The organism is Alteromonas sp. ABH4_453 (assembly GCF_056160665.1).
The window spans coordinates 1-57,671 of sequence record NZ_JBSWXP010000011.1; the positions used below are offsets into that span (position 1 = coordinate 1).

A 57,671-nucleotide genomic window follows, 5' to 3' on the forward strand; every position below is an offset into this window, starting at 1 on the left:
CCCGGTGGGTTTGACCCCACGTCTGATTTCAAGTCAGGTGCATTAAACCGGGCTCTGCCAACTCTCCTGAAGTGCTGCGTATCTTAATGATTTATGTGGGACTGTAAAGCACTAATTTTAACATTTTTACTCAAACGACCAATTGATAATCAAAGTGTTCAAAATTTAATTGCTCTCGTTTAACGCAGCCGGTATCCAATCAGGTGTTGCACTGACGCTGCAATGTGAAGCACTGGTCAATCACACCACATAAACATGCTTGCAGGTTTGGTTAGAAGCGTTAAAGACAGAGCTTTATCAGCTGCTCTATTATTAACGCCATAACAAACATGGAGTGGAAGAAGGTGCTCTTCTCTAGGATGGGCGTATCGCGCATCCGGCGCGCTGTACCATTCAACAAGACGAGCTTTGCGTTCATTCTCGCTGTAGGCACTGGTCTGCATAGTTGTCTGAAGCCAGTTATTAAAGCGCGTTGCTTTTCGCATTGCATCATCGGAGCTATCAAAAAAGCCCTGCATATTGTGAAAAGAAGACCCCGAGCCCAATACTAAAATATTCACTTCGTTCTTTGCTTCAATATTTACAGGCTCTACCCCGAGTTCAACAGCTTTCCTAATTGCTTCCCCCAATAGCACATGCTTTTTTGAATCCAAATCAGACGTGATGGATAGTTGAATACAAGGCACATCGGCACTGGTATACATAATACTTAGGGGAATGAACATTCCATGATCGAAACCACGTGCCCTATCCTCCCGTACAGCAATGCCTTGTTCTGCTAAACGCTTTAGTAATGAAGTTGCAAGTGCTACTTCTCCTTTGGCCGGATATTTAAGGGAATACGCCTCTTTAGGGAAGCCATAATAGTCATAAATCAAGGAAGGTTCTGGGTGAGTAGTTATACAGACTTCAGTATCTTCCCAATGGGCACTAATCACTATGACTGCATCAGGTTTGGGTAAATCTGTTGATAATGCTTTGAGCGCTTCAATCATTTCCGTGTGAAAAGCAGGCTCTTTCACCTCTCCTACTGACTGCATTTCAAGAAGTGGAAGCGGCCCTCCACCATGAGAAATATAAGCGGTGTTAATTCGCACAGACGGGTGAGTTTGCGTTCGCTGTTGCATAAAACCATACCTTGTTAGATGTAGAGAATACCATTCCTGCATTCCCACGCTTCGCTTTAAACTTACCAGCGTCTTCTGAGTGGGCAATTATCTATGCGGATTGATATAAGGGCTTCATAGCCATTGAAACCGGCGCATTTGGGCCGGTTTCGTTAGTCATCGAGATCTCACAACCGCTATTTATCAAGCTTGTGACTAATAAGAGAATCGATTGAAAATTTACCGCCACCTTGAATAGCTAGCGCACCTGTCGCAGCAAGTAGCGCCAGTGCAAACTCGTAACCGTTGTTAGTCATAAATAAACCGTTTGCTGCATGTACACTAAAAATCGCAATCACCATTGTGAATGCACTTACTAAAGCGGCTGGACGTGTTAGAAAACCTATAATAAGTGCTAGCCCGCCAAAAAACTCAGCGCTGCCGGCCAGGAATGCCATTAAAAAGCCTGGCGCTAAACCAATGCTTTCCATCCACTGACCTGTGCCTTCTAATCCATAACCACCAAACCACGCAAAAAGCTTTTGTGCGCCGTGTGCGGTAAGAATAATGCCCACAGGCACACGTAAAACCAAACTAGAAATACTGCTGTTAGAAGTAAAAATGTTTTTCAGAAATTGCTTGTTCATTGTTGAATCCTCAAAGTCTCTCGTAATTGAAAGTGTCATATCTAAAAAGTGATGAACGCTCCGCCTGACTTCATTGAGTTGGCACAGCGCTTACCTGATGCATATAGAATAGTTACCAACACCTATTGAATAAAGCGGTTAAATATTGAATGATTACCAACAATTTGTTGTTTATTGAAACGGATGGCTGAACGATGGATAAATTATCGCTACTGAAAACCTTCTGCGTTGTTGCGAATGAAGGCAGTTTTACAAAAGCTGCAGAAAAGCTAGACACGTCAAACCAACTCGTAAGCAAGTATGTTGCCGAATTAGAAAAGCAACTTGATACGCGTTTATTCAATCGAACTACAAGAAAAATTCACCTAACCGAGGCTGGTCAGCAGTGTTTGCAACATGCAAATCATATTCTTGAAAGCGTAACCGATATGGAAAGTCAGCTTGGGTTGCTCAACACGGAAGCGAAGGGAGTACTGCACGTAAATGCCCCTGTCTCTTTCTCAACATTACATTTAGCGAGTGCACTCAGTGCGTTTCAACAAGCACACCCTCACGTATCGATAAACTTGCAGCTAAGCGACAGAAAGATTGATGTGATAGACGAAGGGTTTGATGTAGCAATACGTGCAGGTCACCTTGCTAACTCTTCTCTGGTAGCCAAGAAGATCACAACCATAAAGCTGGCACTGTGCGCTTCACCAGCCTACCTGGAAAAATATGGCACACCGCAACATCCAGCTGAATTAAAACCTGAACACTATCTTGAGTACTCCTACGTCAACTACGATAACGATAAATCAGCGCTAATTGCGGCGCTTAAAGCAATTGCCCAGACTGTGACGCCAAAGCTAACCGCCAATAATGGAGAAGTCCTAACCAATGTAGCAAAGCAGGGTGAAGGTTATGTACTTCAACCTACCTTCATTGCCGGTGAAGCGCTCAAAAACGGGGAACTCGTGTCCATACTGGACGATTTCGTACCGCAAGCTATCTCTTTGTATGCGGTCTATCCTCATCGTAAGCTCATTTCTAATAAGCTAAGGGTTTTCATTGACTTTTTATCAAGCTATTTTGAAAGTACGCCCTACTGGGACAAGTAAATCACGGTACGCGTAACTCTTAATTTATATAGTAGAAACATAACTTCAGTGGATGAGAGATATCAGCTTAATAAATTAAATAAAAACGGCGTGGAGAAACACCTCCTACGCCGTTCGCGTAATAGCATATCTGATTTCAGTAACTTGAACTTTAAAGGAGTAACCTTACCCTAAAGCCCTCATCACATTCTGAAGGTTTCCATAATCGCGGGCACACCCGGGAACATACCAATTAGAGCCATAACGGTACATAACACCAAAAACGTAACGCCTGGAATTAGCCAACGCCCTGCTTTGCCGAGCTCTCCAGCTCTATCTTTGCACCCAACGAGCCCCAAATTATCCAAAAGCATGGTAAAAGACCATCCAAATACCGGGTTAACTAATACAGATGAGATCACTACCAATGCGGCAGACTGGGTCGTTTTACCTTCACGCGTCATTTGCATACCGGCTTCCATTAGCGGCAGAAAGACCCCAACTATAAGCGCTACGCAAAGCACTGGCGGCCAAATTGCTAAATCCATGGGGTAACCCCAAAGTGCCGCTACAACGCATAAAAAGCCAGTAACCAATGCACCACCGGGTATGGGTCTGCGCGCGATTGAAGCCGGAATAATGTAGGTCCCCCACGAAGATGAGATGTTCCCCCCTCCCAGGAGGCTTCCCACTGCCTGACGGCTAGATGCAGCAATCATGGTGTCATCTATATTCATGTGCGCTCGTTCACTTTTCTTCGGGTAGCTAAGCTTTTGGAAGACTTGATGGCCTAAGAAATCTGGCGACCACATAGACACAGCCAGCACAGCAAAAGGCAGCACAGCGATGAAATGCGACCAGTCTGGCAGTCCTAATTTCCAACCTGTGTTTTCCCCCCACCAATAAGCAGGGTTCAAGTTAGGCATACCCGGCGACGTTGTGAACTCAAATGGCGCACCGAAGGAAAACGCAATGACGGCCGCCATTACTGCGCCAAGTGGAATGGCCAGCCAACGCTTTTGAATATGCTCTAGCCATGCATACATTAATATTGTGGCAATGATCACTACGAAGGCTAAGTAAGCCATATCGAAGCTTTCTGCCCACGCAAAGAGTTTCTTCACCTGGCCTGTAATGCCAATAAACCCTAAGTACAACAGCAATCCACCGCATACACCGTTACTGGTTAGCCTAGCAAGCACACTGCCGCCCTTCGTTATTCCTAAAATAAAACCAAAGAGTCCAATGAGCAGACCGAGCGCCATTGGGTGGCCACCAGATGCAACAATAAGGGGTACCAAGGGCAGTAAGGGGCCGTGTGTACCTGCTAAATTAGCTGACGGGTTCAGAAAACCGGAAATCAGAACAACGAACAAGACTGCTGCAATGAGTAATTCAAAGCGCACGTTTTCAATAACAAATTCAGGAGATAGCCCTAGCGGTGCTGCGAATGCACCTACTACGGCGGCAACCATAACGATTTTTCCTATGGTCGCCGCCATTCCTGGCACAAAATCTTCCCACTCAACGCGGTAGTCTTTACCGGGCAGATTCAACCGCCAACGTTTTGGAGTGAGAATTTGAAGTTCGTGATTTAAATAATCGTCTCTTGATTTAAAATTACTGCTCGGTTTGTGAAGATTTTGATAAGAAGAACTTTCCTGTGACACATAACACCTTTAGATTGCGCGAAGAAAACGCAAGCCTAAACATGTGAATAGGATGTAACAATGCGACTGTGGTCTTATACTAAAGTATAAATTCAAGCAGGAATAAAAAAACCCGCAACGATGTGCGGGTTTCTTGTATTTGGCGGAGAGTGAGGGATTCGAACCCCCGGTGGGTTTGACCCCACGTCTGATTTCAAGTCAGGTGCATTAAACCGGGCTCTGCCAACTCTCCTGAAGTGCTGCGTATCTTAATGATATTTTTATGACTGTAAAGCGAAAAATTAAAAAAGTTGTCTAAGTGCCGAGATTTCAATCAAATAGACTATTTATCACGTATAAGAGATGTTTTTATATTCACCTGACACCATTTTCATCTGAAACTACTTGAAAATGGGAACTAAAACCCATACAACATACACTAAATAATTGTGTACCATTTTGGTCATATAATAAGTCCTGTTGGAGGAAACAATGGATCAACGTTCGATGTATTCAAGTGCATCTCAACCATCGGTATTGCAGACGAACAAGGTTCTACGCAACACCTATATGCTGCTTGCGATGACACTGGCGTTTAGTGCGGTTTGTGCTGGTATAGCAATGGCAGTAGGCATTTCTCCTATGATGTCTCTTGTTATGACTATCGGCGCTTTTATTACGTTATTTGTAGTTCAGAAAAAAGCTGATTCAGCATCTGGTATCTACTGGGTGTTTGCATTCACAGGTTTAATGGGTGCATCACTAGGTTACACGCTTAATTTCTATTTAGGCGTTGCGGGTCCAGGCTTGATCATGGAAGCGCTGGGTGCAACAGCCCTTGTATTCTTCGCGCTATCTGGCTACGCGTTAACCACTAAGAAAGACTTCTCATTCATGGGCGGCTTCTTGGTTGTAGGCCTAGTTGTAGTGCTTGTTGCGGCAATTGCGAACATCTTTTTCGCAGTTCCAGCGGTTAGCTTAGCAATCAGTGCAGCGATTGTGTTTATTATGTCAGGTTTTATCTTGTTTGATACAAGTCGTATCATCCACGGTGGTGAAACAAACTACATTCGTGCAACAGTTTCGCTATACTTGAACATATACAACTTGTTCACGTCTATCCTTCACCTTCTAGGTGCGTTTGGTGGCGACGATTAAAACAGCGTTAAAGGTTTAAAGAGAAACACCCCTTAACCGGGGTGTTTTTATTTGTATGGCAGAATATTCAGTACTTATCACATCATCACCGTTTCAAGGCGATACAGCGTTACGCGCCCTCTCCTTTGCACAAGGTGTAATCGATAATGGTGATGTAATAAACAACGTTTTCTTTTATAGCGAAGGTGTACACCACACTAATAACTTAATGCTAAAGACGGGTGACGAGCTGTTCGTACTTGATAGCTGGAAGACTCTAGCGACTGAACACAACGTGAAATTACTCGTATGCATTACCGCCGCCGTTAAGCGAGGTATTGTTAGTGAGTTAGAGGCGAAAGAGAATGGGTTGTCTCAGGCCAACTTAACCGCACCTTTCGAGCAAGCTGGCTTAGGCGAATTCTTCACTGCGCTCCATGATTGCAACAGGTTGGTACAATTCTAATGGCGCAACTACTTATTAGGTTTACGCAAAGCCCTTTTTCCAATGCTAAAAGCCAAGACGGTTTAGATTTTGCGCTTGCTGCAACAAACTATGGGCACGATGTTAAAGTGCTTTTTGAAAGCCAAGGTGTACTGCAGCTTGTTAAGGCAGCGTCTACCAAAGGACTAAAAAATCACACCAAACGTTTAGCTAGCATGCCGTTTTTCGATATCGAAGAATGCTTTGTGTGTAAAGCAAGTGCAGATACCTACGACATTGAGCAGGTTCTTTCAAATAACAGTTTAGTTGATGAGTTAGACTGTGAGTGGATATTCCCAGAAGAGAAAGTCGCGCTTATCCAAAGCGTAGATCATGTGGTGACATTCTAATGCTTATTACTATTTCAACGCCAAATTTGAGCACTGAATACAAACAGCTTATTGAAGCCACCTATGAGCAATCGACTTCTACTTATGTTGTATTTGTTGGTGATGGCGTTTATGCCCCTGCATTAAACACCGCGTTTCTTGAGCAGCTGGCCAATACGGTAAAAAGCACGGTAGAGAGTACGACAAAAGGCACGGTAAAAGACAAATCAACGCTAAACCTGTCGTTCTTGAGTACAGATGCGGATACCAGGGGCGCAAATCTTCCCGAACATTTTAATCCAATTTCCTACAAAGAACTTGCTGCAATATCAGCAAAAAATCAGCACTGGATACCCCTTTCATGACACAAGAAACTTATAGCTTTAATTATAAGGGCCGAGATATCCCTACAGACAAAGCTGGCTATTTGCTCGACTACACGCTTTGGGAAGAAGACATGGTTGAGTTGCTGGCGCAAGAAGAGAATATTGAGCTCACAGAGGCCCATTGGGAAGTTGTGCGGTTTGTACGCGCATTCTATGAAGAGTACGAAACCAGCCCAGCGATTCGTGCTTTGGTGAAAGCTATGGCCAATAAGTTTGGGCCAGAAAAAGGTAATAGCCGCTACCTGCAGCGACTTTTTAAAAAAGGCCCGGCTAAGCAAGCCACCAAACTGGCAGGATTACCTAAACCTGCGAAATGCTTGTAAAGGCTATTACACATTATAATTAAAGTGCTAGCGTCCTCCGGCTAGCCTTCTGCTAATAGCACTTTTTGACTTGCTTTACGGGTTGAAACCCGACTTAAGGTAGCTATCAGAAGAGCCACCCTATTGTTAACTATTTTCGCTTTGGTGTTGATATTGCAACTCCCCTCTTACATTAGCGTTTTATCTCGGGTTTCAGGCATAATTTTCATACTTGCCTTTACCAAACACCATGAACGTGAATGTTTTACATAAATGGACATAGGAGGCTGTATGACAGTTCAAAAACACTACGTAATTGTGGCCAACCACGACAACGCCACAGCTTACACCTATACCAATCACGGAAGTGCACTTGTTGAAGTAAAAAAGTGGCACAATGAATTCAGTGATGCCAGCGACCAAGATATTTATACAGACAGGCCCGGCAGACAGTCCGCCCCCGCTTCACAGGTCCCAGGGGTAGACAGTATGAATCGAAAAGATGCCGCTGAACTCGAAGATGAACGATTTGCCAGCGACATTGCACACTGGCTGGATAGCGAGCGTAAACGCGGTTCATTAGGCTCTATAGATATTATTAGCGGTCCAGGGTTTCTTGGAAAATTAAGAAACGGAATGTCATCTCAATGCTCAGAAGTCGTCGACAAAGAAGTAAAAAAGAATGTTTTAGGCGCGGACGAGGAAACCTTGCTTTCATACCTCAAATAGCGCCCTAATCAAACGATGAAAAAACACAGGCGGCTGTCGTTAACACCGCCTTTTTTATAAGTGTTTGGGTTTAGGCCAGAAGTTTTATTCAGCCTTTAATACATTAACCTCACCAATGACCTCAGCGCCTTTGAACGTCTTTACTCGCGTAATTTCAAGATCGCTATAAATACGCGGATTATTTAGAATAAACTCTACCTCAGCATTAAGTGCGCCCTGTGAATCAGCCGCAAGCCACGCATTGATAGCATGACTGTCGTGGGGAAGAAAGCAAGGAATGGATTTTTCATGATACAGACTAAATCCCTTTACGGGTGGGCGTGTTACTACCGCACAGGAAAATAAACCGTTACTAAAGCGCCGATATACTGCGCCAATAAGTAAGGCGCCGCTTGTGGGCTTCATTAGATAATGTGCTTTTCCTTTTTCAACCGGGTTAGACTCCCCTACGGCAGTTGCTACAACCACTGCTCGCCGCTCACGGATAAACTTTCCCCAATAAGGGCTCTCTAAATTACGGGCGTTAAACGTGGTTCTATCACCAATTTGCAGTGTGTCACCAACGGGCTTGGCGTCAAACCACCATGTTGCATCTATGGTGCTATCACCCGATACAATTAAATTGGTAATTTGCTTTTCGGGCGCTTTACCAAATGCAGGATAGAAGTTAATAACGCTGCTTGTGGAAGATTCATTGGCAAAAAGCGGAATGGTTTGCGAGAGACCAACTTCTTCAAGCAGTGCTATAACGTCAGGTGAGTCTGTAATACGTTGTATAAATCCGCACATACACCTTATCCATTAAGTCCAAACAAAAAATCCGATACGAATGCTCATATCGGATTTTATATTATTGCTACTAGAAAAACTTCGCCACCGCCAAACGGTCTACTTACTAAGCTTTAATAACTTCTTGCCCTGCCATGTAAGGCACTAGCGCTTTTGGAATCGTAACGCTTCCGTCTGCTTGCTGGTTATTCTCTAAAATGGCAACAAGCGTACGCCCTACCGCTAAACCAGAACCATTCAATGTGTGCAGAAGTTCTGTTTTATTCGTTTCTGGGTTACGGAACCTAGCCTGCATGCGTCGTGCTTGGAAGTCCAACATGTTTGAACATGAAGAAATTTCACGATAGGTATTTTGCGCAGGTAGCCATACTTCAAGATCGTAGGTTTTACATGCACCAAAGCCCATATCACCCGTACATAGCAACACTTTGCGGTACGGCAATTCTAGCTTTTGAAGAATAACTTCGGCGTGTCCTGTAAGTGCTTCTAGCGCGTCAAAGCTCTCTTCCGGCTTAACTAACTGTACAAGTTCTACCTTATCGAACTGATGCTGACGAATAAGGCCACGGGTATCTCGACCGTACGAACCAGCTTCTGAGCGGAAGCAAGGCGTATGTGCTGTCATTTTTACAGGCAGCGTTTTCGCATCTAATATTTCATCGCGTGCGATATTAGTTAGCGGAACTTCTGCCGTTGGAATTAGGCTAAGCCCCTGCCCTTCTTCTGTTGCTGGTTTTGTGTGGAAAAGATCTTCACCAAATTTGGGCAACTGCCCCGTGCCATATAAGCTGTCAGCATTAACCAAATAAGGCACGTACATTTCTTGATAGCCATGCTCTTGGGTATGGGTATCTAGCATAAATTGAGCAATAGCACGGTTTAAACGAGCGATATCACCGCGCATCACTACAAAGCGGCTTCCCGTAAGCTTACTTGCGGTGGCGAAATCTAAGCCGTTGTTTAAGCCTTCAGCAACATCTACGTGATCTTTAACTTCAAAATCAAACGTACGCGGCTCGCCCCAACGAGAAATCTCAACGTTGTGGTTTTCGTTTTCACCTTCCGGCACCGACTCATGTGGTAAATTAGGAATGCCTTGGGTAAAGGTATTAATTTCATCTAGCAGTTCGCTAAGCTCCGCTTTAGCGGCATCAAGCTCGTCACCCAGTTTACCCACTTCAGCTAAAAGCGGTGCGATGTCTTCACCCTGCGCTTTTGCTTTACCAATGGACTTACTTCGCACGTTACGCTCGTTTTGCAGATCCTGTGTTCTGGACTGAAGTGTTTTTCTTTTTTCTTCAAGCGAACTGAAAGCTGCTACGTCGAGGTTAAAACCACGGGCAGCTAATCGCTTAGCTGTTTGTTCTATATCGCTTCGCAAACACTTTGGATCTAACATGTGTTTCTAATTATCCTTTCATCAATTGAATGGCTAGCCAACCTGCTATTAGGCAAGCGCCAACGTTAAGAAATACATTTGCTGCGGCTTTAAGCCACAACCCGTTTTCTAATAAAGTTAAGGTTTCAACGGAAAATGTTGAGAATGTAGTAAAGGCACCTAATAGCCCTACACCGATAAGCGCTCGGTAAGGAGAGTCGCTTAAATCATGACGTTCGATAAAACCGTACAGTAATGCGAGTGCAAACGACCCGACCACATTCACCGTTAGTGTACCAAACGGCATGTGTTTTCCAAATAAGGAATCAACACTTGTGGTAACAAAATAGCGCAAACAAGCGCCGGTCGCACCGCCAGCGGCAATAAAACAATACAAAGCTAACCCTTGAGGCACGAAAACTCCCTAGCGCATTTTTTTATTAACTAATTCATATAATCTGAACTAGTTGAGTTACTTGTCTGTAACTTTACCTTTTATTGTTACTTCTCGCATTAAGTGAATCGAGAAATTCACGCTTTGCTTTTAAGGCTTTTTCTAAACCACGCTCATTGGGGTTGTACAAGCGAGTACCGGTTAGGCTCTCAGGAAAGTAAGCTTCACCCGCTGCGAAGGCATTTGGCTCGTTGTGCGCGTAACGATAACCATCGCCGTGACCCAATTCTTTCATGAGCGACGTAGGCGCATTGCGTAAATGCATGGGTACCGGTGCATCCGAGGTCTTTCGCGCTAAAGATTTTGCTTCATTAAACGCCATGTAAACCGCATTACTTTTTGCAGCTAAGGCACAGTAAACGGCGGCTTGTGCAATGGCACGCTCGCCCTCTGCAGGCCCTACACGATGAAAAGTATCCCAGGCATTGATACATAGCTGCATAGCTCTAGGGTCGGCGTTGCCAATATCTTCCGACGCAATAGCTAGAAGACGTCTTCCCACATATAACGCATCACCGCCGCCATCCAAAATTCTTGCATACCAGTAAAGTGCAGCGTCAGGATCTGAACCCCTTACAGATTTATGAAAGGCTGAAATGAGGTCGTAAAAAGTATCGCCTTTATTATCATAGCTGGCTACTTTCTCGCCCACCGCATGTTCAACATCGCTGACGGTAATGTCGCTTGCGCTTGTGAAGTCTGCGGCTAGCTCCAAATACGTAAGAAGACGGCGGGCATCGCCACCGCTCAAGTCTATAAGGGCGTTTCTTGCTGTTTCTTCGATACCAAGGGCTCTGTCGCCGAGGCCTTTTTCGTTATCACTCAGCGCTCTATCGATTAATTCAGATAACGCGTGTTGTTCAAGTGTTTTTAGCACGTAAACACGGACTCGGGACAATAGCGCTTTATTTAATTCAAATGAGGGGTTTTCTGTCGTTGCACCAATAAAGGTGACCACACCCGATTCAACAAATGGCAAAAACGCATCTTGCTGGCTCTTATTAAACCTGTGAACTTCATCTACAAATAGCAACGTTCGCTGATTGTAGCGGGCGTTTTCTTCTGCCGTATCCATAGCTGCCCTAATGTCTTTCACCCCGGATGTAACGGCTGAAATACGCAATACAGACGCATTAGTGTACCGAGCGATAAGCTCCGCAAGAGTAGTTTTTCCGGTACCCGGCGGCCCCCACAAAATCATAGAATGACAGTGACCTGCCTCTAACATTTTACGAAGTGGCTTGCCTTCACCAAGTAAATGGTCTTGGCCGCTGTACTCGTCTATGGAAACCGGGCGCATTCGCGCCGCCAGCGGCGCAAACTCTTGATTAACGTTGGTCATCAACTATGAAGCTATCGGGAATATCAACTGAGAATGTATCGGCGGGTACTGGAAAGCGAGTCTCAATATTATTGAACACTAACGTGCTGATTTGCTGTTGTGCATCAAGCATATTAAGTGAAGCGAGCTCGTTATCTTGATTGAAGGTTAAAGTTAGCGTTAGGATTTGACCGCCTTCTTCTTTTGGCGTGATTTGATAACTTCGCAAGGCATTATCACTATTGACGTCATTACCCGAATTACCAGCAGATACACCACTATTCATTTGGCTAATAGAAAACTTCGACCAGGTTGCTTCATCTGTCGATGTAAGCAAAACGATAGGATTATCCTTAATCGCATTATCTTGAGAAAGCACCGTCACCTGCTCTACGAAAGTATCTACATTCCACACCGCTTCACCGTCAGCTACCAGCAAAGTTTCATCAGGAAACGTAGTTTCCCAGCGAAGCTTATTGGGACGGGTCATGATTAGCTTACCTTGGGCCTCGTGCACCACATTTTGCTGGGCGTCTACCACTGTTTGGTCGAAGCCTGCACGGAACTGTTTCATGTTGCTCAATTGCGCCTGCAACGATGAACTCACTGAGTCATTGCTACTTTTTTGGTGCGCCGTACCTGTGGTGTCTATGCTGTTACTAGTAGCTGATTCTGTAGAAGCTAATTCTGCCGATGCGTTGGCAGCATTTATCGTTAGTCCGCCGGCGGCTAGTGCGCTTATAAAATAAACCGAAACTGCTTTATTCATTTATTCAATCCATTCGTTATTCTTTGTGGGGCGGCGGTGCAAGCACCTCACGGTTTCCGTTATGCCCCTGTGCACTTACGACACCACTCATTTCCATTTGTTCAACTAAGCGTGCTGCACGGTTGTAACCAATTCTAAATTTACGCTGCACGCTTGATACACTTGCACGACGAGTTTCGGTAACAAACGCTACGGCTTCATCGTAGAATGCATCGAATTCTTGGTCTTCACCCTCAGGCTGCTCACCTGGCAGTAAGACTTCCGCCGTCGCTTCGCCATTCAGGATCTCATCAATGTACTCTGGCTCACCACGTTTCTGCCAATCGGCCACTACCGCATGCACTTCGTGATCGTCTACAAACGCACCGTGAACACGAGTAGGTACTGGGCTTCCTGGTGGTAGATAAAGCATGTCCCCCATACCTAACAAGGTTTCTGCACCCTGTTGGTCAAGAATGGTTCTTGAATCTATTTTGCTTGATACCTGGAATGCACAACGGGTTGGAATATTCGCTTTAATCAAGCCTGTAATTACATCTACAGACGGACGCTGGGTAGCAAGAATAAGGTGGATACCCGCCGCACGGGCTTTCTGTGCAATACGCGCAATAAGCTCTTCTACTTTTTTGCCCACAATCATCATCATGTCGGCGAATTCATCGACCACCACTACAATAGCCGGAAGCTTCGCTAAGTCTGGCGCTTCAGCATCCATACTTTCTTCATTCTTCCAAAGCGGATCTTTAATCGGCGTGCCGTTAGCAATGGCTTCTTCTACCTTAGCGTTATAACCTTTGAGGTTACGCACACCTAGGGCGCTCATTAGGCGGTAACGACGTTCCATTTCACCTACACACCAGCGAAGTGCATTGGCGGCCTCTTTCATGTCGGTCACAACTTCAGAAAGCAAGTGCGGTATGCCCTCATATACTGAAAGCTCAAGCATTTTAGGGTCTATCATTATCATGCGAACGTCCTCTGGCGTGCTTTTATAAAGCAGACTCAAGATCATCACATTCACACCCACAGATTTACCTGAACCTGTAGTACCTGCAACAAGAAGGTGAGGCATTTTAGCTAAATCAACCACTACCGGCTGACCAGAGATATCTGCACCTAAAACCATGGTTAGTGGCGATTTATTAGACTGGAAGGTATCGCAACTTATTACTTCGCTTAAACGCACCATTTCACGTTTTTTGTTAGGTAGCTCAAGTCCTATAACTGATTTACCTGGAATAACTTCTACAACCCGTACTGAAATAGCTGACATTGCACGGGCTAAGTCTTTTGATAGCCCTGTAATTTTGCTCACTTTAACGCCAGGCGCCAAATCAAGCTCGAAGCGCGTAATTACGGGCCCCGGATATACGCCCACTACAGTCGCTTCAATATTAAAATCAGCTAGCTTTTCTTCTACCAATCGAGAAATGCCTTCAATCTCTTCTGGCGTTAACGGGTTTTCATGTTTGTCAGCACGTTCTAGCAAATCGAACGACGGCATAGGAGGCAGGTCAGGGTCAACTTCACCCGATTTCGCTTTAACCGGCTTTGCACCAAGTGCTGCAGGCGCGAATGCCTGAGTTGCGCCTTGAACTTCATCTTGCGTGTGCGTTGGTCGCGTATCAGCAGCCGACGCTGAAGGCTGACTATCATCCGCAGAGGAAGCCGTGTTGCTTGTCGACGCTACTGGCTTGCTGCCCGTTTCATAAGGCAGGTCTTCATCAAACTCCTCTAAATCGTCAAAATTGATATGCGGGCTTTGTTGATGCTGCTGATTATGTTCGTATTGAGCGCTTTCACTGGAAGAATGCGTTGGCTCCGCTTGACCTGATTTGCCCAAACCCACTTTATCTTTAAAGCTACCAGTAACCGCTTCGCGCATGCCCGATAGAGAAAAAGTAGACTTCTTGGTTTCACTATCACTGTCAACTGACGCGATATCATTATCCTCTTCACCAGTTTCATGATTCGACGTACTTTGAACAGGTTCGTCTCTGTTGTAGGTATAAAATGGCGGTTCATCTTCGACTTCGTCGATGCCGAAGTTAGGTTCACTGCGAGTCGGTGTAGTCTTTTGCGCTTGCTGTGGTTGAACCTGTGGAGAAGACGCCAAAGGCTCTGCCCGCATACTGGTAATATCCAGCTCCGCGGCGTCCGCACTTTCTTTGTTTGAAGACTTATTGGCTAACGCCAAACGCGGCATCTCAAGTGCTAACAAGCTTTGAGGTGCCGACAAGCTCTTGCGACCCAACCATAGTGTCCCTTCCCCTAATCTATCGATAATGGTAAGCCAGCTAATACCTGTTAATAGAGTAAACCCGGTACAAAAAAAGCAAAGCAACAAGAGGATCGTTCCAGCGGTATTAAAATAAGGTATAAGTGCCGAACTAATAACGTCCCCAACAAAACCGCCCGCTGAAAAGTTGTAAATGTCGTCAAAATTTATACTGGCGATACCCGTAGCGCCAAGGGCCATTAATAACCCACCGATAATTCGCAACCCAATGGTGAGATAGTCGAATTCGTCCAGCTCTTTGATGTGCTGGAAAAGGAACCACCCTAAAAATGCAGAGCCAAATGGGAGCAAATAAGCAAGAAAACCAAACGAAAATAGCAATAAGTCAGCAACCCATGCACCTGTTGCCCCTACCCAATTGTGTATGTCTAATTGTAAACCAGCCTGACTCCAGCCAGGGTCGCCTGGATGAAAAGATACTAGTGCCAGCAATAAGAAAAAGGCGAAAACACAGGCGATAATCATGCCTGCTTCCCACACTCGCTGAACCCCTGTTAATCGCGCCATAACCCTAAAGAACCTTCAATTTCTATCGCTTGTAGTTTTATATCGACTAACGGTCTTAGCCCATACGTACTATCTTCGCGTTAAACGCTACAAAGAGCTTAGCGAACTCTTTGCAATCCCTAAATAATTATTATTTGAGTAATGTTGGTAAGTAGTTGAGCCTGTTAATAAAACTATTGGGATGCTCCCCTACCCTATTGTATTTGAACCACAACAATCCTTTCGTTGCACACAAACACTGTATTTTTGCACAGCCTACCATAAAAACACACTATTGAGCCATGCTTTCATTACTTCAAATTAATGCGCAGTGATGATGTGCTTTTTACTTCTTCCATCACAACATAGGTCCGCGACTCACTTACACCGGGTAAACGCAATAAGGTGTCACCGAGCAATTTTCGGTAGCTGCCCATATCGGCAACACGCGCCTTTAATAAGAAGTCGAAATCTCCAGACACTAAGTGGCACTCTTGTATATCGTCATGCAGTTTTACCGCAGCAGAAAATTCTGCAAAGATATCTACCGATGTTTTCGTTAGCGTAATCTCTACGAAGACAAGCATGGCTGCGCCAAGCTTTTCAGGATCAACCAACGCGTGGTAGCCCTTTATATAGCCCTGAGCCTCTAATCTCTTAACTCTCTCTAGGCAAGGGCTTGGACTTAAGCCTACCTCTTTAGCAAGTTCGACGTTTGATATCCGCCCGTTTTTTTGCAACTGTACCAGGATATTCCTGTCTATTCGGTCTAGGTGTTTTGGTGTCTTTACCAGCATATAAAATATCTTAAAAGCATCTCTTAGAAAAATTATATGCTACTAACGCCCATTCTTCAGCAGATAGTTCGTTTTTTTATCGCGTATACTCCGCAAATATGTTCACGGGCTTCAAAGCCGAACACTTTCAATCAAAAGTTCAACCAGAGCCACATAGAAGCTCGTTATAAAATTGAGGACGATACATGTTAGTTGGTGTACCAAAAGAAATTAAGAACCACGAATACCGTGTTGGCTTGACGCCAGCAGCAGTAAAAGAATTTGTTACTCATGGTCATAGCGTTCTTGTTGAAACTAATGCAGGTGATGCAATCGGTTTCACTGACGAAATGTATGTAGACGCCGGTGCTGCGATTGCATCTACTGCTGAGCAAGTGTTTGCTGAAGCGGAAATGATTGTAAAAGTGAAAGAGCCTCAACCAAACGAATGTAAAATGCTTCGTAAGGGCCAAACGCTTTATACATACCTTCACCTGGCCCCAGACCCTACACAAACTAAGCTACTTGTTGAGTCGGGTGCTACGTGTATTGCTTATGAAACAGTAACCGACGACCGCGGTGGTCTTCCATTGCTTGCACCAATGAGTGAAGTAGCGGGCCGCATGTCTGTTCAAGCTGGCGCGCACTACCTTGAAAAAGCGCACGGCGGCAGCGGTACCCTTCTTGGTGGTGTACCAGGTGTAGCGCCAGGCAAAGTATTGGTAATTGGTGGTGGTGTTGTAGGAACTAACGCTGCGAAGATGGCACTAGGTCTTGGCGCTGATGTAACCATTTTAGACCGTTCACTTCCGCGTCTTCGCCAGCTTGACGATATCTTTAACGGTCAAGTTAAGACGGTTTACTCTACGGTTGATGCTATCGAGCATTACTCTTCTAAAGCAGACCTTGTTGTTGGTGCAGTCCTTATTCCTGGCGCAGCAGCACCTAAACTACTTACTCGTGAACAAATTAAAGCCATGAAGCCGGGCTCAGTACTTGTTGACGTGGCTATCGACCAAGGCGGATGCTTTGAAACATCGAAAGCAACAACACACCAAGACCCAGTTTATATTGTTGATGACGTTGTTCACTACTGTGTTGCAAACATGCCTGGCGGCGTTGCGCGCACTTCTACTATGGCACTTAACAACGCGACATTGCCATTCGGCTTAGCGCTAGCGAATAAAGGCCCAGCGAAAGCTATGCTAGAAGACAAGCACTTGCTTAACGGTCTAAACGTGCACGAAGGTAAGGTAACTTACAAAGCTGTGGTTGACGCACTAGGTGAAAAGTTAGATCTAACTTATACACCCGCTGAAGTAGCGCTTAAAGGCGAATAGGCTTTTTCGTTTAATTTCCTAATTTTAGGCTACTTTCGTGAATAAGTAGCCTTAACGAATGGTCTAAAAAAGCTCGGTATGTGAACACCACATCCGAGCTTTTTTGTATCAGAACGCTTGATAACCGGTTAACGTTAATTTTTATTACTTAATACACAAAACTATCCCGTTAGCACTTTAAATGCATGACCTACAATGCAACGAGCCCTATACCAGCTATAAAGAAGATTTCTTAAGTAGCGCTAAGCGTTTATTGATTCGTTTACGGCCTTCAATACTGCAATAGGATCTTCTGCTTTCGTGATAGGTCGCCCCATAACTAAATAGCTTACGCCCGCTTTCATTGCATCAGGTGGCGTCATAACACGTTTTTGGTCACCAGCGTCAGCGCCTACAGGGCGAATGCCTGGCGTAACTAATAGAAAGTCGTCGCTGTGTTTTTCGCGCAGCGCGCTGGCTTCCTGCGCTGAACAAACAATGCCGTCTAACCCTGCTTTTTCTGATAATGCCGCCAAGCGCAGTACTTGTTGCTCGGGTGTTACGCCACTTACTACATCCGCCAATTGCGCATCATCCATGCTAGTAAGAACGGTAACCGCAATAAGCTTAGTATGTGGGTTGCTGCTTGTTGCAATGGCCTTTTTAGCCGCTTGCATCATTGGTAAACCGCCTGATGCATGAACATTTACCATCCACACACCAAGCTCGGCCGCTGCTTTACACGCTTTTGCAACCGTATTTGGAATATCGTGGAATTTAAGATCCAAGAAAACGTCAAAGCCTTTAGCAATTAGCGCTTTTACGAATTCCGGCCCGAATAAGGTGAACATCTCCTTGCCCACTTTTAGCTTGCACAAGCTTGAATCTAATTTATCAACAAACGCCAATGCAGTGTCTTTATTGTCATAGTCTAATGCAACAATAACGCGTGGGTCATGCATGCTCTTTTATTCTCCGTCTAGCCCTTTGATAGGTTTTACTACGCCCCACTTTTTACAGCTAGGGCATAACCAATATAATTTTCGACCAGAAAAGCCACAGCTGCCACAGCGATATTTAGGGCGCTGCAACATTTGCTTTTCCACCAATTCTTTAAGTAAGCGTAAGCTATCAGCCGTGGTTTTATCTGAAAGCTGGTCAATATAAAGCCCCATTAGGGTTTTAAAACCGCGCATAGTCGGGCGTTTGCGAAGTTGCTCAAGTAAGTACTCAGCAGCCTGTGCCGTTTCACCGCGCTTCATCAGTACATCAACCATGGCTAAATAGGACGTAGCACACTCTTGCCAGTGTGCTTCTAAGTTTTTCTGAAAACTTTCCCAGTCATCTGTCTCTTCGGCAATTGTTTCTAGGCTAGGCACAGCTTCACTGAACCAATTGATATCGCGTTCGGCAACTTGCGTAAAGTATGCGTTGGCATCAGTAAAGCGTTTTTGATCAAGCGCTATATCACCCAACATAAGCCACGGCCTAACCGCATGTTCGTCGGCGTTTACTGCTTTTTGTAATAGAGTCAATGCCGCCCCTTGGCTATCATTCTTCAACTCAACCGATGCCTGTTCACAATAAAAATGGGCTAAGCGTTCGCACAGATCATCATTATCACCATGACATTGCACCATACGCTCCGCTAACTCTATGGCTCTTTGCCACTCTTTCGTGGTCTGGTAGATACTGAAAAGCTGCTGTTGAGCAACAAGGTAGTGTTTATCGCTGTTAAGCAGTTGAAGAAAGGCATTTTCTGCGCGCTCTAGAAAGCCTGCTTGCGTATAGTCGTGACCGAGTTCTCGAAGCGCATTTTCTCGCTGGGCGGGCTGGAGTTCGTCGCGACTAACCAAGTTTTGGTGGACTTTAATCGCCCGATCTATCTCCCCGCGATGACGGAAAAAACTGCCCATGGCAATATGGGTTTCAACCGTGTCGCTATTCACGTTAATCATTTTGATTAACGTATCAACGGCCTTATCAGGCTGGTCTGAAAGAAGGAAGTTAAGGCCTTTATAATAATGCTTAGATAGGATACTTGACTGTTTTCGCTGCGCTTGACGGACACTATTGCGCCCCATTATCCAACCATATCCTGCCGCAACAGGTAAAAGGAGAAACAGCAGTTCGAGCATTAGTGGTCTTGTTCCAAACTCTGTATTTTAGATTTAGCAGACATTAACTGAACCCGTAATTTAAGCCAGCTCATAAGCATTATTAATATACCAATGCCCACGCCTATCGACAGCGTTATCGCTATTAATGTTGATAAACGCAGATTCGCCTGAGCGATTAAATAATTAACTGTTACTTGTGCTTCATTTTGAGAGCCAATAACAAACGCAATGGCAAGAAGCACCAAAATGATGAGAAACGTTAGGATCCCTTTCAACACTCAACCCTTTTTTATTGATTTATTTACAAGAATAGCAAAATGCGAAAAGAGATAACACAAAAAGCGTGTTGGAAATTTTAAGCCGCGCCCTCACTGTCGAGTTCATGGCGCTGAGGTTTTGCTATCAGATTTTCTACCACAAGGTCATGGTGAAGCGCCGACATATTTGTTATAAAAATGCAGTGTGTGTAGCCCGCCTGCATGGTTTCAAGCTTGTCATACATAGCTTTATCTAACTTCGAAAGCTGCGCTAGCCGCTTTTTGGTCAACGGCGTTATAGCCCCGTGGCAGCGTATTGCGGTAACATCAGTAGCACTTAGTTGAATTTTTTCTTCAGCTAGCTGAGTTTTGATTTGTGTACGTAGCTTAGAGAACAAGAAGTCTCGTTCTTTGATATACACCAAACGACTGTCGCTTTTTCTCACGCAATGCACTACTAAAGCTTGTTCAGAAGTTTCTTTAAACATGGCTTCTAATATCTGGGATTTAGGCTTTGCCTGACCTTTGTCTGCAAAGAAACCATGGAGTGGTATAATATTTTGTGTACGTGAAAACGGATAAAGATCGTCAGATGCATCGCTTTGATAAACGGTTTTTAGCCTGTCGAGTGTAAACCGATTCATTACGCAAAGTACCGATAACGAAGGCATATGCCTTACTGCAAGCTCCCAAATGTAACGATGTGTGGAGCGCTGAATACGAGCAATATCTCTCACTTTAAAATAAGCCGTATTTTCTTCAACCATGTGATCGACGTTAGAGCTTACTTTAGCTTTACGTGTGTCTTCCACGAGGCATAGCCTGACCACGCCAGTTTCAGCTTGGTAATGCACAACCTTATATTTTTCGCCTTTAATTTTTAGTTCCGGCACAGAAACTCGTATCTCTTTTTGCAGATCGCTGTGCGGCGCAACAGTCAATTTCATACCGCTGGCGCTTAAATCGGCCACTCGCGCGTCAAGAGAGGTAAGCAAGCCTACTTTAATGGAAGCGGGTTTATCGATAACGTAGCGGGTTTCACTCCGTCTATCTAAATCTTCTTCCATGACATAATCTATGCGCCAGTTGTCACCGCTGGCTTTTAAGGTTTTCGACAAAGGCTTGAAATCGCATTTAGCAGAAAGCGTTAAGTTTGTAAGGTAGGCTGATACATCTTTGCAGTATAAAACATGGGAGATCTGGGCAAGCTGCTCAAATTCTTTACTCGCAATATCGTGAATAGCAAAGGCTTTTTGTTTATCTTCGCGGGTTACACTATCGAGTCGACAGTGAGTACAAATGAAGTCACCACTTTTGGCAAGCAGATATACAAGCGCATTAAGTTGTTTGAGCGCAAGAAGTTGCCTGTGCGTAGCGGTTATCTGTACGTTACCATTTTTGGTTTTAATGTTGCCGTGAAATACATAAGCTTCATTGTACTTTCGCAACTCATCAACTAACGTTTCGAATATAGGCTTATCTTGCAAGCTTGCCAGTAGCTTGTCAGCATCATTGTGTTCAACATTAGCTTTGGTAAAAAGAGCAATGATAGGTTTAAGCGACTTTTTCTCTGGCGCGAGAAATACCGGCATCCACGGGCTATTTTCGAGTATTCGGTCGCGCTCTAGTTCTTGCATAGCACGTTCTATTTCTAAATCTCGCTGCAGCGGTTGCTTATATGAAGTTACTGCTACATAGCGTTTTAGTGTTGCGAGAAAGCTCTTATCGACGTCGTCTTGAAAGTTAAACGTCGTTTCGTATTTACCCAAATGCTTGTTGTATTTCACAGACTCTAATTCGAGCGTAATTTCAGTGGGCTCTTTGGTTAGCCCTTTAACTTCTGGGATAGTGAAAGTGATAATATCCCCAGTAGATGCATTGGGGGGTCTTTTTGTCTCCAGTGCAATACCTCTATGCGACATAGAGCTTACAGAGCAATGTCTACCTTTCTCAAAGTCAGGAGAAGACAGAGTAAAGTTTGGGCGGATGGCAATGTCATCACCGAAGTCGATATCGGTAAATGATTGACTCTCAACATTGAACGCATCAACGATTTTTTTAAACTGTTCTCTTTTTATCTGGTTTTGGTAGAAGTCTGAGTTCATTACAGACTCAAACACACCAACGGTATATCTGTCTTGATAGAGCGACGTTTCGTTTTTGAGGATTTGCGCGCCAACTTTATCAAGGCGCATTTGCACACCGAAGTGCTTAAATTTCATGACGGGGAATTGCGCAAAAGCAGAATTATCAGCAGGTGCATCAGTCAACGATGTCAACCGAACCACTTCTTCTTTCACGACTTTTCGGACACTACTAGGCAAACGCTTCGAAAACTTGTTAACTCCCTCTAACAACCTATTTTGTTGTTCATAAGGAATTAACGCGCGAATGAGCGGCTGGTATTGTTTAATTATTGCTTGTTCGTCGCCGGCTGACATTACTTCTATGTATACCGTTTATTATTATTCGAATAATATATAACCCTATTTAAGTCGGGGTCAATAGGTATTAAAAATTAAACAAAAGTATATGGCGTTATTCATAATAATTAGGGGAAGGAATTAAAAAGAACGAGTAACGCCTCCCATAAAGTTTATAATCAGACACAAAAAAGCCGCTTTACAGCGGCTTTTAAAATGCATTATGCGATTGAGGCGTCTACCCTCTCGCGAAGCTCTTTACCAGGCTTAAAGTGCGGTACATATTTACCGTCTAGTTTCACTGTTTCACCCGTTTTAGGGTTTCTACCCACACGAGGTGCGCGATAGTGAAGAGAAAAACTACCAAAACCTCTAATTTCAATACGCTCACCCTTTTGAAGAGTCTGCGCCATTTGCTCTAGAAGTTCTTTTATTGCCAGCTCGAGTTCTTTCGCCGGAATGTGACGCGCTTGATCCGCGAGCCGTTCAATTAATTCAGACTTGGTCATGTTTAACCTCGTTGTCAATATTATTGTTTAAACAGCTATCGCGAATTGGGTGTGCAGATGCACACCCACAAAAGCATTATTCGCCTTTAGCAGCTTTAAATGCTTCTGCCATCGCGTTAGCGAAACCAACATCTTCTTGCTGGTTAACTTTATCGATAGCTTCTTTTTCGTCAGCCTGATCTTTCGCTTTAACAGATAGGTTAACAGTGCGGTTCTTACGGTCAACGCCCATGAACTTCGCTTCGATGCTATCACCAACGTTAGCCGCTTCTGTTGCGTCTTCAACACGCTCTACAGCAAGATCTGCAACGCGGATGTAGCCGTCAACTTCTTCAGCTAGGTTTACAGTAACGCCTTTCGCATCAACTGCTGTTACTGTACCAGTAACGATAGCACCTTTCTTGTTATCTGTCAGATACTTGTTGAAAGGATCTTCTTCGATTTGCTTAACGCCAAGAGAGATACGCTCACGCTCTGGGTCGACTTGTAGTACAACTGCAGAGATTTCGTCGCCTTTCTTGTAGTCGCGAACCGCGTCTTCACCAGACTTGTTCCAGCTGATGTCAGAAAGGTGAACTAGACCGTCGATGCCGCCGTCAAGACCGATGAAGATACCGAAGTCAGTGATTGACTTGATCTTACCAGACACTTTGTCACCTTTTTCGTGTGACTCAGCAAATGTTTCCCAAGGGTTAGCAATGCACTGCTTAAGGCCTAGAGAAATACGACGACGCTCTTCGTCAATTTCAAGAACCATTACATCTACAGTGTCACCTAGGTTAACAACTTTAGATGGGTGGATATTCTTGTTAGTCCAATCCATTTCAGAAACGTGTACAAGACCTTCAACGCCGTCTTCGATTTCAACGAAGCAGCCGTAGTCAGTAAGGTTAGTAACCTGACCGTTGATCTTAGTACCTTCTGGGTAACGAGACGCAATTTCTTGCCATGGATCGTTGCCCATTTGCTTCATACCAAGAGAAACACGTTGCTTCTCTTTGTCGAACTTAAGTACTTTAACGTTGATTTCGTCACCAACATTCACGATTTCACTTGGGTGCTTAACGCGCTTCCAAGCCATATCAGTGATGTGTAGAAGACCGTCTACGCCACCAAGGTCAACGAACGCACCGTAATCGGTAAGGTTCTTAACGATACCCTTGATTTCATGACCTTCTTCAAGGTTAGCAAGAAGCGTTTCGCGCTCTGCGCTGCTTTCTGCTTCGATAACTGCACGACGAGAAACAACAACGTTGTTACGCTTAGCGTCTAGCTTGATAACTTTAAATTCAAGCTCTTTGCCTTCAAGGTGCGTAGTGTCACGTACTGGACGTACGTCAACAAGAGAACCAGGTAGGAACGCGCGTACACTGTTAACTTCAACAGTGAAACCGCCTTTAACTTTACCGTTGATAACGCCTTTAATTGTAGCTTTATCTTCGTAAGCTTTTTCCAGCTCAACCCACGCTTCGTGACGCTTCGCTTTTTCGCGAGAAAGAATAGTTTCACCGAAACCATCTTCAACTGCATCTAGTGCTACGTCTACTTCGTCACCGATAGCGATTTCTAATTCGCCTTCAGCGTTTTTAAATTGGTCAGCTGGGATAGCACTTTCTGATTTCAAGCCTGCATCAACAAGAACGATGTCTTTGTCGATAGAAACAACAGTACCTTTTACAATTGAACCAGGACGTGTTTCTAGTTCTTGTAAGCTTTCTTCAAAAAGTTGTGCAAAATTTTCAGTCATAAGTCTCAAATAAACTTTTAAGTTGATATCCACGCTTCTTATCCGGATAACGCGGGGTTATTAAAATTAGTCGCCACTTCCTGTAGCAACACTGCTTTGGATGCGATCAGCTCTCGTCATTAAAGGCGTGAGGAAATAATATCCATCGCTTTTTCAAAGACTTGGTCAATATCCAAGTCCGTTGAATCTATAATTACTGCATCTTGTGCCGGTACCAAAGGAGCCACCGCACGTTGTGTATCGCGCTCGTCTCTTGCCTTGATATCGGTTAAAAGGCGCGCAATATTAACATCCATGCCCTTTGCTTTCAACTGGCTATAGCGGCGTTCAGCACGGGCCTCTGCGCTTGCTGTAAGGAAAATCTTTACAGGCGCATCAGGAAATACCACGGTCCCCATGTCGCGACCGTCGGCAACAAGACCTGGATCTTGTTGGAACGCGCGCTGTCTGCGAAGTAGTGCTTCGCGAACACGAGGTAATGCTGCAACTTTTGATGCCACAGCGCCAACCTCTTCGGTACGAATATCGTCAGTAACGTCTTCGCCTTCTAAGATAATGCGAGTGGTATCGCCATTCGTCTCGAAACTAACATCAAGACCGGTTGCTAGAGGAACAACACATTCTTCATCATCACACGGAAGGTCGTGGTGAAGTGCAGCAACTGCTAATACACGGTAAATTGCGCCGCTATCTAGAAAGTGCCACCCTAATTTTTTTGCTAGCAAGCTACTTAACGTACCTTTGCCTGCACCACTAGGACCGTCAACCGTGACTACGGGTGTGGAATGCATACCTGCTCCATCGTTTAAATTACTAAAAATCGCGCGCAATTATACGCTTTAGTGAGAGATAAGCAATGCCGCCTCTTAGTGACGGCATTGTACATTAGAATAAATCTGATTCAGATCAACGAAGCTAGAGGGGTAATCCGTACAGCGCTTCGTTAACCTGTGATTCTTTTTATAAGGCTTTTACGCGCTATACAAAGTTTTAAAGCGAGTAAAATAGTCTGGGAAGGTTTTACGTGTACAACCCGGATCGTTAATTGTGACCGGGGTATCACTTAATGCAACTAGAGAAAAGCACATTGCAATACGGTGGTCATTATACGTATCTATTTCAGCGTGTTTTAGCGAATCAGTTGGCCATACTTTTATATAGTCGTGACCTTCTTCTACTTTCGCACCTAGCTTTTGAAGCTCGGCTGCCATAGCCGCTAGACGGTCTGTTTCTTTAACACGCCAGTTATAGATGTTAGTCATGGTCGTAGGACCCTCAGCAAACAGCGCTGTAGTGGCAATGGTCATGGCGGCATCCGGAATATGGTTCATATCCATGTTCACACCTTTAAGTGGCGCACCGGTTATTTCAACATATTCATCGTTCCACACAACTTTTGCACCCATGGCTTCGAGCACGTCAGCAAAGCGGATATCACCTTGAATGCTTTTCTGCCCAATTCCGGTTACGCGTACCGTTCCGCCTTTAATGGCGCCGGCTGCAAGGAAGTAAGATGCAGAAGAAGCATCGCCTTCTACCATAAATTTACCTGGCGCAACGTACTTAGCGTCAGCAGAAACCGTAAACGTCTGGTAGTTATCATTTTCAACAGTAACGCCAAATTTAGCCATGGTATCTAACGTGATGTCGATATAAGGCTTAGACACTAATTCGCCTTTGATACGAATAGTCACATCTCCTGAAAACAGGGGTGCTGCCATTAAAAGCGCCGTTAGAAATTGGCTAGACACACTGCCATCAACCGACATTTCACCGCCGTTTAACGTCTTGCCTTTAATTTGAAGTGGAGGGTAGCCTTCATTTTTAAGGTAAGACACGTCAGCATCTGCTTCGCGTAGTGCATCCACTAAATCGCCAATTGGGCGCTCTTCCATTCGCGGTTCACCCGTTAACACGGTATCCACGTTACTTGCGGCAAGTGCTGCACATAAAGGTCGCATAGCAGTACCGGCATTGCCCAGGAAAAGCTCAAGTGGCTCAGCTACGTTAAACGCGCCACCGTTACCTTGGACAACGCATTGCGTTTTGTCTTCGCTCAAGCGGTAGTTAACACCTAACTTTGTTAGTGCATTAAGCATATGCTCGATATCTTCGCTATCAAGCAAATTGGTTAATTCAGTATCACCTTCAGCTAACGCGGCAAGCAGTAGTGCGCGATTAGACAGACTTTTTGAGCCAGGGACATTGACCTCTCCCGATACTTTTGCAATCGGGTCTAATGTTAACTGCTCCATTTTATCCATTCACTCTTTCAAATTCGCGCATAAATTCAACTAGCGCAACAATGCCTTCTACTGGCATTGCATTATAAATACTGGCACGCATGCCCCCTACCGAACGATGCCCTTTAAGAGCAAGTAACCCTGCTTCTTGTGATTGTTTAAGGAACAATCCGTCAAGTTCAGCATTAGCTAAATGAAACGGCACATTCATTTTTGAACGGTTGTCAGGGTGAACTTTACTTGAATAGAAGTCAGAGCTGTCGATAGCTGAATACAATAACGCTGCCTTTTCAGCATTGCGTTTAGCCATAGCGTCTACACCGCCCATGTCTTTAAGCCACTCAAATACAAGCCCTGCCAAGTACCATGAGAACGTTGGCGGTGTGTTGTACATAGAATCAGATTTTGCCGCTAAGGCATAATCGAAAATAGAGGGCGTTTCTTTTCGTGCTTTGCCAACTAGGTCTTCGCGAACAATAACCACAGACAAACCGCTTGGGCCTATGTTCTTTTGTGCGCCGGCGTAAATAACACCGTGTTTTGCCACGTCTAGCGGTTGTGACAATATCGTCGAGGACATATCAGAAACTAGAGGAACCTTGCCAGATTCTGGCAGCCAATCGTAAGCAATACCGTCTACCGTTTCGTTCGGGCAAAAATGGTAATAGGCCGCAGACTGGTCGATATCACTCAGAGCAGGCTTAGCGATATAGTGAAGCCCGTCCTTTTCTGTGACATCGCCCACCACTACCGCGTTATTGTATTTATTCGCTTCACTCACCGCGCCTTTTGACCAAGATCCGCTCACTAAGTGAAGGCTGGTATCCTCAGTGGATGACAAATTAAGGGGAACAGCAGCAAATTGACCACGTCCACCACCGTGCGTGAAAAGCACATGGTAGTTAGATGGCACAGATAGCAAGTCACGCAAATCCTGCTCTGCTTTTGCGGCTATCTCAATGAAGTCTTTACCACGATGACTGACTTCCATTACAGAACAGCCTAAATCGCGCCAATTTGTAAATTCTGATTGTGCCTTTTCCATGACTTCTCTGGGAAGCATGGCCGGCCCAGCACTAAAGTTAAAAACCTCTTTCATTGCGTTTTTCAACACCTGTAGATAAGTACCGTTCAACCCGCTTTATCATAGACATTTTGCGGGCCTATTAGGTAAACAAGCGGCAAAAGCCGCTTGTTTGAAAGAACACTGATAATGCGCATAGCCTATGCCTGCGCGCTATCCCTACTCTTCTGTCGTTGAGCTATCACCGTCTTCTGCGGTATTTTCTTGCTCTTGAACAGCAGTTTCTGCTTGTTCTGGCGCATCTTCTGAAATGATTGGGTTACCGTCCTCATCGAGTTCCTGTAACTCTGCCACTTCTTCAATACGCTGTAACCCTACAACGTGCTCACCTTCTACTGTACGTATTAGGCGAACGCCTTGTGTGTTACGGCCTACTACTGACACTTCGCCTACACGGGTACGAACCAGTGTGCCTTGGTCACTAATAAGCATAATTTCATTGGTTTCGTCTACTTGAACTGCGCCAACCACTTTACCGTTACGCTCAGACACCTTAATTGATACAACACCTTGTGTCGCACGGCTCTTCGCCGGGTAATCTTCAAGCGGAGTACGCTTACCGAAACCATTCTCTGTCGCAGTTAGGATTGGGCCGTCGCCTTTAGGAACAATAAGTGATACCACTTTTTGACCATCTTGCAGACGAATACCGCGAACACCTGTTGCTGTTCTTCCCATTGGACGAAGTGCAAGAAGCTCTTCACCCGTTTCTGGATCTCGCTTCACTTCACCGGTTTCGCTGTCGCGAAGCTTCTCGTTAAAGCGAACTACTTTACCCGCGTCAGAGAACAACATGATGTCGTCATCGCCGTGGGTAATATCAACGCCAATTAGCTCGTCACCTTCATTTAGGTTAACAGCGATAATACCGCTTGAACGAGGGCGAGAGTATAGGCTTAGGTCAGTCTTTTTCACTGTACCGTTTGCCGTTGCCATCAGCACAAACTTGCCTTCTTCGAATTCTTTAATAGGAAGAATAGCAGTAATACGTTCATTATCTTCTAGCGGCAGTATGTTCACAATCGGGCGTCCACGCGCATTTCGGCTAGCGAACGGCAATTGATACACTTTCAACCAGTACAAGCGACCTCGGGTTGAGAAGCACAGTATGTGATCGTGGGTATTCGCAACAAGAAGTTTTTCGATGAAGTCTTCATCTTTCATCTTAGTTGCTGACTTACCACGACCGCCACGACGTTGCGCTTCATAATCTGTAAGCTTCTGATACTTCACATAACCTTCGCGAGAAAGCGTTACAACAACGTCTTCTTGCTCGATTAGATCTTCAATATCAATATCGTGACTTGCAGCGGTAATTTCAGTACGACGCTCATCACCAAATTCGTCGCGCACTTTTTCAAGTTCTTCTTGAATCACTTCCATCAAGCGCTCTGGGCTATTAAGGATGTGAAGAAGTTCTGCGATTAGCTCTAGAAGTTGCTTGTATTCTTCAAGGATCTTCTCGTGCTCAAGACCCGTTAGCTTGTGTAAGCGTAGGTCAAGAATCGCTTGCGCCTGCTGTTCTGTTAGGTAGTACTTGCCGTCGCGAATACCAAATTCAGGCATTAACCAGTCTGGACGCGCTGCGTCATCGCCTGCGCGCTCAAGCATTTGCGCTACGTCACCTAAGTCCCAACCTTGTGCTACAAGCGATTTTTTCGCATCTGCTGGGCTTTGCGACGCTTTAATCAACTCAATAATTGGGTCGATATTCGCAAGCGCGATTGCCAAACCTTCAAGGATGTGGGCACGATCACGGGCTTTGCGTAATTCAAACACAGTACGGCGTGTTACCACTTCACGGCGGTGAAGAATAAATGCTTCAAGCGTTTCTTTAAGGTTAAATACCTTAGGCTGACCATTGTCTAGCGCAACCATATTGATACCGAATACCGTTTGAAGCTGGGTATTGGCATATAAATGGTTAAGCAGAACTTCGGCAGATTCGTTACGTTTAACTTCAATTACAATGCGCATACCGTCTTTATCAGACTCATCACGCAGTGCCGAAACGCCTTCAATACGCTTCTCTTTTACCAGTTCAGCGATCTTTTCAATAAGGCGCGCTTTGTTAACCTGGTAAGGAATCTCGTTAACAACAATGGTTTCTTTACCGTTGTTGTCTGTCTCAATTTCCGCTTTAGCTCGAAGATAAATCTTACCGCGACCTGTGCGGTATGCATCTTCAATACCTTTGCGGCCGCTGATCATCGCAGCCGTTGGGAAATCTGGACCTGGGATATGTGTCATCAAGTCGTCGATGGTGATAGACGGGTCTTGAATTAACGCAACGCAGCCGTTGATCACTTCGGTGAGGTTATGTGGCGGAATATTAGTCGCCATACCAACCGCAATACCCGACGAACCATTCACAAGAAGGTTAGGCACTTTCGTGGGCAACACTTCAGGGATATGCTCTGTACCATCGTAGTTAGGTACGAAATCAACGGTTTCTTTATCTAAATCGGCGAGTAATTCGTGCGCAATTTTTGCCATGCGAACTTCGGTATAACGCATCGCAGCAGCTGAGTCGCCATCTACCGAACCGAAGTTACCTTGACCGTCTACCAACATATAGCGAAGCGAGAACGGTTGCGCCATACGAACAATAGTGTCGTAAACCGCAGAGTCACCGTGAGGGTGATATTTACCAATTACGTCACCTACCACACGGGCAGATTTTTTGTATGGCTTGTTAAAGTCGTTTTTCAGTTCGTTCATTGCGAACAGCACACGACGGTGCACTGGCTTCAAGCCATCTCTTACGTCAGGCAAGGCTCGCCCGACAATAACGCTCATCGCGTAATCAAGGTAAGAGTTCTTTAACTCTTCCTCAATATTAACGGGGAGGATTTCTTTAGCGTTATCAGACATAAACTGCTTAATCCCTTTATCTTGGTTTGTTCTGCGTTATCCAGCTCTTCGCTTCACATCATTGTGAAAACGAGGCGTGGGAGCGCACTGTTATTATTATGTGGGTCATAATCGTGCTTCGAGTGTACCACTTGATGACAGATTTATGTAGCGCTTAATTACGCTTATTAAACAACTAAAAGGCAAGCGATTATTTTTCGTTCACCCCTTGTTAAATTTTGTCTATTTCTATTCAAAAACAGTGAAACACAACCTGAATTTACGATATCTTAAAAAGAGATAGTTTAAGGATTGTTTTACTCATGACGAATGTCGATCAACAAGAAATCAATAAGTTCTCTGAACTTGCATCTCGCTGGTGGGATCCAGAAGGTGAATTTAAACCATTGCATCTTATTAACCCACTCCGTTTAGACTTCATAAATCAACACAGCGAAGGCTTGTTTGACAAAAAGGTGATCGATATCGGCTGTGGCGGCGGCATACTAGCCGAGTCGATGGCGCGAGCCGGTGCAGCAGTAACAGGTTTAGATATGGCAGAAGCCTCGTTAGAAGTAGCCAAGCTTCACGGTTTAGAGTCTGGGGTTAAAGTTGATTACGTATGCTCTACAGCTGAAGCATTCGCCGATGCAAACCTGCATCAGTTCGATGTAGTTACCTGTATGGAAATGCTAGAGCATGTGCCCGACCCTGCTTCTGTTGTACTAGCGTGTGCAAGATTGGTAAAGCCTGGTGGCCATGTTTTCTTTTCCACGCTTAATAGAAACTTAAAGTCTTATCTAATGGGGATTGTTGGCGCGGAATATATTCTTAAATTGGTTCCAAAAGGTACCCACGATCACAGCAAGTTCATCAAACCATCAGAACTTATGAGAATGACAGATCAAGCAGGTCTACTTCCGCGAGATATGACGGGTTTGCATATGGACCCGATTTCTCAAGGCTTTTATCTTTCGTCTAATAATGTAGACGTGAACTACTTACTATATACAGTAGCGCAAAGTTAATTTAACACTACATATTGGGCTGCGGCGATATTTTAAACACCATATATCGTGTTTATATAAAAACTGAATTCTAAGAATAAATTAATTTTTACGATTAAGATTTTCTTTAAAACGCTTGCATTCCAGATATTTTACGCTTGTAGAACGCTAAAAAGTTAGTTGTTACTAACATAAATTTCATGCCAGATTGAGTGCTCGAAATACCACCAGATATTGGGTTGCAATCAAGTCAAAACCTCACTATCTTGTGTTTAATTCAGCACGGGATCCCATCCATAATTTTTCGGGATCTCAACTAGTGACAAACTGTCTCTGGGACACCACTTATAGTTTGAAACAATAATCTCGCTGAAAATAAAAAAGCAGTAAAGAATTTAACGAGCAGTCTCTACTTCAATACGTCTTAGTATTAGTTTAGGCCGCTTTTTGTGTGTGTTTTTACTGGCGTGAGCCAACAACGTTATCAACATACGCATTTAAAATTAAAACGAAAATGGGCAACAGATAGCCCACGCATCAAGCGCTAACAGACAAACGGCCAGTAACATGAACAACAATTTATTCGTCACCAAACGAAACGGTGAAAAAGAGTCCATCGACTTAGAAAAAATCCATAAAGTCGTTACATGGGCAGCCAAAGGATTAAACAACGTTTCTGTTTCACAAGTTGAAATAAAAGCGCAAATACAGTTCTATGACGGCATTAATACCAGCGAAATCCACGAAACACTGATTAAGTCAGCGGCTGACCTGATCTCTACTGATGCGCCAGACTACCAATACTTGGCCGCGCGCTTGGCTATTTTCCATCTTCGCAAAAAAGCCTACGGGCAATTTGAGCCGCCAGCGTTACTTGAACACGTTGGAAAAATGGTAGATTTAGGAAAGTACGATAAGCATCTACTTGAAGACTACACGCGTGAAGAATTCGCAGAAATGGAAACCTATATCGACCATTGGCGCGACATGAACTTCAGCTATGCAGCGGTTAAGCAACTTGAAGGCAAATATTTAGTTCAAAACCGTGTTACTGGTGAAATTTACGAAAGTGCACAGTTCCTTTATATTCTTGTAGCGGCATGTCTTTTCGCAAACTACGACAAAGCCACGCGTATGGATTATATCCGTCGTTTCTACGATGCTGCATCAACGTTTAAGCTATCGCTACCTACCCCAATTATGGCGGGCGTACGAACACCTACGCGTCAATTCAGCTCATGTGTACTTATTGAAACAGGCGACAGCTTAGATTCAATTAACGCCACGGCAAGCGCGATAGTTAAATACGTTAGCCAACGTGCAGGCATTGGTGTGAATGCGGGTCGCATTCGTGCACTAGGCAGCCCTATTCGCGGTGGTGAAGCATTCCACACTGGCTGTATTCCGTTCTACAAATACTTCCAAACTGCAGTGAAAAGCTGTTCACAAGGTGGCGTTCGTGGTGGTGCGGCTACGTTGTTCTACCCTATCTGGCATATGGAAGTAGAATCTCTTCTAGTGCTTAAGAATAACCGTGGTGTAGAAGAAAACCGTGTACGTCACTTAGACTACGGTGTTCAGTTCAACAAACTCATGTATCAGCGCATGATGAAAGATGGCTACATTTCATTATTTAGTCCATCTGACGTTCCAGGTCTTTATGATGCGTTCTTCGCTGATCAAGACAAGTTCGAAGAGCTATATGTTAAATACGAGAACGACGACAGCATCCGTAAGAAGCAAATCAAAGCGATGGAACTGTTTAGCTTGTTCATGCAGGAGCGTGCAAGCACAGGTCGTATATACCTTCAAAATGTTGACCACTGCAATACGCATAGCCCGTTCAACCCAGAAGTTGCGCCAGTTCGTCAAAGCAACTTGTGTCTTGAGATTGCGCTACCGACTAAGCCTCTGCAGCATGTAAACGACGAAAATGGTGAAATTGCCCTTTGCACGCTGTCTGCATTTAACTTAGGTGCGATTGAGTCAGTTGATGAGTTTGAAGAACTAGCCGATCTTGCAGTACGCGCCCTTGATAATCTACTTGATTACCAAGACTACCCTGTCCCTGCTGCGTACAACGCAACTATGGGCCGTCGTACTTTAGGTGTGGGTGTTATCAACTTTGCTTACTACCTTGCCAAGAACGGCGTTAAATATTCAGATCATAGCGCGAACGGTTTAGTCCACCGCACGTTTGAAGCAATGCAGTACTACCTACTGAAAGCGTCGAACAACCTGGCTAAAGAGAAAGGTGCGTGTCCTAAGTTTAACGAAACCACTTATTCGCAAGGCATCATGCCAATTGACAGCTACAAGAAAGACCTTGATAGCGTATGCAATGAACCGCTTCATTACGATTGGGATGCACTTCGCGAAGAAATCAAAACTCACGGTTTGCGCAACTCTACGCTGTCTGCATTAATGCCTTCAGAGACATCTTCACAGATCTCTAACGCGACCAACGGTATTGAACCGCCACGTGGTTTCATCAGCATTAAGTCGAGTAAAGATGGCGTACTTAAGCAAGTTGTACCTGAGTACGAAACCCTAAGAGACAAATATGAGCTACTTTGGGATATCCCTTCTAACGATGGTTATCTACAACTTGTTGGTATCATGCAGAAGTTTATCGACCAAACTATCTCAGCAAACACAAACTATGACCCAAGCCGCTATGAAGGTAACAAGGTTCCAATGAAGCTTCTGCTTAAAGACCTTCTTACTACATACAAGCTTGGTGTTAAGACACTTTATTATCATAACACTCGTGACGGTGCGTCAGACACCTCGGCGCTAGACGCTAAAGCAAGCGAGCCTTTACCACGTCAAGAAGAAGTTGTGGTAGAGGAAGATGATGATTGTGCAGGCGGTGCGTGTAAAATCTAAAACACGCCCTTTTGCAAAAATGGCAGGTTCGTAAAAGGATTTTACGGAAACGCCTGCCATTAACGTTTCGCAGCAAGAACACAAACAATAATACGCGTTAATCATTAAGTTTTTAGTTAGGCCATCATGAAATACACTACGTTTAATCAGCAAAGTACTAATCCATTGATCGAGCCGATGTTTTTCGGTAACCCCGTAAACGTTGCACGCTACGACCAGCAAAAGCATGCCATATTCGAAAAGCTTATTGAGAAGCAAATTAGCTTTTTTTGGCGCCCGGAGGAGGTTGACGTTTCTCGCGACCGTGTTGATTTCCAAAAATTGACCGACCCAGAAAAGCACATCTTTATTTCCAACCTTAAGTACCAGACTCTGTTAGATTCGGTACAAGGCCGTAGCCCAAATATTGCGTTCTTGCCTATTATCTCGCTACCCGAGTTAGAAACATGGGTTGAGACATGGTCTTTCTTTGAGACTATTCACTCGCGCTCATATACCCATATCTTGCGTAACTTGTTCTCAGACCCAAGTGAAATATTTGAAGATATCGTAGTAAACGACGAGATTAAGCGCCGTGCCGCTGATATCTCAAAGTACTATGACGACCTTATTTTTGCCACTCAACTTTGGCAAACACAGGGGGAAGGCGTACATACGGTGAATGGTGTAGCACACACCATCAACATGTATGAGCTGAAGAAGAAGCTGTACCTGTGTATGAACTCGGTAAATGCACTTGAAGCAATCCGCTTCTATGTCTCTTTTGCTTGTACGTTCGCCTTTGCTGAGCGTAAGTTGATGGAAGGTAACTCGAAAATCATTCGATTAATTGCCCGTGATGAAAACCTTCACTTATCTTCAACTCAGCACATTTTAAACTTATGGGCCAAAGGTAAAGATGACCCTGAAATGGCGCAAATTGCAGAAGAGTGTAAAGAAGAAGCCCGCGCTATCTTCATGAATGCGGTTGAGCAAGAAAAGCAATGGGCAGATTACCTGTTCCAGAACGGTTCAATGATTGGACTTAACAAAGAGATCCTTTGCCAGTATGTTGAATACATTGCTAACCAACGTATGTCTGCTATCGGCCTAGATGCCCCGTTTGAAATCAGTAGCAACCCGCTTCCTTGGATGAACAATTACCTGAATTCAGACAATGTGCAAGTGGCGCCTCAAGAATCTGAAATCAGCTCTTACTTGGTTGGACAAATAGATTCTGCTGTAAGCGAAGACGATTTTGCTGATTTTGAGCTGTAAACCTACAGCTTAATGAGCAGTAACGATAAATCACTCCGCATCGACGTTGTCGATGTGGGGGCGATTAATTCCCCCCCTGATACCACTATCTTAAACGCCTTAGAGTCAGCGGGCGTTAATATTCACTACCACTGCCGTGAAGGCTTTTGCGGTGCGTGTCGAACTAAGCTTATTGAAGGCGAAGTTGAATACACTACCGATCCCCTCGCCTTTATTGACGATGATGAAATTCTTCCTTGTTGCTGTGTGGCTAAATGCCCGCTAAAAATAAAAGTCCCCCTGTAGCCTCTTCATTCACCGCTCTCATCAGCATTCTCACGGCATTTATGCGAATTGAAGTAATCCACTTCGATACTTAGACGTAATAACTTACAACTAATCAAACGTAAGGATAATGTTATGAGCGAAGTTTCTGGAAAAGTAGTCATCATTACAGGTGCAAGTAGCGGCCTTGGAGAAGCGACAGCGAAAATGCTTGCAGGCAAAGGCGCGAAATTAGTTTTAGGCGCTCGCCGTGAGGACCGTCTTAAAAAAATTGTAGATGAGATTGAATCTTCAGGTGGCCACGCAACCTATAAGACGGTAGACGTCACGAAAAAGGAAGAAGTGAAGGCGCTTGCAGAAGCCGCGATAGATACCTACGGTCGTATTGACGTACTGGTCAATAATGCTGGCCTTATGCCCCTAGCCCCGCTTGACGAGATGAAGGTTGATGAGTGGGATCAGATGATAGATGTGAACATTAAAGGCGTTATGTACGGCGTAGCAGCAGTTCTAGGACACATGCGTGGACAACAAAGCGGTCATATTATCAATCTTTCCTCTGTTGCAGGTCATGTGGTTTTCCCAGGAGCTACAGTTTATTGCGCTACTAAATTTGCAGTTAAGGCAATAAGCGAAGGTATTCGCAAAGAGTCAAACGGTCAAATTCGCTCTACTAATATTTCACCAGGTGCAGTGGCGACAGAGCTTACTGACCACATATCTCACAAAGACTCAAAGCAAATGGCAGACGATATGTATGACGATGCTATCGATGCAGATGCTATTGCACGTGCGGTAACGTTTGCCATAGAGCAACCTGGCGATGTAGATATCAACGAAATGATCATTAGACCTACTAATCAGGAGCTCTAGTACAGATCATTTACCACTTAATGGGGTGGACGAACCATCTGCCACTTAATATAAAAGCCTGCTGAGTGCAGGCTTTAAATGACTGTATGTAGTTAAAGTACTTTTTCGATGGCATATAGTTCTTCATCTATAACTTGTAAGCGCGATGCTACAACCGCTCTAGCGTCACTTATGCCTTTGTTATAAAAGGTTGCGCCCATTTCCTTACTGATAAAATCGAGAAGAAATTCTGCGTCAAATTGACCTAATTCTACATTCATTTCATCATCAAAATATCGTTGCAATTTAGCAACTAATGCATCTTTTTCCTCACGGCTAAACGCAATATTACTCATAATATCCCTTCTTTGTTCTACGCATAAATGGTCACGCTATTTGCTTTTTAGTAACGGACGCTTTACTTATCGCCAAACTGTACATAATGTTTCTAACGATAACACGCTCCCCTTATAATTTTTGGTCTTTTCATTTATCTCAGCTCTTCTTGGTATAGCGACAAATATAAACAAACGAGTGAAGCCGATTTTGAGTTGTGTAAAAGCTCTTAGGTCACTTTTACTTATGTCTTACTATCAACATTTGAAAATTGACTTAGCCCACCTCGCCAGTACTATCGGAAAACAGTCTAAAAACATAGAGATAAAAGATGGCAGCAAACGCACTGTTTAAGCCTTACTCACAAGGCAACCTATCGTTAAATAATCGCATCGTTATGGCGCCCATGACTCGCCAGTTCTCACCTAACGGCATACCTACCAGCGATGTGGCCGGTTACTATAAACGCCGCGCTCTAGGTGGTACAGGTTTAATCATCACCGAAGGTACTACCGTAAACGACAAAGTCGCTACGATGGATGCGAACATTCCCCAATTTCACGGTGACGAGGCGTTAGCAGGATGGAAAAATGTGGTAGACGAAGTTCATAGCGTAGGCGGGAAAATCATGCCTCAACTTTGGCACGTCGGTATGGCACGGGTCGCAGACAAAGCGCCATACCCTGACCTGCCAAGTGCCGGGCCCTCGGGTTTATTTAAACCTGGAAAACAGGGCGCTGAACCAATGACAGTTGAACACATCGAATCCGTGATTTCTGCCTTTGCTCAAGCTGCTGCAGATGCCAAGACTATCGGCATGGACGGGATTGAGATTCACGGAGCGCATGGATATCTAATCGACCAGTTTTTCTGGGAAGGCACTAATCAGCGTACAGATAGCTGGGGTGGAAGCATGGAGAATCGTGGTCGGTTTGCAGTGGAAATAATAAAAGCTATTCGCGCTGCAACTGGACCCGATTTCCCTATTGTGCTGCGCTACTCACAATGGAAACAGCAAGACTACACCGCCCGTTTAGCACACTCGCCTCAAGAGCTAGAGCACTTTCTACTTCCACTAAGCGAAGCGGGCGTAGATGTTTTTCATTGTTCTCAACGTCGTTATTGGGAAAATGAGTTTGAAGGGAGCGAGCTTAACCTTGCTGGTTGGACGAAAAAAATAACAGGCAAACCCACTATTACAGTAGGATCTGTTGGACTAAATGACGACTTTTTCGGCGCATTTAAAGGACAAGATTCAAGCACTCGTTCGGTCGATGATTTACTTGAACGGTTAGAGGCAGACGAGTTTGACCTTGTTGCCGTTGGAAGGGCTCTTCTACAGGATCCAAACTGGGCCAACAAAATTAAAGAAAACCGAATCGACGAATTAAACCAATACTCTGGAAAGGCGCTAGCCACGCTTTCTTAAGCTCAAATAGATATTAATTTGAATGCTCGATAAAACTAGCGCGCAACGCGCTAGTTTTCTTTCAAGTAAGCTTCAAAGTCAGAGAGTTGCATTGGTTTCGCAATTAAGTATCCCTGCGCATAATCACATCCCATCGCGCTTAATATATCAAACTGCTCTTGTGTTTCTACACCCTCAGCAACAACGCCAATGCCCAGTTTTTTAGCCATAACAATTATCGCTTCGCATAACACTTTGTCGTTGCTAACATCAGTCATAGAGTTTACGAAACTCTTGTCTATTTTTATGTAATCAGTCGGAAATTTTTTAAGATAAGAGATAGAAGAAAAACCAGTACCAAAATCATCTAGGGCTATACCAATCCCCGCCTGCCTGAATTGAAACAGCTTTTTAGATACTTCAGCATCGGCCTCCATGAGTAAGTTTTCAGTAACTTCAAGTAATATAGAGCGAGCACTGAGCCCTCTCTCTAGTAACAAAGTTAACCATTCAGTGATATTAGATTCCTGATTAAAATATTGACTAGGCGACGTGTTAATACTTATCTGAACAAACTTGCTATGCTCGCGCCGCCATTGTTTTATTCGTCTAGTGACTTCATCGAAAACCCAGTTGCTTATTTCAATAATAAGCCCTGACTCTTCAGCTAAAGCAATAAAGTCATCGGGTGCTATACGACCTTTTTTGGGGTGCTGCCACCGAAGTAAAGCTTCAGCTTTCACCTCTTTTGAGCCGTTGAAACACACGATAGGCTGGTACTCAAGAAACAGTTCGTTGTTTTTTACTGCATAACGCAGGTCATTCAATAATGATATTCTTCTAATTGCTGCTTCTTGCATGTCGTGCGTAAAATAGTGGTAATTATTTTTACCTTGGGCTTTTGCACCATACATGGCTTGGTCAGCATTTTTTAATAGATCTTTTACGTCAGTCGCATCCTCGGGATACAAAGTAATTCCCATGCTCGCGCTTGTGTGAATGCGCTCAAACTCTAACGTAAACGGCTTAATTATTTCACTCCGAATTTTCTGTACAACATTTTCTATCGAACTTAAGCCACGTATACCGTTTAAAATAATGACAAATTCGTCGCCACCTAACCTTGATACCGTGTCATCAGCGCGTAAACAGCGTTTTATACGCATAGCACACTCGACCAATAGCTTGTCGCCGACATCGTGCCCTAATGCGTCATTTACATCCTTAAAATTGTCTAAGTCTAGAAACACAACCGCGACTTTTTCATTCTCACGATCGGCAGTTTTCATCGCCAATTGAAGGTGATCGAGCATCAAGTTTCGGTTGGGTAAGCTCGTCAAAGAATCGAAGTTAGCCTGTCTCCATATGACTCTATTCGCCAATTCCCGTTCTATAGCGATGCTGGCGATATGGGCAAATTGCCTAATTAACACTCTTTCTTCTGCAGTGGGTATCGCCTTCTTGCGATGATAAATGGCGAAAGTACCGATAACCTCGCCATTCGCTCCTTGTATAGGTTGCGACCAGCACGCAGCTACACCTGCGGATGCTGCCACCCCCTTCCATGCAGACCAATATGGATGTGTACTTATATCCTCGACAATAGTCGGTTCATTGGTTGCAGCGGTATTACCGCACGAGCCAACACCTTCACCAATTTCTACCCCGTCAATGGCGTCATTATAAAAGTCGGGTAACGATGGCGCGGCACCTTTTTTGAGCCTTCCGTTCTCAAGCAGCAAAATACTGCAAATTTGTTCTTTGTATTCAGCTTCAATTGCATAAACAATGTCATGCAGAACAGTGTGTAAAGATTCTGCATTTACCACTTTTTCCAAAATAGCACTCCGCACGCGAGTTATTTTTTGTGTTTGCGCTAACTTAAATTGGTATTCCTCTAACTGATCGGAAAGGTCGTTATAGTCCTTTTTGTTAAGTTCGTTCTCGACTAACTCACCAAACCCTTTCAATTGTTGAATTTGAGACGCACTAAACTGCATGGGCTTATCGTCAAGGACACACAGCGTTCCTACCGCATAGCCTTCAAACACAAGCTGTACTCCAGCATAAAAACGAAAATGTGATCCCCCATTCACGTGAGGATTATCTCTGAAGCGCTCGTCTTCCAACATATCGGGTATGACTAAAGGGTCTTGCTGCGCAATGGTGTGAACGCACAAGGCTTCGTGCTTGGGTGTTTCAGTAATATCGATGTTCAACGATGACTTAAACCACTGACGACGCTCTCCAACAAACGAAATAAATGCAAATTTACAATTGAAAGCTCGGCACGCTAACTGAGTAATCCGGTCAAAACGTGCTTCAACCGGGGTATCTACTATGCCCAGCCTTTCTAATGCACTTAGCCGCTCACGTTCATTAGTTATTCCCTGAAACTTACTCACCAACGCCTCCTGACTACACCAAAACTAAAACGCAAATTAAGTTTCTCCATTCACAAAAAAGCGTCTCTACGCCAATTGCACATTATTTCTGCCACCTTGTTTAGCTTTATAAAGTGCGTCGTCAGCCTGTGACAATGCAGTCTCAATGGAATTGTGGTCATCCATTACAAAAGAAACGCCGCCACTCACTGTGATGTCTATAAATTTGCCGTTGACGTCCAAAGGGTTATTACTGGTTTGGTCTCTTAATTTATCGGCTAACTTGAATGCCCCAGCGCGGTCAGTATCAGGTAGTAATAGTACAAACTCTTCTCCGCCTATTCTTGCTACACAATCAGCATTCCGAGAAGACATTTTCAATATTTTAGCAACGTGCTTAATCGCCTTATCACCTACTTCATGCCCATAGCTATCGTTAATGCGTTTGAAAAAGCCAACTTCTAGCATAACTACTGAAAGCGGGCGTTTGTACCTTTGACTGTAGGCTAAGGCTTGCTGCGCAACAATTTGAAATGCGCGTCTGTTTAATAAGCCAGATAAGAAGTCAAAGTTTGCATCTCTTTGAAGTTTTTCTGCAAAACGGCTGACTTTTGCGACCATAGGCCTAAATATGAAGAATGCTTCTATTAATATAGTAAGAATAATAATGCCCAAAACAATATTTTGCGCATGGCGAAGTTCGTCGACTTTTTCACGACTTTCTTTCTCGTATTGTCCTACTATATTGTGTAATGGAATTAAGAGTTCGCTTTCTGCGAGTTGAAGAAACTTTAAGCTCTTCGTTGAGTTTAAAGTCATTGCCGCCCCCGCTTCTTGTGTTAACACGGCTTTTATTTGCTCTTCAAAAACCTTAATCTTGTTATCTACGTCAGAGGGAAAAGAAAAGTAAAGGTTAAGAAGTGTTTCAGACAACGGGCTTGGTTCGCCCTTTTCTATTGCTTCAAAATGCTCGGTTAAGAGAAACTGGTGATTCTGTTTCATTTTCTCTATTGCAGCTATAGAAAGCCTTTGTGACTTTTCAGAACCGCTAAGAAGAAAATCCACCGCAAACAAACTGGCTCGTTGGGACAACATGCGCTGCTGACCACTTACGTTAACTATTTTCCCCGTATCGTTTTGTTCAGCGATAACGCTGTCTAGCATAAAGTGAACAACTAATGACAAAATAGCGATTATGGAAAGAGAAACAACATACGTTAAGGTTAGTAGCCGACCTGGGTTATTAACCGTTATTGGATGGTCACCTTGCATGCCAATGCTCGAAAGATTAAGAGAAATATCACGTTAGCATTGTTTCACGCGACAAGCATTAACCTTTAGTCTAAAAAGACAACTAAAAACTCTATTTTTTTCCAAAAAAAACCAATGTTTAGCAAAGTATATGGAGTATAAATTTTTGCGCCAATGAGTAGTGCGCACTAGGTCATATCTATTTCTTAATGACTAAGTAGATGCCGCCAAGAGTGGCTAATGATGCGATTAAAATTTGAAGATTAAGTTGTTCTCCTAATACTGCCCATCCCATCATGGTTGCGAGAACTGGAACGCTCAATTGTACGGTCGCGGCCGTTGTTGACTTAATAAGTGGCAGCACGCTATACCAAATTGCATAACCACATCCTGACGCCACAACGCCGGAAACAATCGCTAACAACACACCAGTACTATCGAATACTAATTCAGTATTATTTAGCAAAAATAGACACACAACTAATGGAATACATAAAATAGATGCGTATATAAAGTTGCCCGATGTAGCATACAGCGCGGACTTACTTTTTTTGCCTAACAGCGAATACACACCCCACGCAATACCAGCGGTGACCATGATTATGCCAGCTAAAAGCGGTGGCGCCGATGCACTCGGTAGCAACAAAATTACTAGACCGGCAAATGCAAGGAGGAAACCTAGCCATTGAAAACGCTTAAACCGTTCTCCTCTTGCTAGGCCAAAGCTAATCATAGTCAACTGTACTGCGCCGAATAACAACAATGCCCCGGTGCCGGTAGCCATAGAAATATAGGCATATGAAAAGCATAGTGCGTACAAAAACAGTGACGCGCCACCGAGGAAGGTTGCATTACGTTTTAGGTTCACCCAAAGGCTTGAATCACCTGGTGCTCTTCGCAAAGAAAAGAGCGACAAGAACGTAAGTGCTAATGCCCCGCTTATTAAGCGCAACGCGGTAAAGCTCGCAGGGTCAATATCTGTATTCGCCAGCGCCATTCTGCACAGCAGCGAATTTGCGGCAAAAGCAACCATTGCCACCGTGACTAAAGAAAGTGTTTTAAACAATGTCCGCTCCTTTGCGCTGATTTTTAATCCTTGGACAATCATTCTTTTAAATAATCTAAACTTAAGATAACTACTGAAGAATGTTTCATCTAAATAAGTTACTACAAGAACGGTATTTTTAATGCACTAAATGAAAAAGAGGACCAAAAGGTCCTCTTTTATTCGAACTGTAAGCTGGTCAATGACTATAAAGACAAGCCTAAACGCTCAGCAACTTCAATGTATGTTTCTACAACAGAGCCAAGGCCTTGTCTGAAGCGATCTTTATCCATCTTCTTACGGGTTTCTTTATCCCATAGACGACAGCCGTCAGGTGTAAATTCATCACCTAGTACAATGTTACCGTCCTTATCGACACCAAACTCAAGTTTGTAGTCAACAAGCAACATACCGGCTTCGTTAAACAATGCTTTCAGCACACTGTTTACTTTGAAGGTGAGTGCCTTCATTTCAGCTATCTGTGCTTCTGTTGCCCAACCAAATGACAAGACGTGATAGTCGTTCACCATTGGGTCGTGAAGCGCATCGTTTTTAAGGAAAAACTCGAAAATAGGTGGATTAAGCTCTTTGCCTTCCTCCACACCTAGTCTGCGGACCAAAGACCCTGCAGATAAATTTCTCACCACACACTCAACAGGGATCATGTCTAGCTTTTTAACCAAAGACTCGGTATCAGAAACCAGCGCTTCAACTTGTGTTGCAATGCCCGCTTCTTCAAGCCTTGTCATTATAAAGTGGTTAAACTTGTTGTTTACTTCACCCTTGCGATCAAGCTGCTCAATTTTTTCACCGTCGAACGCTGAAGTATCGTTTCTAAAGTGAAGAATCAGTTTATCGCTGTCATCAGTGTAATAAACAGTTTTTGCTTTACCGCGGTAAAGCTCGTCGCGTTTTTCCATTCTCAGTCTCAGTTATATATCAAGGTTATCTTCTGACATGACCTCAGCAAATGCACTGTAAAGGTCGGAAACCTGATTTGCTTCAAACGGTACACTTTCATTATTCATGAAGGTAACTGATGTGCGATCTGCACCCGCTTTAGCAACTTTCAAACGATAATCACCTTTTTTAAGTAACGCTTCATCGCTTGAGAATAAACCATCCCACCAACTACCTTGGTCGCCGTTATAGGTGACAAATAGTAGGCCGTTTGATTTATCTAAATCTTTGACGTCGAATCCAAGCTTGCGAAGAACCAAAAGCATTCTCGGCCACGCCACATCATACTGGGCTTCAACCATATATGCCGCATCGCCGTCAGCATTAAAGCCCATTTCTGTTTTGATACCCTGACGGATTTTCGCAATTCTTCGCGTCTCAGCTAACTGAATTTGGTACTCGTAATGACCAATTACTTGGTTTAACACGTCTACTTCTTCACGGCGCTCTTCCATTGAAGACACCTCGGCAACGACATCATTACCTAGGGTCTGCATGTAGTCTTTTAAATCAACCGTAAGTGCAGCACTTCGGCCGTGAGGTTTAACATCCAAACTAAATTCAAAACGACGGCCTATTTCACTCTCTTCGTCAGTAAAACTATACCAAGGGCCATCTATTTCTTTCGTAATGACCATCCAATCTGTGATCAATACTTTATCTTCAGGACTGAAGCTATCCACACCAATGCCCTGCTCATCCAAGAAACTCAATAATGAATTCCAAATGGCTTGGCTTAGAGGCTGGCTGTCGTCAACTTGGTCAAACCAAATGGTTGCTGTGCTCTTACCTTCTTCAACATGTGAACCTGTAACTAGCGGAAGTACTAGCGCTGGGGAGCGTACCATTAGCTTTTTTCCAACTAGAGATGGATCTGCTTCTTGACCTAATTCAGGTACAGCAAAATCTCTTGAAAAAGTAGGTGCATCCAATTCAGTCGGTACTTCTAAGGTTTTCTGTTCTTTAGTTTTTAAGTACTCGTAGCTACCCGACGCGGTTTTTCTATCTATTTGGCTTGAACAACCTGCAAGTGCAACCATTGCTACTGAACTTGCTATAGCCAGCGTTCTTTTCATCTGTGTTCCTTATTAACCAGAAATCAATGCGTATTTTTTTAGTAGTTCTTCGATACGTTTTTGGCTTGATAGTTCCGGTAAAACCATAGGTAATCGCATAACAGCACTTTCCATCATGCCCATTTTATATAATGCCCACTTAGGCATCACAGGATTTGGCTCAATGAAGAGGTCACTGTGCAATAACTTTACTGTCTCGTCGATGGCTCGACACTTATCGAAATCTTTATTTAGCGCTGCTTCGCACATTTGCGCAATGGCCTTGGGTACGATGTTAGCAGTAACAGAAATAACACCGTGCCCACCTTCACACATAAATTCAGCACTCGTTCCATCGTCACCACTTAGTAGGACGAAATCGTCGGGAACAAGTGGCTGAGTGGCCTTCAAACGACCGATATTGCCCGTTGCGTCTTTTAAGCCAACGATATTCTTGTGTGTTGCGAGTTCTGCAACGGTTTCGGGCAGCATATCCGCTACAGTACGACCCGGTACGTTGTAAAGAATAACAGGGAGATCGCTGGCATCTGCGATAGCATTAAAATGTGCCACCATACCGGCTTGTTGAGGTTTGTTGTAATAAGGTACAACACTTAAAAAACCGTCAATACCTGTAGAGCCTAACTGCTCTGTGAGAAAAATCGCTTCTGCAGTAGAGTTAGCACCGCTTCCCGCAATTACTGGGATTGCACCAGACGCCATAGCTACAGTTTCTTTAACTACATCGATATGTTCATCAAACGGTAACGTTGCCGACTCACCCGTAGTTCCAACCGACACAATACCATGTGTGCCCTGCTCAACATGAAACTTAACAAGTTTCTCTAAAGACTTGTAATCGATATCGCCGTTTTCGAGCATCGGCGTGACGAGTGCTACGTAACTACCAGTAAACATAATCTCTCCGCAAAATGTGAGCGCACATGGTAAATATGTCAGTGCTTAAACACAAGTAATAGCGCATGTAAAATGACAAGAATTTGACAATATCTTATTCAAACGCAAGAAAAAGGCGCTGACTTCTAAAAAAACTCTGTGCTAACATCCCAGACATTCTTAACATTGAAGTGAAGTAGATGTCGAAACACCAACTTATCGTCACCATTCTAGGCACAGACAAGAGTGGCATTCTAAGCGAAATTGCAACGACAGTATCAGAAGCTCAGTGCAATATTCTTGATAGCAGGCAGGCTATCTACGGCAAAGAGTTCTCGTTGACGATGATCATAGAAGGAACACAGAGTGCCGTAACGAAAGCAGAGTGTATTCTACCACCGTTATTCCAACGACTTGATTTGTTGTCTATGATGAAGCGCACAAGTCATCATGAAAAACAGAATCTTGCGCACCTCTTCAATGTAGAATTTAGCGGCGAAGATGCAGCGGGCCTCATTAAAGCTGTTACAGGCTTTTTCGCTGACCGACATGCAATGATAAGTGCGTTTCGTCAGCGTACGTTTAAAGACAAAGCCACCGGAAAAGACAACATGCGATGCAAGTTTGTAGTGTCGCTTCCTTCAGATGAAAATGTTGATGCCTTAGAATCTGATCTAATGTCCCTGTTCGATTCGTTAAATGTGACAGGTAAAGTAATAGACAAACACAAAAAGGATCCCAATGAAAACGTTACAAGCTGGTGATAAAGCCCCAGAATTTTCACTGCAAAATCAAGACGACGAGACCGTTTCTTTAACTGATTTTTCCGGCAAAAAAGTACTGGTTTACTTTTACCCTAAAGCCATGACGCCAGGCTGCACAGTACAAGCACAAGGCCTGCGCGATGTTAATGATGAACTTACAGCAAAAAATGTGGTTGTGCTGGGTGTAAGCCCAGATGCCGTGAAGCGTTTGCCTAAATTTATTGAAAAAGAAAATCTTAACTTTACCCTTCTTTCTGATGAAGATCACGCGGTAGCTGATGCTTTCGGTGTGTGGGGCCCTAAAAAGTTCATGGGTAAAGAATACGACGGCATTCACCGCCAAACTTTCTTAGTAGACGAGAACGGTGTAATTGAGCATGTTTTCAATAAGTTCAAAACAAAAGAACACCACACGGTTGTTCTTGATTACCTGAACAGCTAAATTTCTCACTTAGAAAAAAAGCCCCGATAACGTAAAGCTATCGGGGCTTTTTTACACTTAGCGTTTGCTACTTTGCCTCTTCGGGAATAGCAACAGGATTGCTTGACCATGCAGTAACCACAGCTTTTACCAGCGTAGCAAGTGGTATGGCGAAAAACACCCCCCAAAAACCCCAAAGACCGCCAAACACCAAAACAGCAACAATGATATAAAGCGGGTGAAGACTTACCGCCTCAGAGAACAATAACGGAACAAGTAGATTACCATCTAACGCCTGGATAATGCCGTAAGCTATCATTAGATACCAAAACTCTGGCGATATACCCCACTGAAACATTGCAACAATTGCGACAGGTATAGTTACCACTGCAGCACCGATATATGGAATAAGTACAGAAAACCCGACTAAAACCCCAAGTAAGATGGCGTAACGTAAATCCATAAGAACGAAAGTTACACAACTCACTACGCCAACTATAATAATCTCAATCACCTTGCCGCGAATATAATTAGCAATTTGTGAATTCATTTCGTGGCCCACTTGGGTAATTAAGCGGCGTTCTTTTGGCAATAAACGAGAAATGCTATCTAGAAAGAAAAGCTTGTCTTTCAACATGAAAAATACCATCAAGGGCACCAGCACCATATAAACTAGCAGCGCGGCTAAATTGGCGATGTTACTGAAGGAAGCAGAAATTAGGGTTTCTCCCACTTCTACTAACTTGTCATTTAACCCTTCCATCATTTGATGGATTTGATACACCTGTACGTAATCTGGATATTTATCTGGCAACGTCAATATCCACTCTTGAGCTTTTTGCCAAATCAACGGCGTTTCCTGAATCAGGTTTACACTCTGCTTGGAGATAATGGGAACCAAACCAATCAAGGTTAAAATAGTGATGGTGATGAATCCGAGCATAACCACTCCGCATGCCAGAGTTCGGCTAACGCCAGCACTCACCAAGCGACTTACCGGCCAGTCAAGCAAATAGGCTATAACCGCTGCAACCAGCACAGGCATAATTAGTTCGCCCCACAACAGCAATACTGTTGTAGTTAGAAGAATCAAAATCAGCAGCATCGCTGCATCTGGATCGGAAAATTTGCGTCGGTACCATCGACCAAAAACGCTAATCATAGGAACGCCTAGAAATAACCAAGAATAGGACACGCATCATAGTTGATAGCGCAGGCAATTAGCAATAAGTAGTAGTTAAGAATCTTTCAAAATCAAACTGGTATGATGTTTTTACAGTATAAGCATTAATGTGTAGAGTGGTCTTACAACACTAAACTAATAAACTGGATGCGCTTGCGTGTCGCATTGTTACAAACACTGTGTCATAAACGAAGTGGCTTAGGCGATATTGCCTTGTGTATTTGAAAATAATGCATATAAGAAATAAATAAAATTTGAAACTGTTTAGCAACTTAGCGCTCTAAGAATTAAGCAGTATTAACCGTATACAATGATTGTAGGTTCATGAGAAAAAAGTTTTCAGCATCTTTGGTTGCCCTTTCCTTCATGCTCACATCGAGCTTAACAGCTGTTGCACAAGATGCCAACTACAGCAATAAGAATGCCCTCCCCGAGATAGGGGTGGTGGCTTCGGACGCCATTTCTTTGGATAAGGAAATGATCGTTGGTGATGCAGTAATGCGTCAAATGCGTGGACAGAGTCCCATTATTTCTGACCCGGTGCTTGATGAGTATCTTCAAGATGTTGGAAATCGACTCGTTGTTCACGCTGACAACGCAAAGTTTCCATTCGAATTTTTTTGGGTCAATAACGACGCTATCAACGCGTTCGCGTTTTTTGGCGGACATATTGGTGTTCACACTGGTTTAATGCGCCGAGCGGAGAGCGAGAGCGAACTAGCATCGGTACTTGCCCATGAAATATCTCACGTTACACAGCGTCATATTGCGCGACGGATGCAGGCGCAGCAGCGCTCTTCGCCATTGGCATTGGCTTCTCTAATCGGTGGTGTACTCATTGCAATGGCTAACCCAGAAGCGGGTATTGCGGCCATGCAGGCAGGTTCAGCAGCCTCTGCACAGATGCAAATTGACTACACCCGCTCAAACGAACAAGAAGCAGACAGAATAGGCATTGCTATGCTGGCGAGAGCCGGTTTTGATCCCAATGCAGCGGCATCGTTTTTCTCAACAATGGCAGAAGAATACCGTATGGTTTCTCGACCGCCAGCACGACTACTTACTCACCCCTTAACCGAGACACGTATTGCTGACGCGAGAAGTCGCGCCAGTGATTATCCAAAACGCTATTTGCCAATCAACAAACAGTTCGAGCTAGCAAAAGCGCGCATAAAGTCACGCTACTCCTTTAAAGCCGACTACGCGATTGAGTATTTCGAAGCGGCGGTAGCGCAAGACGTACAGCGCAGCAAAGAGGCCTCACTATACGGTTTGGCACTGGCGTACATGCGAGCAGAAAAAATCGAAAAAGCCAAAACAATAATGGATCAGCTCATTGCCGCTGATAAAGGGAACCTTTTTTATCTCGATGCGATGACGGATATTTATATTTCTTTGGGTCAACCATTAAAGGCCATGGAGCTGTTAACACCCCATATTACACATAACCCTAGAAACCAAGTGTTGGCACTCAACCAAGCAAACGCCTTGATAAGCGCACAAAAATACGATGACGCCATATCGTTATTAAAAGACTTTTTATTGGTAAGAAAGGATTACCAGATTGCGCATCAGCTTATGAGCGAGGCGTATCAGAAGTCCAAAAAGTTTTCGCAAATGCATCAAAGTAAAGCCGAAGTCTACGCACTTTACGGCGCATACAATCGTGCGGTGGATGAGCTTCAATATGCGTACAACTTTGCAGGTGACAACCACCTTGAAAAACAAAGGATTAGGGCACGTATAGAACAATTTAGAGACCAAGAAGAACGCTTAGAGCGTCTATAAAGCATTTATTAACATGGTGTGGCACTATTCCGCGCTTTTCCACATTGCTCTACTTACTTCACTCAGCGCTTTTTAATTCAATAAGGCGCTGCCTCAAGCCTGCTGCTGTTATTTCGCCCATTAACGTATCTTTTACCTTTCCATCGGGACCTATTATGTAAGTGGCTGGCAGATAAGGTGGTTTTGCCATTGGCAAAACAGTGTCGGAGGTACCTATAATAACAGGCACATTAATACTAAACTTTTCAGTCATTTGGATTAATTCTGACTGAGTTTTAGGGTCGTAGTTAATGGCAAATAGTTGTGTGTTGTCGGGCAGCGACTGATGAAAAGACGCCAACTCGGGCATTTCTCTGAGACACGGCGCGCACCACGGCGCAAAATAATTGATTACCACCCACTGCCCTTTAAGCTCATGCCAGCGGTACGCTTCGCCATCTAGCGTTTCAAAGTCATTCTGAAGATTTTTGTAAGTGAAGGCGCCAGCCGCAACGGCAGCAACAAAAAGCAAAGTAAGAAGCAGAGGTTTAGCTTTACCCATGCTGCTGAATAATGGTGAGAACGACATGTAGACCTCTGATTACTTGTGTTTAATCCATAGTGCCAGATTCTTATGCCCTTCTCTAACAGATTTTAATTGGAAGCCTTATGTACTTTTAGACCAAGTGAAAAAGGGATAATGCTCAAATTACTAAGCGTTACGGGTAAACTGCTTGATATTCGAGGGCAAAAACGCAATAGTTCGCGCCAAAAGAAACAATCAGTAAAGGGCCTTTTATGTCAGACATCACTATTATTCATAATCCACGCTGCTCTAAGAGCAGACAAACACTTGCGTTGCTTGAAGAAAAAGGTGCAACTCCGTCTGTTGTCGAATATTTGAAAACCCCTCTAAACGCTGATGAACTCGAATCGATATTTAAAAAACTTAACGTTGGATCGGTTAGAGAGATGATGCGTACTAAAGAAACAGAATATAAAGAAGCAAATCTGGGTGATAACACTGTAACTGACGACGCATTGTTTGAAGCCATGGCTGAAACGCCAAAGCTTATTGAACGCCCAATTGTAATAAAGGGCGATCAAGCACGTATTGGTCGTCCACCAGAAGCGATATTGGAAATACTGTAGTGCAACCTGTTCTTGTACTTTATTACAGCCGTCACGGCAGCACAAAGCGTCTGGCCGATGCTATAGCCCAAGGCATATCATCACAAGATGTGCCCGTTATAGTACGCACTGTTAAAAGCATTAACGAAGCACAATCATCGAATGACGCGACAAAAACAGCGCCAGAGGTCACGCTACAAGAGCTCGAACAGTGCAGCGCACTCGCGTTGGGTAGCCCTACCCGCTTTGGCAACATGGCGGCGCCGGTAAAGCACTTCTTAGACTCAACGAGTAGCCAATGGCTAAAAGGTGCCTTAATCGATAAACCTGCCTGTGTATTTACATCATCTTCATCGATGCATGGCGGGCAAGAGTCAACGTTACTTTCAATGATGGTGCCACTTATTCATCACGGGATGATAATTTGCGGATTACCGTACAGTGAGCCTGAATTGCACAACACTACAATGGGCGGAAGCCCCTACGGTGTCACACATGTAGCGCACCACAGTTTGAGTGCGCCAGAACAGCTAAGCGCAGACGAAAAAGCACTGTGTTTTGCGCAAGGCAAACGGCTCGCGATGTTTGCTAAGAAGTTGGCAAACATCGTCTGAATAACGCAGTACCAAACATTCGTCATTGCGGAATTAACATAAACATTAAAACCTGATTTTTTCGGAGAATAAACATGGGACCAGATACGCGTTTTTTTCGCTATCTAGCATTAATAAGCCACACCGGGTTGATAGTATGGATAACCCTTTGGCAATTTACATTTACTAAAGCGCATACATACTCACCAATATTTATTGCCTTATTTTATATTTTACCTTTATTGTTACCCTATTGGGGTGTTTTAAAAGGTAAGCCTTATACTCACGCTTGGGCAAACTTTGTTGTTCTATTCTACCTAATTCACGGCTGTACTGTCGCATATGCAGTACCTGATGAACGCTGGTATGCGGTAGTAGAAATAATCTTGTGCACCGGAATGTTCGTTGGCTGTAGTGCATTTGCCCGAAAACGTGGTCGCGAATTAGGGTTAGGTCTTAAAAAGCTAAAAGAAGAAATGCAGGAAGAAAAAGCGCGTTTCGAACAAAGCAAGCAATAGCTTATAGTCTTCAACCCCACCGGTAAGTTAAAAAATGCCAACGTGTAAAATACAAAGCAAAGCGCATTAAAAAATTATTATTAAGGGGTTGAGATGGCACGCCGTTTAACTGAGTTCTCATCAATATTTATTTCTGTAATTTTACTTGCAGCGTGCGGAGGTTCAGGGTCAAACGACAGTTCAGCGCCTGCTTCGCCCGCCCCAACGCCAACAATCAGTATTTCAGGTTCTACCACTGCGGTTGTTGGCGATGCCGTCGACTTCGTTGTTACCGCCCCAAATGGTATGACAGTCACCGATATAAATTGGCAAGTTTCAGGCATGGAAACGCAGCCGCTCAATTCCCATACCCAAGCTATTGGTTTTGATGCTACTTCTTCTGGTAGTTTCGATATTTCTGTGGATGTGAGCCTGGAAAACGGCGCAACACTCTCTGATACTTTAACACTGCAAGTCAACGAAAACACGGCACCATTGGCTGCATTACGGTTAGGTCATGAAGCCTCAGAGGGTGGACGGGTTTCTCTGCGCGTTGACACAGTTAATGCGCAAGGCTTATATATTACTGATATAGAGTGGCGCCAGCGCTCAGGTGCCACCATTGATAGCTTCAATTACGATGAGGGCGATTACTCTCATTCAATCTACTTTCAAGCCCCCAGTGTCAACAGCGACGCCGTCATAGAAATTGAAAGTATAGTTACGCTTTCAAACGGCGACGTAGTCACTGACGTGGCCCAAGTGCTGGTCAAAAACATTGACGTTAATCGTAATGGCTATTTCGTTGATGATGAAACGAGCATTCCAGAAACCGTCAGTGCGCATATGCAGCCCTATCGTGTGAATAGCCCTTATGCTGCTGCACTGAACGATTGCGTATACAACAACCAGGTATCAAGCAGCTGTAGCTTCTCCAAACTACCTTTGATTGGTCAAGTGACAGAAAACCCGACTATTGACGATATTTTAGATAGAACATATGTGTCACACCCTTGGATGGGTGATGCATTTAAAGCATTCTTAGAGACATCGGCCACTCGTGACGACATGTTACAACTGCTACGGGCAACAAATGCTATTGTTATATCCTACGACATTCGCCCTTCTTTTTATTGGGTTGCCACAGGTGCTATATATTTAGACGCCAACAGTTTCTGGCGTACGCCGCAAGAGCGGGATACGCTGAACACTCGGCCTGACTACAGAAGCGGCTTTGGTAGTGATTTGGATTTCACAACGTCGTGGAGGTATGTAAAAGATGGCGCCTACTATTTTCCTATTATCAGCACTTCAAATGTCGCAGAGCGACAATCGCGAAGCACGCTAGATATTGAAGCCGCGCTGAGCTATTTGCTATATCACGAACTGGCTCACGCCAACGATTTTTTTGATCATACAGAATGGCAGCAGCTAAGTGGCAACGAGAGTCCCCTTTCTTCCTATGACGATACTTCACCTATTTCTACCGGGCTAACATCTTCTTTACCCTTAAGATCTTCGCAGTTACATGCACTTGCAGAAGTGATGTATGGCGGAACGACAGCATCGAGTGCGCAGCGCAATTACACAGCGTTGCAGGTTGCTAATTGGTTTGAAGAAGACGCTGCGGTAACCTTCTACGCTTACTTTACAGAGCGAGAAGACCTTGCCACCTTGTTTGAACGATTCATGATGCTTTATCGCCTTGAGGCGGAGGCTGATGTTGGTGTATTCACACGTGAGACACTGGAAGATGGTACATTTATACCCACCTGGGCACAGCGAAATCGCGTGAGTGATGATAACGTTACTCAGCGCGTAGATTATGTAGTGAGTAGGATCTTACCTGAACTCAATGTGCCTGTTATACAAGCTTCGTTACCTGCACCCTACCTTCTTCCTAATGATGTGACATGGCGAGAGTCAGCATCGAGTACCAATCCCAATGAGCAGCCTGGCACAAATAGAGCTTTGGTATTAAGTAGTGACCCACAATCGGACCTTATTAACAAGAATGTAATGACGTTAGCTGAAGAGTTCGAGGCTACTTCTGTTACTCATAACAAGAAGAAGAGAAACTAGAGGTTATAAAGAAAATGCGAACCGCGCTCTACTAGGCAGCGTCGCAAATTAACGTTACGCTTGCGTTGATTATCTCAGGTTAGGCTCGCGCTTTGACTAATTTAAGTTAAACTCGCGCTTCGACTAATTTAGGTTAAGCTCGCGCTTTGACTAATTTAAGTTAAGCTCGCGCTTAACCATGCCCACCGATAGGCGTTTTTGTTCTTGTAGTGAACGCGTGTCTAGGCGAGCCAACAAAGACATGAGGCTTTTCAGATCCCGCTCGCTGTGATGCAGCAAAAACTGTAGCGCTTGATTTGAGAGTTTTAAACCACGTTCAGCCGCGCGCAGACGTACCGCTTCTTCGCGGCCGCTATCATCAAGTTGATCAACATGATAAACAACCCCCCATGCCAAGCGTGAGCGTAAGTCAGGCAACACAAAAGCAGGATTTGATGGGCCAAGTTGACTGGTGCACATAACTATTGCCTGCTTGGTTTCGATAACGCGGTTTAATAAATCAAACAACGCTTCTTCCCAAAGCATATCGCCAGCAATTGCGTGTATATTATCTAGCGCAATAAGCGACAAATTCTCTAAACCCTCGAAAATGTCCAAAGACCAGGCTTTATGGTCATTAAGGTTCAGATAGAGATGATTAACTGATTTGCCCGCTAGTTGGTGACAGGTGGCGAACAACAAATGGCTTTTACCTACGGCAGTACTACCCAACAAGGTCAGCAATGGAAGCTGCAGCGAAGCCAGCGGCCCTAATTCGTGAGCAGCTCGCCAATGCGGCAGCGCATCTGCAATTTGCTCAAGAACTGATACGACTTCTTCGTTGCCCGTTGTAACGAAACTATCGAAGTTTTCGTCAACGGGTAACGTTACGGGCAATGGCAACTGCATGCTATATTAATTACTCCAATAGAAACTGTGTCCTTGAACGGTTTGTCCATAAGCGTCAGTCACAGGGCGAAGGTTGTTTTCCAATTTAATACTGTTGAGTAAGTCATCAACTGTTCCTACTAGTGTAAGAGAATACGTTGCTACTGTTCCCGACTGTTCTACCAAGGTTGCGTTTTCTATCACACTTAAACTATTCAAATAATCCGTAGCACTTGCATAACTACCAATAGAACCAATGTTGGCAATTGAAACCTTGATCACTTCACGTTCAGATACATCAATGCCAACAATGGCATAAAGAGAAGATAGATAATTGGAATATGCGTCCACTAGCTGATTACCAAGCGCTTTAGGTGAATCACCATATATGCTGCCGTAGCTTACTTTTCCACCACCGACGAAAACCCAATCTAGCGCATATTCGCCTTCATCCGCACGCTTAGCGTAGTCGGCAAATTCATTCATGGTGAAAGGTGCTGTAGTGTTATCTACTTGCTGCTGCCCCATTAATGGCGTCTCTTCAGCATGCCCTAAAGTTTGGTGAGTCATTGCATTATCATTGCCAATGACGTCTTCACTACTATCCACTGACGAGTAGCTTTCTGCTGTGCCTTGTTCATAGGCATTTTGAGATTCGTTTTGATGCTTGGCTTGGGCTTCGTCAGTAAGTACTGCGTCTAATGACTCTACGGTACCAGACGGTACAACGTTTTCAGGTAAATCAGGGATCGTACTTGGATCATTGCGATACACCCTGGCACCAATGATATTATCAACACTATACCGCATTGACGCTTTACGGAGCGGTTCAACGAAACGGCCCCACACATCATAGGTAGAGATATTCACGCTATCAGTTAAATCCATCAAAGGCAGGCTGAGAGGCACGCCCCGCTCCTTTGCAGTTTGTTTTAGTGCAAGTTGTAAATCTGTTTTCAACGACTCATCAAGAATAACGCGGGTTTCTTTTTCGTCTTCATTAACTATCCAAACGATAGTCTCTGGGCGCCTGTCTCCCCAAAGGGGCAGTAGTTCTCGCTGTAATATTTCATTGAGCTTTGCTTGGTCAAATTCAGCGACGTAATAGGTTTGGTTGTTATCAAACGCAAAGCGATATGAGCGAAGCAGAGATTGAGGAGAGGTCAAGGCAGCTTTCACACCGGGGTTGTCAAGCACTCTCATACTTCCCGACATTTTGATAAACACTTGCTTTAAAGCTTTTTTGAGTGCCACTTGCTGCGTGCGCTGAGTTTGATCTTCAACTTGTATTTGCGCTTCATTTACAACAACGCGCTGAGCCGCATGTGTAAAAGCACTAAAGCTAATCAATGCTAAAAATGAGGTACCCCAAATACCCTTTAACCATTTTCTCTTATTGTATATCTCATTGGTGTTACGCATTACTGCCGTCGACATTGACACTCCATACCTTCTTAAAATCAATTCCTTACCTACCCAATAATGAACTTAGCCTATTTGAAAATACGTTTGAAATCGGTCTACCATTCGCGTTGATTGCTCCGCTTTCCAACGCAAGCCATTTTACTCAGCAAGATGTTCACCAAACGATAGCCATCTATTGTCTTTTATATTGGGTTTAATTTCACCTTTAAAATAAAAAAGATCAAAAAGCGTATAAAATAGACATCACAAATTGGACTTGTGCCGACTTGCTGGTAGAATCCGCGGTTTTCTACCTCTTAGTTTCAGGGCCCAACCGTGAGCGAAAATAAAACCTCTTTAAGTTACAAAGATGCAGGCGTAGATATCGATGCAGGTAATCAACTTGTTGAACGCATAAAATCTGTTACCAAAAAGACCCATAGACCAGAAGTAAAAGGTAATTTGGGTGGTTTTGGTGCTCTTTGCGAACTGCCGACCAAATATAAAAAGCCGCTACTTGTTTCAGGTACTGACGGCGTGGGTACAAAACTAAGAGTTGCTATGGATGCTAACCGTCATGACGGTGTTGGTATCGACTTAGTAGCAATGTGTGTCAATGACTTAATCGTACAAGGCGCGGAGCCTTTATTTTTCCTAGATTATTATGCCACTGGTAAGCTAG

53 protein-coding genes and 1 tRNA gene (1 of these 54 running past the window's edge) are annotated in these 57,671 nt (G+C 44.1%); 22 read left to right on the forward strand and 32 right to left on the reverse strand.

From position 1 onward, the window contains the following. Window positions 1-236: 236 nt before the first annotated feature. Both ACXAGV_RS18445 and ACXAGV_RS18450 read right to left on the reverse strand, forming a co-directional pair. Window positions 237-1,127: a DODA-type extradiol aromatic ring-opening family dioxygenase gene (locus ACXAGV_RS18445; protein WP_474874485.1), complete on the reverse strand. Its 891-nt coding sequence runs from the start codon at window positions 1,125-1,127 to the stop codon at window positions 237-239. 176 nt (window positions 1,128-1,303) lie between these two features. Next, complete coding sequence (locus ACXAGV_RS18450) at window positions 1,304-1,753, reverse strand: DoxX family protein (protein WP_474874486.1); 450 nt, start codon at window positions 1,751-1,753, stop codon at window positions 1,304-1,306. 194 nt (window positions 1,754-1,947) lie between these two features. Between ACXAGV_RS18450 and ACXAGV_RS18455 the strand changes: the two genes are divergently transcribed. Continuing rightward, window positions 1,948-2,853 carry a LysR family transcriptional regulator gene (locus ACXAGV_RS18455; RefSeq protein ID WP_474874487.1) on the forward strand — a complete coding sequence of 302 codons (906 nt, stop codon included), beginning with the start codon at window positions 1,948-1,950 and terminating at the stop codon, window positions 2,851-2,853. Between the two features lie 182 nt (window positions 2,854-3,035). Here the strand turns inward: ACXAGV_RS18455 and ACXAGV_RS18460 are convergent, their stop codons facing one another. Together ACXAGV_RS18460 and ACXAGV_RS18465 are read right to left on the reverse strand one after the other, a co-directional pair. After that, window positions 3,036-4,502 (reverse strand): DUF3360 family protein, encoded by a 1,467-nt coding sequence (locus ACXAGV_RS18460; protein ID WP_474874488.1) that lies wholly within the window; start codon window positions 4,500-4,502, stop codon window positions 3,036-3,038. A 140-nt stretch (window positions 4,503-4,642) separates the two neighbouring features. Further along, window positions 4,643-4,734: transfer RNA gene (locus tag ACXAGV_RS18465), tRNA-Ser, on the reverse strand. 239 nt (window positions 4,735-4,973) lie between these two features. Between ACXAGV_RS18465 and ACXAGV_RS18470 the strand changes: the two genes are divergently transcribed. The 6 genes from ACXAGV_RS18470 (at window position 4,974) to ACXAGV_RS18495 (ending at window position 7,848) form a co-directional block, all read left to right on the forward strand. After that, window positions 4,974-5,639, forward strand: a complete 666-nt coding sequence (locus ACXAGV_RS18470) for a Bax inhibitor-1/YccA family protein (RefSeq protein ID WP_014949619.1) — start codon at window positions 4,974-4,976, stop codon at window positions 5,637-5,639. 55 nt (window positions 5,640-5,694) lie between these two features. Beyond that, complete coding sequence (gene tusD / locus ACXAGV_RS18475) at window positions 5,695-6,084, forward strand: sulfurtransferase complex subunit TusD (protein WP_014976653.1); 390 nt, start codon at window positions 5,695-5,697, stop codon at window positions 6,082-6,084. Then, window positions 6,084-6,452, forward strand: a complete 369-nt coding sequence (locus ACXAGV_RS18480) for a DsrE family protein (RefSeq protein ID WP_474874489.1) — start codon at window positions 6,084-6,086, stop codon at window positions 6,450-6,452. Before tusD ends, ACXAGV_RS18480 begins: the two co-directional genes overlap by 1 nt. Continuing rightward, window positions 6,452-6,796, forward strand: a complete 345-nt coding sequence (locus ACXAGV_RS18485; protein ID WP_474874490.1) for a hypothetical protein — start codon at window positions 6,452-6,454, stop codon at window positions 6,794-6,796. The genes ACXAGV_RS18480 and ACXAGV_RS18485 overlap by 1 nt, the downstream gene beginning before the upstream one ends. After that, window positions 6,793-7,140: a TusE/DsrC/DsvC family sulfur relay protein gene (locus tag ACXAGV_RS18490; RefSeq protein WP_474874491.1), complete on the forward strand. Its 348-nt coding sequence runs from the start codon at window positions 6,793-6,795 to the stop codon at window positions 7,138-7,140. The genes ACXAGV_RS18485 and ACXAGV_RS18490 overlap by 4 nt, the downstream gene beginning before the upstream one ends. A gap of 270 nt (window positions 7,141-7,410) precedes the next feature. Then, the gene (locus tag ACXAGV_RS18495) at window positions 7,411-7,848 is read left to right on the forward strand and encodes a baeRF12 domain-containing protein (protein WP_474874492.1); all 438 of its coding nucleotides are present in this window, start codon (window positions 7,411-7,413) and stop codon (window positions 7,846-7,848) included. 84 nt (window positions 7,849-7,932) lie between these two features. On the opposite strand, the gene ACXAGV_RS18500 is transcribed toward ACXAGV_RS18495, so the two are convergent. The 7 genes from ACXAGV_RS18500 to lrp form a co-directional block, all read right to left on the reverse strand. Further along, window positions 7,933-8,637, reverse strand: coding sequence for an SOS response-associated peptidase family protein (locus ACXAGV_RS18500; RefSeq protein ID WP_474874493.1), 705 nt, complete (start codon window positions 8,635-8,637; stop codon window positions 7,933-7,935). Between the two features lie 106 nt (window positions 8,638-8,743). Beyond that, the gene (serS, locus tag ACXAGV_RS18505; RefSeq protein WP_474874494.1) at window positions 8,744-10,036 is read right to left on the reverse strand and encodes a serine--tRNA ligase; all 1,293 of its coding nucleotides are present in this window, start codon (window positions 10,034-10,036) and stop codon (window positions 8,744-8,746) included. Between the two features lie 10 nt (window positions 10,037-10,046). Next, complete coding sequence (gene crcB / locus ACXAGV_RS18510; protein ID WP_014949631.1) at window positions 10,047-10,430, reverse strand: fluoride efflux transporter CrcB; 384 nt, start codon at window positions 10,428-10,430, stop codon at window positions 10,047-10,049. Between the two features lie 73 nt (window positions 10,431-10,503). Next, complete coding sequence (locus ACXAGV_RS18515) at window positions 10,504-11,811, reverse strand: replication-associated recombination protein A (protein ID WP_474874495.1); 1,308 nt, start codon at window positions 11,809-11,811, stop codon at window positions 10,504-10,506. Continuing rightward, window positions 11,798-12,559 carry an outer membrane lipoprotein periplasmic chaperone LolA gene (lolA, locus tag ACXAGV_RS18520; protein ID WP_474874496.1) on the reverse strand — a complete coding sequence of 254 codons (762 nt, stop codon included), beginning with the start codon at window positions 12,557-12,559 and terminating at the stop codon, window positions 11,798-11,800. The genes ACXAGV_RS18515 and lolA overlap by 14 nt, the downstream gene beginning before the upstream one ends. Window positions 12,560-12,575: 16 nt before the next feature. Beyond that, complete coding sequence (locus ACXAGV_RS18525; protein ID WP_474874497.1) at window positions 12,576-15,365, reverse strand: DNA translocase FtsK; 2,790 nt, start codon at window positions 15,363-15,365, stop codon at window positions 12,576-12,578. Between the two features lie 290 nt (window positions 15,366-15,655). Continuing rightward, window positions 15,656-16,141, reverse strand: coding sequence for a leucine-responsive transcriptional regulator Lrp (gene lrp / locus ACXAGV_RS18530; RefSeq protein ID WP_179983537.1), 486 nt, complete (start codon window positions 16,139-16,141; stop codon window positions 15,656-15,658). Window positions 16,142-16,326: 185 nt separating this feature from the next. Here lrp and ald point away from each other — a divergent pair, with 185 nt between their 5' ends. After that, window positions 16,327-17,460 (forward strand): alanine dehydrogenase, encoded by a 1,134-nt coding sequence (gene ald / locus ACXAGV_RS18535; RefSeq protein WP_474874498.1) that lies wholly within the window; start codon window positions 16,327-16,329, stop codon window positions 17,458-17,460. A gap of 242 nt (window positions 17,461-17,702) precedes the next feature. On the opposite strand, the gene pyrF is transcribed toward ald, so the two are convergent. The 10 genes from pyrF to gyrA all read right to left on the reverse strand — a co-directional run bounded on the left by pyrF (window position 17,703) and on the right by gyrA (window position 30,696). Further along, the gene (pyrF, locus tag ACXAGV_RS18540; RefSeq protein ID WP_474874499.1) at window positions 17,703-18,401 is read right to left on the reverse strand and encodes an orotidine-5'-phosphate decarboxylase; all 699 of its coding nucleotides are present in this window, start codon (window positions 18,399-18,401) and stop codon (window positions 17,703-17,705) included. 6 nt (window positions 18,402-18,407) lie between these two features. Further along, window positions 18,408-19,577: a lipopolysaccharide assembly protein LapB gene (gene lapB / locus ACXAGV_RS18545; protein WP_474874500.1), complete on the reverse strand. Its 1,170-nt coding sequence runs from the start codon at window positions 19,575-19,577 to the stop codon at window positions 18,408-18,410. Next, window positions 19,577-19,834: a LapA family protein gene (locus ACXAGV_RS18550; RefSeq protein WP_179985207.1), complete on the reverse strand. Its 258-nt coding sequence runs from the start codon at window positions 19,832-19,834 to the stop codon at window positions 19,577-19,579. The genes lapB and ACXAGV_RS18550 overlap by 1 nt, the downstream gene beginning before the upstream one ends. 80 nt (window positions 19,835-19,914) lie before the next feature. Then, window positions 19,915-22,257, reverse strand: a complete 2,343-nt coding sequence (locus tag ACXAGV_RS18555; RefSeq protein ID WP_474874501.1) for a PilZ domain-containing protein — start codon at window positions 22,255-22,257, stop codon at window positions 19,915-19,917. A 203-nt stretch (window positions 22,258-22,460) separates the two neighbouring features. Beyond that, on the reverse strand, window positions 22,461-22,748 hold the full coding sequence (gene ihfB, locus ACXAGV_RS18560) for an integration host factor subunit beta (protein WP_014949641.1): 288 nt from the start codon (window positions 22,746-22,748) through the stop codon (window positions 22,461-22,463). Window positions 22,749-22,824: 76 nt separating this feature from the next. After that, window positions 22,825-24,495, reverse strand: a complete 1,671-nt coding sequence (rpsA, locus tag ACXAGV_RS18565) for a 30S ribosomal protein S1 (RefSeq protein ID WP_474874502.1) — start codon at window positions 24,493-24,495, stop codon at window positions 22,825-22,827. A 119-nt stretch (window positions 24,496-24,614) separates the two neighbouring features. Further along, the gene (gene cmk, locus ACXAGV_RS18570) at window positions 24,615-25,286 is read right to left on the reverse strand and encodes a (d)CMP kinase (RefSeq protein ID WP_014976668.1); all 672 of its coding nucleotides are present in this window, start codon (window positions 25,284-25,286) and stop codon (window positions 24,615-24,617) included. A gap of 180 nt (window positions 25,287-25,466) precedes the next feature. Then, entirely contained in the window at window positions 25,467-26,750 is a 1,284-nt protein-coding gene (aroA, locus tag ACXAGV_RS18575; protein WP_474874503.1) for a 3-phosphoshikimate 1-carboxyvinyltransferase, read from the reverse strand. Window position 26,751: 1 nt separating this feature from the next. After that, a complete protein-coding gene (serC, locus tag ACXAGV_RS18580; RefSeq protein WP_474874504.1) occupies window positions 26,752-27,837 on the reverse strand; it encodes a 3-phosphoserine/phosphohydroxythreonine transaminase in 1,086 nt (361 codons plus the stop codon). A 144-nt stretch (window positions 27,838-27,981) separates the two neighbouring features. Then, window positions 27,982-30,696 (reverse strand): DNA topoisomerase (ATP-hydrolyzing) subunit A, encoded by a 2,715-nt coding sequence (gene gyrA, locus ACXAGV_RS18585; protein WP_474874505.1) that lies wholly within the window; start codon window positions 30,694-30,696, stop codon window positions 27,982-27,984. 302 nt (window positions 30,697-30,998) lie between these two features. On the opposite strand from gyrA, the gene ubiG reads away from it, so the two are divergent. The 5 genes from ubiG to ACXAGV_RS18610 all read left to right on the forward strand — a co-directional run bounded on the left by ubiG (window position 30,999) and on the right by ACXAGV_RS18610 (window position 36,965). Further along, window positions 30,999-31,703 carry a bifunctional 2-polyprenyl-6-hydroxyphenol methylase/3-demethylubiquinol 3-O-methyltransferase UbiG gene (ubiG, locus tag ACXAGV_RS18590; RefSeq protein ID WP_474874506.1) on the forward strand — a complete coding sequence of 235 codons (705 nt, stop codon included), beginning with the start codon at window positions 30,999-31,001 and terminating at the stop codon, window positions 31,701-31,703. Between the two features lie 546 nt (window positions 31,704-32,249). After that, window positions 32,250-34,571, forward strand: coding sequence for a class 1a ribonucleoside-diphosphate reductase subunit alpha (nrdA, locus tag ACXAGV_RS18595; RefSeq protein WP_474874507.1), 2,322 nt, complete (start codon window positions 32,250-32,252; stop codon window positions 34,569-34,571). 126 nt (window positions 34,572-34,697) lie between these two features. After that, window positions 34,698-35,828 carry a class Ia ribonucleoside-diphosphate reductase subunit beta gene (gene nrdB, locus ACXAGV_RS18600; protein ID WP_474874508.1) on the forward strand — a complete coding sequence of 377 codons (1,131 nt, stop codon included), beginning with the start codon at window positions 34,698-34,700 and terminating at the stop codon, window positions 35,826-35,828. A gap of 12 nt (window positions 35,829-35,840) precedes the next feature. Next, window positions 35,841-36,113, forward strand: coding sequence for a class I ribonucleotide reductase maintenance protein YfaE (yfaE, locus tag ACXAGV_RS18605; RefSeq protein ID WP_474874509.1), 273 nt, complete (start codon window positions 35,841-35,843; stop codon window positions 36,111-36,113). A 114-nt stretch (window positions 36,114-36,227) separates the two neighbouring features. Continuing rightward, window positions 36,228-36,965, forward strand: a complete 738-nt coding sequence (locus ACXAGV_RS18610; RefSeq protein WP_474874510.1) for an SDR family oxidoreductase — start codon at window positions 36,228-36,230, stop codon at window positions 36,963-36,965. A gap of 92 nt (window positions 36,966-37,057) precedes the next feature. Here the strand turns inward: ACXAGV_RS18610 and ACXAGV_RS18615 are convergent, their stop codons facing one another. Then, complete coding sequence (locus ACXAGV_RS18615; RefSeq protein WP_474874511.1) at window positions 37,058-37,300, reverse strand: DUF2164 domain-containing protein; 243 nt, start codon at window positions 37,298-37,300, stop codon at window positions 37,058-37,060. Window positions 37,301-37,611: 311 nt separating this feature from the next. Between ACXAGV_RS18615 and ACXAGV_RS18620 the strand changes: the two genes are divergently transcribed. Beyond that, window positions 37,612-38,709, forward strand: coding sequence for an NADH:flavin oxidoreductase (locus tag ACXAGV_RS18620; protein ID WP_474874512.1), 1,098 nt, complete (start codon window positions 37,612-37,614; stop codon window positions 38,707-38,709). A 50-nt stretch (window positions 38,710-38,759) separates the two neighbouring features. On the opposite strand, the gene ACXAGV_RS18625 is transcribed toward ACXAGV_RS18620, so the two are convergent. The 6 genes from ACXAGV_RS18625 to dapA form a co-directional block, all read right to left on the reverse strand. After that, window positions 38,760-41,093 carry a sensor domain-containing phosphodiesterase gene (locus ACXAGV_RS18625; RefSeq protein ID WP_474874513.1) on the reverse strand — a complete coding sequence of 778 codons (2,334 nt, stop codon included), beginning with the start codon at window positions 41,091-41,093 and terminating at the stop codon, window positions 38,760-38,762. 66 nt (window positions 41,094-41,159) lie between these two features. Then, window positions 41,160-42,344 (reverse strand): diguanylate cyclase, encoded by a 1,185-nt coding sequence (locus ACXAGV_RS18630; protein ID WP_474874514.1) that lies wholly within the window; start codon window positions 42,342-42,344, stop codon window positions 41,160-41,162. 178 nt (window positions 42,345-42,522) lie between these two features. Then, window positions 42,523-43,389, reverse strand: a complete 867-nt coding sequence (locus ACXAGV_RS18635) for a DMT family transporter (protein ID WP_474874515.1) — start codon at window positions 43,387-43,389, stop codon at window positions 42,523-42,525. 185 nt (window positions 43,390-43,574) lie between these two features. Continuing rightward, window positions 43,575-44,288 (reverse strand): phosphoribosylaminoimidazolesuccinocarboxamide synthase, encoded by a 714-nt coding sequence (purC, locus tag ACXAGV_RS18640; RefSeq protein ID WP_474874516.1) that lies wholly within the window; start codon window positions 44,286-44,288, stop codon window positions 43,575-43,577. Window positions 44,289-44,300: 12 nt separating this feature from the next. Beyond that, window positions 44,301-45,404: an outer membrane protein assembly factor BamC gene (gene bamC, locus ACXAGV_RS18645; RefSeq protein ID WP_474874517.1), complete on the reverse strand. Its 1,104-nt coding sequence runs from the start codon at window positions 45,402-45,404 to the stop codon at window positions 44,301-44,303. A gap of 12 nt (window positions 45,405-45,416) precedes the next feature. Continuing rightward, window positions 45,417-46,301 carry a 4-hydroxy-tetrahydrodipicolinate synthase gene (gene dapA / locus ACXAGV_RS18650; protein ID WP_474874518.1) on the reverse strand — a complete coding sequence of 295 codons (885 nt, stop codon included), beginning with the start codon at window positions 46,299-46,301 and terminating at the stop codon, window positions 45,417-45,419. Window positions 46,302-46,480: 179 nt separating this feature from the next. Between dapA and ACXAGV_RS18655 the strand changes: the two genes are divergently transcribed. Both ACXAGV_RS18655 and bcp read left to right on the forward strand, forming a co-directional pair. Further along, window positions 46,481-47,044 (forward strand): glycine cleavage system transcriptional repressor, encoded by a 564-nt coding sequence (locus ACXAGV_RS18655; RefSeq protein ID WP_474874519.1) that lies wholly within the window; start codon window positions 46,481-46,483, stop codon window positions 47,042-47,044. Further along, window positions 47,022-47,486, forward strand: a complete 465-nt coding sequence (gene bcp, locus ACXAGV_RS18660; RefSeq protein WP_474874520.1) for a thioredoxin-dependent thiol peroxidase — start codon at window positions 47,022-47,024, stop codon at window positions 47,484-47,486. The genes ACXAGV_RS18655 and bcp overlap by 23 nt, the downstream gene beginning before the upstream one ends. Window positions 47,487-47,553: 67 nt before the next feature. Here the strand turns inward: bcp and ACXAGV_RS18665 are convergent, their stop codons facing one another. Continuing rightward, on the reverse strand, window positions 47,554-48,627 hold the full coding sequence (locus ACXAGV_RS18665) for an AI-2E family transporter (protein ID WP_474874521.1): 1,074 nt from the start codon (window positions 48,625-48,627) through the stop codon (window positions 47,554-47,556). 345 nt (window positions 48,628-48,972) lie between these two features. Here ACXAGV_RS18665 and bepA point away from each other — a divergent pair, with 345 nt between their 5' ends. Continuing rightward, window positions 48,973-50,436, forward strand: coding sequence for a beta-barrel assembly-enhancing protease (gene bepA, locus ACXAGV_RS18670; protein ID WP_474874522.1), 1,464 nt, complete (start codon window positions 48,973-48,975; stop codon window positions 50,434-50,436). 58 nt (window positions 50,437-50,494) lie between these two features. On the opposite strand, the gene ACXAGV_RS18675 is transcribed toward bepA, so the two are convergent. Further along, entirely contained in the window at window positions 50,495-51,004 is a 510-nt protein-coding gene (locus ACXAGV_RS18675) for a TlpA family protein disulfide reductase (protein ID WP_474874523.1), read from the reverse strand. Between the two features lie 209 nt (window positions 51,005-51,213). Here ACXAGV_RS18675 and arsC point away from each other — a divergent pair, with 209 nt between their 5' ends. The 4 genes from arsC (at window position 51,214) to ACXAGV_RS18695 (ending at window position 54,718) form a co-directional block, all read left to right on the forward strand. After that, window positions 51,214-51,567, forward strand: a complete 354-nt coding sequence (arsC, locus tag ACXAGV_RS18680; protein WP_474874524.1) for an arsenate reductase (glutaredoxin) — start codon at window positions 51,214-51,216, stop codon at window positions 51,565-51,567. Further along, complete coding sequence (gene wrbA, locus ACXAGV_RS18685) at window positions 51,567-52,160, forward strand: NAD(P)H:quinone oxidoreductase (RefSeq protein ID WP_474874525.1); 594 nt, start codon at window positions 51,567-51,569, stop codon at window positions 52,158-52,160. The genes arsC and wrbA overlap by 1 nt, the downstream gene beginning before the upstream one ends. A 74-nt stretch (window positions 52,161-52,234) precedes the next feature. Beyond that, the gene (locus ACXAGV_RS18690) at window positions 52,235-52,657 is read left to right on the forward strand and encodes a DUF2069 domain-containing protein (RefSeq protein WP_474874526.1); all 423 of its coding nucleotides are present in this window, start codon (window positions 52,235-52,237) and stop codon (window positions 52,655-52,657) included. Window positions 52,658-52,750: 93 nt separating this feature from the next. After that, window positions 52,751-54,718: a hypothetical protein gene (locus ACXAGV_RS18695; RefSeq protein WP_474874527.1), complete on the forward strand. Its 1,968-nt coding sequence runs from the start codon at window positions 52,751-52,753 to the stop codon at window positions 54,716-54,718. A gap of 150 nt (window positions 54,719-54,868) precedes the next feature. Here the strand turns inward: ACXAGV_RS18695 and hda are convergent, their stop codons facing one another. Beyond that, on the reverse strand, window positions 54,869-55,606 hold the full coding sequence (gene hda, locus ACXAGV_RS18700) for a DnaA regulatory inactivator Hda (protein ID WP_474874528.1): 738 nt from the start codon (window positions 55,604-55,606) through the stop codon (window positions 54,869-54,871). A gap of 6 nt (window positions 55,607-55,612) precedes the next feature. Beyond that, window positions 55,613-57,022, reverse strand: coding sequence for a DUF2066 domain-containing protein (locus ACXAGV_RS18705; RefSeq protein ID WP_474874529.1), 1,410 nt, complete (start codon window positions 57,020-57,022; stop codon window positions 55,613-55,615). A gap of 303 nt (window positions 57,023-57,325) precedes the next feature. On the opposite strand from ACXAGV_RS18705, the gene purM reads away from it, so the two are divergent. Further along, window positions 57,326-57,671, forward strand: the beginning of a protein-coding gene (gene purM, locus ACXAGV_RS18710) for a phosphoribosylformylglycinamidine cyclo-ligase (protein ID WP_474874530.1). 695 nt of this gene lie beyond the right edge of the window; the window shows 346 of its 1,041 coding nt (coding positions 1-346); the start codon lies at window positions 57,326-57,328; its stop codon lies off the right edge, out of view.

What these genes read in the sequence shown, in the direction of transcription:
- ACXAGV_RS18445 (WP_474874485.1), bottom strand. Translation starts at nt 1,127, where the DNA reads ATGCAACAGCGAACGCAAACTCACCCGTCTGTGCGAATTAACACCGCT.
- ACXAGV_RS18450 (WP_474874486.1), bottom strand. Translation starts at nt 1,753, where the DNA reads ATGAACAAGCAATTTCTGAAAAACATTTTTACTTCTAACAGCAGTATT.
- ACXAGV_RS18455 (WP_474874487.1), top strand. Translation starts at nt 1,948, where the DNA reads ATGGATAAATTATCGCTACTGAAAACCTTCTGCGTTGTTGCGAATGAA.
- ACXAGV_RS18470 (WP_014949619.1), top strand. Translation starts at nt 4,974, where the DNA reads ATGGATCAACGTTCGATGTATTCAAGTGCATCTCAACCATCGGTATTG.
- tusD (WP_014976653.1), top strand. Translation starts at nt 5,695, where the DNA reads ATGGCAGAATATTCAGTACTTATCACATCATCACCGTTTCAAGGCGAT.
- ACXAGV_RS18480 (WP_474874489.1), top strand. Translation starts at nt 6,084, where the DNA reads ATGGCGCAACTACTTATTAGGTTTACGCAAAGCCCTTTTTCCAATGCT.
- ACXAGV_RS18485 (WP_474874490.1), top strand. Translation starts at nt 6,452, where the DNA reads ATGCTTATTACTATTTCAACGCCAAATTTGAGCACTGAATACAAACAG.
- ACXAGV_RS18490 (WP_474874491.1), top strand. Translation starts at nt 6,793, where the DNA reads ATGACACAAGAAACTTATAGCTTTAATTATAAGGGCCGAGATATCCCT.
- ACXAGV_RS18495 (WP_474874492.1), top strand. Translation starts at nt 7,411, where the DNA reads ATGACAGTTCAAAAACACTACGTAATTGTGGCCAACCACGACAACGCC.
- ACXAGV_RS18500 (WP_474874493.1), bottom strand. Translation starts at nt 8,637, where the DNA reads ATGTGCGGATTTATACAACGTATTACAGACTCACCTGACGTTATAGCA.
- serS (WP_474874494.1), bottom strand. Translation starts at nt 10,036, where the DNA reads ATGTTAGATCCAAAGTGTTTGCGAAGCGATATAGAACAAACAGCTAAG.
- ACXAGV_RS18515 (WP_474874495.1), bottom strand. Translation starts at nt 11,811, where the DNA reads ATGACCAACGTTAATCAAGAGTTTGCGCCGCTGGCGGCGCGAATGCGC.
- lolA (WP_474874496.1), bottom strand. Translation starts at nt 12,559, where the DNA reads ATGAATAAAGCAGTTTCGGTTTATTTTATAAGCGCACTAGCCGCCGGC.
- ACXAGV_RS18525 (WP_474874497.1), bottom strand. Translation starts at nt 15,365, where the DNA reads ATGGCGCGATTAACAGGGGTTCAGCGAGTGTGGGAAGCAGGCATGATT.
- lrp (WP_179983537.1), bottom strand. Translation starts at nt 16,141, where the DNA reads ATGCTGGTAAAGACACCAAAACACCTAGACCGAATAGACAGGAATATC.
- ald (WP_474874498.1), top strand. Translation starts at nt 16,327, where the DNA reads ATGTTAGTTGGTGTACCAAAAGAAATTAAGAACCACGAATACCGTGTT.
- pyrF (WP_474874499.1), bottom strand. Translation starts at nt 18,401, where the DNA reads ATGCATGACCCACGCGTTATTGTTGCATTAGACTATGACAATAAAGAC.
- lapB (WP_474874500.1), bottom strand. Translation starts at nt 19,577, where the DNA reads ATGCTCGAACTGCTGTTTCTCCTTTTACCTGTTGCGGCAGGATATGGT.
- ACXAGV_RS18555 (WP_474874501.1), bottom strand. Translation starts at nt 22,257, where the DNA reads ATGTCAGCCGGCGACGAACAAGCAATAATTAAACAATACCAGCCGCTC.
- ihfB (WP_014949641.1), bottom strand. Translation starts at nt 22,748, where the DNA reads ATGACCAAGTCTGAATTAATTGAACGGCTCGCGGATCAAGCGCGTCAC.
- rpsA (WP_474874502.1), bottom strand. Translation starts at nt 24,495, where the DNA reads ATGACTGAAAATTTTGCACAACTTTTTGAAGAAAGCTTACAAGAACTA.
- cmk (WP_014976668.1), bottom strand. Translation starts at nt 25,286, where the DNA reads ATGCATTCCACACCCGTAGTCACGGTTGACGGTCCTAGTGGTGCAGGC.
- aroA (WP_474874503.1), bottom strand. Translation starts at nt 26,750, where the DNA reads ATGGAGCAGTTAACATTAGACCCGATTGCAAAAGTATCGGGAGAGGTC.
- serC (WP_474874504.1), bottom strand. Translation starts at nt 27,837, where the DNA reads ATGAAAGAGGTTTTTAACTTTAGTGCTGGGCCGGCCATGCTTCCCAGA.
- gyrA (WP_474874505.1), bottom strand. Translation starts at nt 30,696, where the DNA reads ATGTCTGATAACGCTAAAGAAATCCTCCCCGTTAATATTGAGGAAGAG.
- ubiG (WP_474874506.1), top strand. Translation starts at nt 30,999, where the DNA reads ATGACGAATGTCGATCAACAAGAAATCAATAAGTTCTCTGAACTTGCA.
- nrdA (WP_474874507.1), top strand. Translation starts at nt 32,250, where the DNA reads ATGAACAACAATTTATTCGTCACCAAACGAAACGGTGAAAAAGAGTCC.
- nrdB (WP_474874508.1), top strand. Translation starts at nt 34,698, where the DNA reads ATGAAATACACTACGTTTAATCAGCAAAGTACTAATCCATTGATCGAG.
- yfaE (WP_474874509.1), top strand. Translation starts at nt 35,841, where the DNA reads ATGAGCAGTAACGATAAATCACTCCGCATCGACGTTGTCGATGTGGGG.
- ACXAGV_RS18610 (WP_474874510.1), top strand. Translation starts at nt 36,228, where the DNA reads ATGAGCGAAGTTTCTGGAAAAGTAGTCATCATTACAGGTGCAAGTAGC.
- ACXAGV_RS18615 (WP_474874511.1), bottom strand. Translation starts at nt 37,300, where the DNA reads ATGAGTAATATTGCGTTTAGCCGTGAGGAAAAAGATGCATTAGTTGCT.
- ACXAGV_RS18620 (WP_474874512.1), top strand. Translation starts at nt 37,612, where the DNA reads ATGGCAGCAAACGCACTGTTTAAGCCTTACTCACAAGGCAACCTATCG.
- ACXAGV_RS18630 (WP_474874514.1), bottom strand. Translation starts at nt 42,344, where the DNA reads ATGCAAGGTGACCATCCAATAACGGTTAATAACCCAGGTCGGCTACTA.
- purC (WP_474874516.1), bottom strand. Translation starts at nt 44,288, where the DNA reads ATGGAAAAACGCGACGAGCTTTACCGCGGTAAAGCAAAAACTGTTTAT.
- bamC (WP_474874517.1), bottom strand. Translation starts at nt 45,404, where the DNA reads ATGAAAAGAACGCTGGCTATAGCAAGTTCAGTAGCAATGGTTGCACTT.
- dapA (WP_474874518.1), bottom strand. Translation starts at nt 46,301, where the DNA reads ATGTTTACTGGTAGTTACGTAGCACTCGTCACGCCGATGCTCGAAAAC.
- ACXAGV_RS18655 (WP_474874519.1), top strand. Translation starts at nt 46,481, where the DNA reads ATGTCGAAACACCAACTTATCGTCACCATTCTAGGCACAGACAAGAGT.
- bcp (WP_474874520.1), top strand. Translation starts at nt 47,022, where the DNA reads ATGAAAACGTTACAAGCTGGTGATAAAGCCCCAGAATTTTCACTGCAA.
- ACXAGV_RS18665 (WP_474874521.1), bottom strand. Translation starts at nt 48,627, where the DNA reads ATGATTAGCGTTTTTGGTCGATGGTACCGACGCAAATTTTCCGATCCA.
- bepA (WP_474874522.1), top strand. Translation starts at nt 48,973, where the DNA reads ATGAGAAAAAAGTTTTCAGCATCTTTGGTTGCCCTTTCCTTCATGCTC.
- ACXAGV_RS18675 (WP_474874523.1), bottom strand. Translation starts at nt 51,004, where the DNA reads ATGTCGTTCTCACCATTATTCAGCAGCATGGGTAAAGCTAAACCTCTG.
- arsC (WP_474874524.1), top strand. Translation starts at nt 51,214, where the DNA reads ATGTCAGACATCACTATTATTCATAATCCACGCTGCTCTAAGAGCAGA.
- ACXAGV_RS18690 (WP_474874526.1), top strand. Translation starts at nt 52,235, where the DNA reads ATGGGACCAGATACGCGTTTTTTTCGCTATCTAGCATTAATAAGCCAC.
- ACXAGV_RS18695 (WP_474874527.1), top strand. Translation starts at nt 52,751, where the DNA reads ATGGCACGCCGTTTAACTGAGTTCTCATCAATATTTATTTCTGTAATT.
- hda (WP_474874528.1), bottom strand. Translation starts at nt 55,606, where the DNA reads ATGCAGTTGCCATTGCCCGTAACGTTACCCGTTGACGAAAACTTCGAT.
- ACXAGV_RS18705 (WP_474874529.1), bottom strand. Translation starts at nt 57,022, where the DNA reads ATGTCGACGGCAGTAATGCGTAACACCAATGAGATATACAATAAGAGA.